This window comes from Paenibacillus sp. YIM B09110, assembly GCF_037167145.1.
In the GTDB taxonomy this organism is placed as follows: domain Bacteria; phylum Bacillota; class Bacilli; order Paenibacillales; family Paenibacillaceae; genus Pristimantibacillus.
Genome location: NZ_JBANSP010000011.1, coordinates 1 through 57671, shown reverse-complemented (window position 1 = coordinate 57671; position 57671 = coordinate 1). Strand labels below are relative to the sequence as shown.

At 50.1% G+C, this 57671-nt stretch carries 57 protein-coding genes, 1 other RNA gene and 1 other annotated feature (1 of these 59 running past the window's edge); of the genes, 19 read left to right on the top strand and 39 right to left on the bottom strand.

Going from position 1 to position 57671, the window contains the following annotated elements; translation table 11 throughout:
* On the bottom strand, positions 1 to 424 hold the 5' end (the start) of the coding sequence (gene spoIIP, locus V8F51_RS17300; protein ID WP_337101562.1) for a stage II sporulation protein P. The gene continues 842 nt to the left of window position 1, outside the view; only the first 424 of its 1266 coding nucleotides appear in the window; its start codon is at positions 422 to 424; its stop codon lies off the left edge, out of view.
* Positions 425 to 621: 197 nt separating this feature from the next.
* The gene (gene gpr / locus V8F51_RS17295) at positions 622 to 1626 is read right to left on the bottom strand and encodes a GPR endopeptidase (protein WP_337101561.1); all 1005 of its coding nucleotides are present in this window, start codon (positions 1624 to 1626) and stop codon (positions 622 to 624) included.
* Between the two features lie 208 nt (positions 1627 to 1834).
* On the opposite strand from gpr, the gene rpsT reads away from it, so the two are divergent.
* Positions 1835 to 2107 (top strand): 30S ribosomal protein S20, encoded by a 273-nt coding sequence (gene rpsT, locus V8F51_RS17290; protein WP_337101560.1) that lies wholly within the window; start codon positions 1835 to 1837, stop codon positions 2105 to 2107.
* A 129-nt stretch (positions 2108 to 2236) separates the two neighbouring features.
* On the opposite strand, the gene holA is transcribed toward rpsT, so the two are convergent.
* The 7 genes from holA to V8F51_RS17255 all read right to left on the bottom strand — a co-directional run bounded on the left by holA (position 2237) and on the right by V8F51_RS17255 (position 10992).
* Positions 2237 to 3211, bottom strand: coding sequence for a DNA polymerase III subunit delta (gene holA, locus V8F51_RS17285; RefSeq protein ID WP_442956451.1), 975 nt, complete (start codon positions 3209 to 3211; stop codon positions 2237 to 2239).
* 428 nt (positions 3212 to 3639) lie between these two features.
* Positions 3640 to 4701: an anti-sigma factor family protein gene (locus V8F51_RS17280; protein WP_337101772.1), complete on the bottom strand. Its 1062-nt coding sequence runs from the start codon at positions 4699 to 4701 to the stop codon at positions 3640 to 3642.
* 14 nt (positions 4702 to 4715) lie between these two features.
* A complete protein-coding gene (locus tag V8F51_RS17275; protein ID WP_337101558.1) occupies positions 4716 to 5264 on the bottom strand; it encodes an RNA polymerase sigma factor in 549 nt (182 codons plus the stop codon).
* Between the two features lie 376 nt (positions 5265 to 5640).
* Positions 5641 to 8295: a ComEC/Rec2 family competence protein gene (locus V8F51_RS17270; RefSeq protein ID WP_337101557.1), complete on the bottom strand. Its 2655-nt coding sequence runs from the start codon at positions 8293 to 8295 to the stop codon at positions 5641 to 5643.
* Between the two features lie 123 nt (positions 8296 to 8418).
* Positions 8419 to 8949: a deoxycytidylate deaminase gene (locus V8F51_RS17265; protein ID WP_337101556.1), complete on the bottom strand. Its 531-nt coding sequence runs from the start codon at positions 8947 to 8949 to the stop codon at positions 8419 to 8421.
* Between the two features lie 88 nt (positions 8950 to 9037).
* Positions 9038 to 10336 (bottom strand): homocysteine synthase, encoded by a 1299-nt coding sequence (locus V8F51_RS17260; protein WP_337101555.1) that lies wholly within the window; start codon positions 10334 to 10336, stop codon positions 9038 to 9040.
* 113 nt (positions 10337 to 10449) lie between these two features.
* Positions 10450 to 10992 carry a ComEA family DNA-binding protein gene (locus V8F51_RS17255; RefSeq protein ID WP_337101554.1) on the bottom strand — a complete coding sequence of 181 codons (543 nt, stop codon included), beginning with the start codon at positions 10990 to 10992 and terminating at the stop codon, positions 10450 to 10452.
* A gap of 135 nt (positions 10993 to 11127) precedes the next feature.
* Between V8F51_RS17255 and comER the strand changes: the two genes are divergently transcribed.
* Entirely contained in the window at positions 11128 to 11967 is an 840-nt protein-coding gene (gene comER, locus V8F51_RS17250; protein ID WP_337101553.1) for a late competence protein ComER, read from the top strand.
* A 55-nt stretch (positions 11968 to 12022) separates the two neighbouring features.
* Here comER and leuS read toward each other — a convergent pair whose 3' ends face one another.
* The 6 genes from leuS to V8F51_RS17220 form a co-directional block, all read right to left on the bottom strand.
* Positions 12023 to 14461 (bottom strand): leucine--tRNA ligase, encoded by a 2439-nt coding sequence (gene leuS / locus V8F51_RS17245; RefSeq protein WP_337101552.1) that lies wholly within the window; start codon positions 14459 to 14461, stop codon positions 12023 to 12025.
* Between the two features lie 101 nt (positions 14462 to 14562).
* Positions 14563 to 14781 (bottom strand) — a binding site (T-box leader).
* A gap of 46 nt (positions 14782 to 14827) precedes the next feature.
* A complete protein-coding gene (locus V8F51_RS17240; protein ID WP_337101551.1) occupies positions 14828 to 15235 on the bottom strand; it encodes a hypothetical protein in 408 nt (135 codons plus the stop codon).
* A 134-nt stretch (positions 15236 to 15369) separates the two neighbouring features.
* Positions 15370 to 16605, bottom strand: a complete 1236-nt coding sequence (locus tag V8F51_RS17235; RefSeq protein WP_442956450.1) for a CynX/NimT family MFS transporter — start codon at positions 16603 to 16605, stop codon at positions 15370 to 15372.
* A 93-nt stretch (positions 16606 to 16698) separates the two neighbouring features.
* Positions 16699 to 17916 carry a GNAT family N-acetyltransferase gene (locus V8F51_RS17230; RefSeq protein WP_337101549.1) on the bottom strand — a complete coding sequence of 406 codons (1218 nt, stop codon included), beginning with the start codon at positions 17914 to 17916 and terminating at the stop codon, positions 16699 to 16701.
* Between the two features lie 274 nt (positions 17917 to 18190).
* A complete protein-coding gene (locus V8F51_RS17225; RefSeq protein ID WP_337101548.1) occupies positions 18191 to 18493 on the bottom strand; it encodes a hypothetical protein in 303 nt (100 codons plus the stop codon).
* A gap of 62 nt (positions 18494 to 18555) precedes the next feature.
* Positions 18556 to 18762 carry a YwbE family protein gene (locus V8F51_RS17220; protein WP_337101546.1) on the bottom strand — a complete coding sequence of 69 codons (207 nt, stop codon included), beginning with the start codon at positions 18760 to 18762 and terminating at the stop codon, positions 18556 to 18558.
* Between the two features lie 128 nt (positions 18763 to 18890).
* On the opposite strand from V8F51_RS17220, the gene V8F51_RS17215 reads away from it, so the two are divergent.
* A complete protein-coding gene (locus V8F51_RS17215) occupies positions 18891 to 20666 on the top strand; it encodes a DEAD/DEAH box helicase (protein ID WP_337101545.1) in 1776 nt (591 codons plus the stop codon).
* A 136-nt stretch (positions 20667 to 20802) separates the two neighbouring features.
* Here the strand turns inward: V8F51_RS17215 and V8F51_RS17210 are convergent, their stop codons facing one another.
* From V8F51_RS17210 to V8F51_RS17200, 3 genes are all read right to left on the bottom strand, one after another.
* Positions 20803 to 21597 carry a Cof-type HAD-IIB family hydrolase gene (locus V8F51_RS17210; protein ID WP_337101544.1) on the bottom strand — a complete coding sequence of 265 codons (795 nt, stop codon included), beginning with the start codon at positions 21595 to 21597 and terminating at the stop codon, positions 20803 to 20805.
* 72 nt (positions 21598 to 21669) lie between these two features.
* The gene (locus tag V8F51_RS17205) at positions 21670 to 22416 is read right to left on the bottom strand and encodes a pseudouridine synthase (protein ID WP_337101543.1); all 747 of its coding nucleotides are present in this window, start codon (positions 22414 to 22416) and stop codon (positions 21670 to 21672) included.
* Position 22417: 1 nt separating this feature from the next.
* Positions 22418 to 24049 (bottom strand): RsmB/NOP family class I SAM-dependent RNA methyltransferase, encoded by a 1632-nt coding sequence (locus V8F51_RS17200; RefSeq protein WP_337101542.1) that lies wholly within the window; start codon positions 24047 to 24049, stop codon positions 22418 to 22420.
* 146 nt (positions 24050 to 24195) lie between these two features.
* Here V8F51_RS17200 and V8F51_RS17195 point away from each other — a divergent pair, with 146 nt between their 5' ends.
* Positions 24196 to 24714, top strand: coding sequence for a thioredoxin family protein (locus tag V8F51_RS17195; RefSeq protein ID WP_337101541.1), 519 nt, complete (start codon positions 24196 to 24198; stop codon positions 24712 to 24714).
* Entirely contained in the window at positions 24711 to 25256 is a 546-nt protein-coding gene (locus V8F51_RS17190) for a PCYCGC motif-containing (lipo)protein (RefSeq protein WP_337101540.1), read from the top strand. Before V8F51_RS17195 ends, V8F51_RS17190 begins: the two co-directional genes overlap by 4 nt.
* A gap of 66 nt (positions 25257 to 25322) precedes the next feature.
* On the opposite strand, the gene V8F51_RS17185 is transcribed toward V8F51_RS17190, so the two are convergent.
* Both V8F51_RS17185 and V8F51_RS17180 read right to left on the bottom strand, forming a co-directional pair.
* Complete coding sequence (locus V8F51_RS17185; RefSeq protein ID WP_337101538.1) at positions 25323 to 26126, bottom strand: GTP pyrophosphokinase; 804 nt, start codon at positions 26124 to 26126, stop codon at positions 25323 to 25325.
* Between the two features lie 17 nt (positions 26127 to 26143).
* On the bottom strand, positions 26144 to 27241 hold the full coding sequence (locus V8F51_RS17180; RefSeq protein ID WP_337101537.1) for a quinone-dependent dihydroorotate dehydrogenase: 1098 nt from the start codon (positions 27239 to 27241) through the stop codon (positions 26144 to 26146).
* A 169-nt stretch (positions 27242 to 27410) separates the two neighbouring features.
* Here V8F51_RS17180 and V8F51_RS17175 point away from each other — a divergent pair, with 169 nt between their 5' ends.
* Positions 27411 to 27548, top strand: coding sequence for a hypothetical protein (locus tag V8F51_RS17175; RefSeq protein ID WP_337101536.1), 138 nt, complete (start codon positions 27411 to 27413; stop codon positions 27546 to 27548).
* Between the two features lie 16 nt (positions 27549 to 27564).
* Here the strand turns inward: V8F51_RS17175 and V8F51_RS17170 are convergent, their stop codons facing one another.
* From V8F51_RS17170 to V8F51_RS17155, 4 genes are all read right to left on the bottom strand, one after another.
* Positions 27565 to 29010, bottom strand: coding sequence for a L,D-transpeptidase family protein (locus V8F51_RS17170; RefSeq protein ID WP_337101535.1), 1446 nt, complete (start codon positions 29008 to 29010; stop codon positions 27565 to 27567).
* Between the two features lie 145 nt (positions 29011 to 29155).
* The gene (locus V8F51_RS17165; protein WP_337101534.1) at positions 29156 to 29782 is read right to left on the bottom strand and encodes a GyrI-like domain-containing protein; all 627 of its coding nucleotides are present in this window, start codon (positions 29780 to 29782) and stop codon (positions 29156 to 29158) included.
* Positions 29783 to 29928: 146 nt separating this feature from the next.
* Complete coding sequence (locus tag V8F51_RS17160) at positions 29929 to 30165, bottom strand: ferredoxin (protein WP_337101533.1); 237 nt, start codon at positions 30163 to 30165, stop codon at positions 29929 to 29931.
* Between the two features lie 57 nt (positions 30166 to 30222).
* A complete protein-coding gene (locus V8F51_RS17155; RefSeq protein WP_442956447.1) occupies positions 30223 to 31515 on the bottom strand; it encodes a DNA polymerase IV in 1293 nt (430 codons plus the stop codon).
* A gap of 225 nt (positions 31516 to 31740) precedes the next feature.
* On the opposite strand from V8F51_RS17155, the gene cimA reads away from it, so the two are divergent.
* Positions 31741 to 33357, top strand: a complete 1617-nt coding sequence (gene cimA, locus V8F51_RS17150) for a citramalate synthase (RefSeq protein ID WP_337101532.1) — start codon at positions 31741 to 31743, stop codon at positions 33355 to 33357.
* A gap of 198 nt (positions 33358 to 33555) precedes the next feature.
* On the opposite strand, the gene V8F51_RS17145 is transcribed toward cimA, so the two are convergent.
* Positions 33556 to 34095 carry a TlpA family protein disulfide reductase gene (locus V8F51_RS17145; RefSeq protein WP_337101531.1) on the bottom strand — a complete coding sequence of 180 codons (540 nt, stop codon included), beginning with the start codon at positions 34093 to 34095 and terminating at the stop codon, positions 33556 to 33558.
* 141 nt (positions 34096 to 34236) lie between these two features.
* Between V8F51_RS17145 and V8F51_RS17140 the strand changes: the two genes are divergently transcribed.
* The gene (locus V8F51_RS17140; protein WP_337101530.1) at positions 34237 to 35448 is read left to right on the top strand and encodes an MFS transporter; all 1212 of its coding nucleotides are present in this window, start codon (positions 34237 to 34239) and stop codon (positions 35446 to 35448) included.
* A gap of 71 nt (positions 35449 to 35519) precedes the next feature.
* On the top strand, positions 35520 to 35978 hold the full coding sequence (locus tag V8F51_RS17135; RefSeq protein WP_337101529.1) for a M67 family metallopeptidase: 459 nt from the start codon (positions 35520 to 35522) through the stop codon (positions 35976 to 35978).
* Here the strand turns inward: V8F51_RS17135 and V8F51_RS17130 are convergent.
* From V8F51_RS17130 to V8F51_RS17120, 3 genes are read right to left on the bottom strand one after another with little or no spacing between them, the layout of a single operon-like run.
* Positions 35964 to 36698, bottom strand: coding sequence for a 3'-5' exonuclease (locus V8F51_RS17130; protein WP_337101528.1), 735 nt, complete (start codon positions 36696 to 36698; stop codon positions 35964 to 35966). The genes V8F51_RS17135 and V8F51_RS17130 overlap by 15 nt on opposite strands.
* A 15-nt stretch (positions 36699 to 36713) precedes the next feature.
* Positions 36714 to 37781, bottom strand: a complete 1068-nt coding sequence (locus V8F51_RS17125; protein ID WP_337101526.1) for a DUF294 nucleotidyltransferase-like domain-containing protein — start codon at positions 37779 to 37781, stop codon at positions 36714 to 36716.
* A 47-nt stretch (positions 37782 to 37828) separates the two neighbouring features.
* The gene (locus V8F51_RS17120) at positions 37829 to 39190 is read right to left on the bottom strand and encodes an ammonium transporter (protein ID WP_337101525.1); all 1362 of its coding nucleotides are present in this window, start codon (positions 39188 to 39190) and stop codon (positions 37829 to 37831) included.
* A gap of 336 nt (positions 39191 to 39526) precedes the next feature.
* Here V8F51_RS17120 and V8F51_RS17115 point away from each other — a divergent pair, with 336 nt between their 5' ends.
* Positions 39527 to 39985, top strand: a complete 459-nt coding sequence (locus V8F51_RS17115; protein WP_337101524.1) for a MerR family transcriptional regulator — start codon at positions 39527 to 39529, stop codon at positions 39983 to 39985.
* A 56-nt stretch (positions 39986 to 40041) separates the two neighbouring features.
* On the top strand, positions 40042 to 40728 hold the full coding sequence (locus V8F51_RS17110; RefSeq protein WP_337101523.1) for a zinc metallopeptidase: 687 nt from the start codon (positions 40042 to 40044) through the stop codon (positions 40726 to 40728).
* Between the two features lie 52 nt (positions 40729 to 40780).
* On the opposite strand, the gene V8F51_RS17105 is transcribed toward V8F51_RS17110, so the two are convergent.
* Both V8F51_RS17105 and V8F51_RS17100 read right to left on the bottom strand, forming a co-directional pair.
* Positions 40781 to 41683 carry a LysR family transcriptional regulator gene (locus V8F51_RS17105; RefSeq protein WP_337101522.1) on the bottom strand — a complete coding sequence of 301 codons (903 nt, stop codon included), beginning with the start codon at positions 41681 to 41683 and terminating at the stop codon, positions 40781 to 40783.
* 66 nt (positions 41684 to 41749) lie between these two features.
* Positions 41750 to 42394 (bottom strand): rhomboid family intramembrane serine protease, encoded by a 645-nt coding sequence (locus V8F51_RS17100; protein WP_337101521.1) that lies wholly within the window; start codon positions 42392 to 42394, stop codon positions 41750 to 41752.
* 101 nt (positions 42395 to 42495) lie between these two features.
* On the opposite strand from V8F51_RS17100, the gene tpx reads away from it, so the two are divergent.
* Positions 42496 to 43014: a thiol peroxidase gene (gene tpx / locus V8F51_RS17095; protein WP_337101520.1), complete on the top strand. Its 519-nt coding sequence runs from the start codon at positions 42496 to 42498 to the stop codon at positions 43012 to 43014.
* A gap of 111 nt (positions 43015 to 43125) precedes the next feature.
* Here tpx and V8F51_RS17090 read toward each other — a convergent pair whose 3' ends face one another.
* The 4 genes from V8F51_RS17090 to V8F51_RS17075 form a co-directional block, all read right to left on the bottom strand.
* A complete protein-coding gene (locus V8F51_RS17090; RefSeq protein WP_337101519.1) occupies positions 43126 to 43515 on the bottom strand; it encodes a DUF1499 domain-containing protein in 390 nt (129 codons plus the stop codon).
* A gap of 266 nt (positions 43516 to 43781) precedes the next feature.
* Positions 43782 to 43965: non-coding RNA, 6S RNA (gene ssrS, locus V8F51_RS17085), on the bottom strand.
* A gap of 47 nt (positions 43966 to 44012) precedes the next feature.
* Positions 44013 to 44807: a YesL family protein gene (locus V8F51_RS17080; RefSeq protein ID WP_337101518.1), complete on the bottom strand. Its 795-nt coding sequence runs from the start codon at positions 44805 to 44807 to the stop codon at positions 44013 to 44015.
* 205 nt (positions 44808 to 45012) lie between these two features.
* Positions 45013 to 46626: a DEAD/DEAH box helicase gene (locus V8F51_RS17075; protein WP_337101517.1), complete on the bottom strand. Its 1614-nt coding sequence runs from the start codon at positions 46624 to 46626 to the stop codon at positions 45013 to 45015.
* A 196-nt stretch (positions 46627 to 46822) separates the two neighbouring features.
* Here V8F51_RS17075 and V8F51_RS17070 point away from each other — a divergent pair, with 196 nt between their 5' ends.
* From V8F51_RS17070 to V8F51_RS17060, 3 genes are all read left to right on the top strand, one after another.
* Positions 46823 to 47620 (top strand): YitT family protein, encoded by a 798-nt coding sequence (locus V8F51_RS17070; RefSeq protein WP_337101770.1) that lies wholly within the window; start codon positions 46823 to 46825, stop codon positions 47618 to 47620.
* Between the two features lie 146 nt (positions 47621 to 47766).
* Positions 47767 to 47961, top strand: coding sequence for a hypothetical protein (locus V8F51_RS17065; protein WP_337101516.1), 195 nt, complete (start codon positions 47767 to 47769; stop codon positions 47959 to 47961).
* 145 nt (positions 47962 to 48106) lie between these two features.
* A complete protein-coding gene (locus tag V8F51_RS17060; RefSeq protein ID WP_337101515.1) occupies positions 48107 to 49303 on the top strand; it encodes a putative glycoside hydrolase in 1197 nt (398 codons plus the stop codon).
* A 75-nt stretch (positions 49304 to 49378) separates the two neighbouring features.
* Here the strand turns inward: V8F51_RS17060 and pfkA are convergent, their stop codons facing one another.
* The 3 genes from pfkA to V8F51_RS17045 are packed head-to-tail and all read right to left on the bottom strand — an operon-like array spanning position 49379 to position 51818.
* Positions 49379 to 50347, bottom strand: coding sequence for a 6-phosphofructokinase (pfkA, locus tag V8F51_RS17055; protein WP_337101514.1), 969 nt, complete (start codon positions 50345 to 50347; stop codon positions 49379 to 49381).
* A 45-nt stretch (positions 50348 to 50392) separates the two neighbouring features.
* Positions 50393 to 51499, bottom strand: a complete 1107-nt coding sequence (locus V8F51_RS17050; protein WP_442956446.1) for a tetraprenyl-beta-curcumene synthase family protein — start codon at positions 51497 to 51499, stop codon at positions 50393 to 50395.
* A gap of 1 nt (position 51500) precedes the next feature.
* Complete coding sequence (locus V8F51_RS17045) at positions 51501 to 51818, bottom strand: hypothetical protein (protein ID WP_337101513.1); 318 nt, start codon at positions 51816 to 51818, stop codon at positions 51501 to 51503.
* Positions 51819 to 51956: 138 nt separating this feature from the next.
* On the opposite strand from V8F51_RS17045, the gene V8F51_RS17040 reads away from it, so the two are divergent.
* Positions 51957 to 53150, top strand: a complete 1194-nt coding sequence (locus V8F51_RS17040) for an MFS transporter (protein WP_337101512.1) — start codon at positions 51957 to 51959, stop codon at positions 53148 to 53150.
* A gap of 120 nt (positions 53151 to 53270) precedes the next feature.
* Here V8F51_RS17040 and V8F51_RS17035 read toward each other — a convergent pair whose 3' ends face one another.
* Both V8F51_RS17035 and V8F51_RS17030 read right to left on the bottom strand, forming a co-directional pair.
* Positions 53271 to 53468: a cold-shock protein gene (locus tag V8F51_RS17035; RefSeq protein WP_307202019.1), complete on the bottom strand. Its 198-nt coding sequence runs from the start codon at positions 53466 to 53468 to the stop codon at positions 53271 to 53273.
* Between the two features lie 78 nt (positions 53469 to 53546).
* Complete coding sequence (locus V8F51_RS17030) at positions 53547 to 54248, bottom strand: class I SAM-dependent methyltransferase (protein ID WP_337101511.1); 702 nt, start codon at positions 54246 to 54248, stop codon at positions 53547 to 53549.
* 171 nt (positions 54249 to 54419) lie between these two features.
* Here V8F51_RS17030 and V8F51_RS17025 point away from each other — a divergent pair, with 171 nt between their 5' ends.
* From V8F51_RS17025 to pepF, 3 genes are all read left to right on the top strand, one after another.
* A complete protein-coding gene (locus tag V8F51_RS17025; protein ID WP_307202023.1) occupies positions 54420 to 54653 on the top strand; it encodes a hypothetical protein in 234 nt (77 codons plus the stop codon).
* 153 nt (positions 54654 to 54806) lie between these two features.
* Complete coding sequence (locus V8F51_RS17020) at positions 54807 to 54989, top strand: hypothetical protein (protein ID WP_337101509.1); 183 nt, start codon at positions 54807 to 54809, stop codon at positions 54987 to 54989.
* A gap of 206 nt (positions 54990 to 55195) precedes the next feature.
* Complete coding sequence (gene pepF, locus V8F51_RS17015; RefSeq protein ID WP_337101508.1) at positions 55196 to 56986, top strand: oligoendopeptidase F; 1791 nt, start codon at positions 55196 to 55198, stop codon at positions 56984 to 56986.
* The last annotated feature ends 685 nt before the right edge of the window (positions 56987 to 57671 follow it).

Genomic DNA, 57671 nt, shown 5'->3' with positions numbered 1-57671 from the left:
CGATTGCGGTGTCCGTGCCAATACCTTGCCGAATTAGGAATGCGTCATTCGCGCTCATACCCGGCAATTCCCCCGCCAGAAGACTTTTCGGATCATTCGGATTAATATCGGTTAACGCACGAATGAGAAATTTGCTAATTTGCTTGCTCGAGAGCGAGCCTGATTCACCGCTGCTCTGGAATGCAGGCATCTCCATCTCTAGCATGTCCCCAAAGAAGCCGCTAGATACCGATGCAGCGAAGCCTTTCATTGAATTAACCGGATCGGCCGTCGATTGCTGATGAGCCATGCCCGCTAATCCTATCAAAATAAAAAATAAGGTCGAGCTAAATGAAAGAAGCGCAAACGTGCGCCCCGTCACCAGCAAATTTCGTATCCGCCTGCTTTCTTTCCCGAAATCCAGCAGCATCATCGTTCGTTTCATCACTTGTATTCCTCCCGCCTTAAATGTCCGTTAGCTACTATTAATCTATGATCGCCGCCAAGTTCATAGAACCACTAGAGAAGCAGTTTGTTGGTTGCAATCTCGTAGATTTGGATTGGGAGAGTATAGTTGGATGCAAAAAGGTAGGAATGCAAAAAAGGACGTCCCAGCCAAGACCGGGGCGTCACATGTGAACCTTAATGCGTATAGGCTGCCACATTATCGGTATCCACCGCATCATGGAGCGAAGCGTTGAGTCCGCTTGCGATAATGTTGGCAATATCCTCGATAAATTGGTCTATCTCCTTCGGGGTAACTAGCAGATCATGGCCAAGCGGACTCAGAACTTCCTTTACAAGCTGAAGCCGCTCTTGTTCGGGCAACTGGTTCATGACTCCGAAAATATGATTCGAATCGCCCTTCTGCGTCTCGATATGGGATCTCATCATCTCGAGCGTATTGTTGACGATGGTCGAGGCGTACACGACGGTCGGTACGCCGATCGCGATGACAGGCACGCCCAATATTTCTTTCGTCAGCCCTTTGCGCTTATTGCCTATGCCGGAGCCGGGATGAATGCCCGTATCCGCAATTTGAATCGTCGTATTTACCCGTTCAATCGCTTTAGACGCCAAAGCGTCGATCGCAATTACAAGATCAGGTTTAGAGCGCTCCACGATCCCTTGTACGATCTCGCTTGACTCGATGCCAGTTATGCCGAGTACACCTGGCGCGATCGCGCTAACGGGACGATAGCCCGGCGCGACTTGATCGGGCATTAATTCAAAGTAATGCCGAGTAACCATAACGTTCTCGACGACTAGCGGACCGAGCGCATCGGGCGTAACATTCCAATTGCCTAAGCCGACAATCAGCACTTTGGCCATCTTGTTAATACCGAGCCGCTCTAGAAACTTCTCGAAATGTTTGGCGAACGCCGTTGCCACTCGATCTTGAAGCTCCGTATCCTGATTGCGCAGTTCAGGCACCTCGATTGTGACGTATTGGCCTTGCATTTTGCCGATAGCTTGCGAGCCCTGCTCATTCTGCACATGCAGCTGCGTAATCGTAATGCCTTTATCCTCCGTTACCTCGGAGACAATGCCGGGTATCGGCCCGCCGCCCGGCGTTTCCGCCATTTCTTTCGCTTCCAGCGCCAAGTCGGTTCGAATATTATATTGTTGCAGATCAAGCTCACTCATTGTTCGGTGCTCCCTTCTTGCGTACGTATGTACTTTCGTTATTGTTTGCAATGAGATCATTTTCATACTTTGATTTCTTAGGCTGCATCCTATTGACGTCAAGACCTCGCATTGGTTACTATTGCTTTTTGGCAACCTGCATGATAATATATTTTAAGTTGTGTTATCTAGATATTTACCGTTGTGAACAGTTTAGGAGGTGAATTCCATGCCAAACATTAAATCCGCAATTAAACGCGTCAAAACAAGCGAAAAACGCCGTGCTTTGAACGCATCCCAAAAATCCGCACTTCGTTCGGCCGTTAAATCTGCTGACCAAGCAATTGCTGGCACTGACGTTAACGCAGCTAAAGCTGCATTGATCGCTGCTACCAAAAAATTGGACAAAGCAGCTACGAAAGGCCTGATTCATAAAAATGCGGCTTCCCGCAAAAAATCGCGCCTTGCTAAAAAGCTGAATGCCTTGTCGGCACAAGCTTAATAACAGCCAAGTTGAAACGGCTTCATCGATCGCTTAGCGAACGGTGAAGCCGTTTTTTGTGTTACATGAAATAGAGGGAAACTCAGTTTGAGTTTAAAAAAGAGCAGCAGCGCCGCCGCAACGTCGCGACTACGCTCTCTGCTCAAGTCCTAATGATAGCAAGTACAATTCAAGTCCTAATGTCTTGTCAATGGCCCCGGTCTTCATTTTATAATCCAAGTCGGCTAACGACGCGAGCAGTTGTCCAAGTCTTGCTGTTTGGAACTTGCGGCTCTTCTCCGCTGACAGCTTCACCGCATAAGGATGCAGGCCGAGCTGCCCCGCCATCTGCTGCGGCGAATACTGGTGCTGCTCAAGCTCCTTAATCTGCAGCATAATACGGAGCTGCCTTGCGATGAGCGCCGCAATCTTAATCGGCTCCTCCCGCCTGATGAGCAGCTCGCGATACATACGGAGCGCACGGTCGATACGCAGCTCAGCGATAGCTTCGACAAGCGCGAACACATCCTCTTCGGCCGTTGCCGCAGTAAGCATCGACGCTTCTTCAGCGGTAATCGTTCCCCCTGCTCCAGCATGCAGACAAAGCTTGTCTACCTCTTGCGCCAGCTGCTGCATATTGGCGCCTGTCCGCATGAAGAGAAGATCGGCTGCATCTGACTCGAGAGTTCTCTGCTGCTCAGCTGCACGCTTGATCATCCATTGCTTCAATTGCGCCGCGTCCAGCTCTGGAAAAGCGATTAGCGAATGGCGATCCTTTAGTGTCTTCACTAACTTGCGGCGTTCATCCAACTTCTCCGCATGCACGCTTACCACAATAACCGACGTTTCGGAGGGATTCTCTATGTACTGCAACAGCTTCTCGGGCTTATGCTCAATCTTGCCGCCTTCTTTGCCGCCAGCGGCAAACACATTCATATCGCGAATTAACACGAGCTTGCGCGGCACAAAGAAAGGCAGCGTCTCCGCTTCCAATACGGCTTCCTCAATCGATGACTCGGCGGTATCGAATTTAACGATGCCAAGCTCCCTCTCATCAGACGTAAACAGCTTGTCCGACAACGTATCAATAAAATGCTGAACGCGATAACGGTCCTTACCGTACAATACATAGATGGGTCTGAAACGGCCTCCCTTAATTTCCTTTAACGCTTCCTTCGGATCCAATCGTATTCACCGCCTTCCCAATGATGTCCTTAATCTCTGCTCGGCACACTATGACTTAGAATAGACGGCAACAAAGGGATGTGCCGTCAGAAGGCTACATCCCTTTGTCCAAAGATAAGAGCTGATTCATGAAACAAACAACGCTTATCCCTCAACATGACCCGGTTCTCACTATTATCCGGATGCCCTACTCCGTTAACAGTCAGCCCGACCCAGCTTGCCGAACATCTATATAAACAGCCGCAGGCAGGTCCATGGTACCGCCCTACGGTTGGTCATACGTTCGTCATGCTCTCGCCAGCTTGCAATGGTTGCTCGTTGCTTATACTATACGCAAAACTTCGGGATAGTGTGCGAATACCCGCAAATTAATGTTGCGCCTTCGCGTCGCTTCCCGCCTTCACGTCTATAACATATTTCTCAATAGCGCCTTGTTCCAACTGTACTTCATAGTTCAGCACGGTATTGTCGTCTGACCAAACGAGCCCGGCAAGCTTGCCGTTCTTTCGGTCTGTCTCGAACAGAAGCGATTGATCCGCTGCTTTAAATATCTTCACCTTAAAACCTTCCGCGACCGCTTGCCATTCTCCATTAGGTGAAATGGCAGTAATCGCAACCGGCACTTCGCTCATAATTCCTTGAGTGCCCGGCGTAGATGTAAAGGTGTCGGTTCCGGACTTATTGCTCATTCCGTCGCCGCTTAACGCTCCGCTTTCCAGGGCGTTAGACGTCTCCATTTCCGGATCGGATTCAGGTATCGGTTGTTTGCCGACTTCACCTGAGCTCGTTTCTTCGTCTAACTCGTCTGGAGCACCTGCTGCAGGTGCTCCTTCATTTCCTTGCGTGCGAACACTAGGCTGAGCACCGCCATCTGAATCACCAAATGATTCGATGCTCTCTTCGGGAGCAGACGCGTCCTGCTCTATTTTTTGGTCCGATTTCATGCTATATACTTCGCTTTGTTGCGCAATGTCCAATGTGTCATTAGAAGCCGATTCTTGAGCAGTCATCGAATTCGCACTGTCGTTGTCGAAGCTCGGACCGATTCCTGCGTTATAGCCAATAATGAATAAGCCGGCGACGACGCCTGCCGCTATGATCCCGCCCACATACCGAAGCGATGGAAGACGTCGGCTGCGAGCCAACCGACGAGCTGCTACTTTACTCTGCCCCTGTTCAACTTCAACCTTATGAACGTCATGCATCGAATCGCTACGCTCTTCCAGGTCCAAACGCTGAAGCTCTGGCAATATCGCATCGACTAAGCTATAGCTCGGAACAACCTTAGGCAAACTAGTAAGTTCGGCGGACAGCAACTGAAGTCTATCATACATTGCTGCACAGTCCGGACAATGTCTAGTATGATCTATCAAGACGCTGTACTCGCTCTCGTCGAGATCGCCATCTAGTTGCCTGTGCATTAAATCCATCACCTCTTGACAATTCATCCCCGGACACCACCTTTCTGATAATCATGGAGTAAAGTTTGCAGTTGCTGCCTAGCTCTAAACAAATAAGACTTCACCGTATTGAGCGGCAAATCGAGTGAATCGGCAATTTCGTTGTACGAAAAATCCTGCAAATAACGTAGCACGACGACAGCCCGATGATGCTCGGGAAGCTTCTCGATCGCGGACCGAATGTCTTGTACCGCATATGCGGACATGACCTCGTCCTCTACATTCTGCTTCTCGTGAAAAACCATCTCATGCTCGTCAATCGATACCGTCGGCTTATTCCTTCGAAATTTATCGATACATATGTTTGTCACGATTCGTTGAATCCATGTCTTGAATTGAGCCTTCTCTTCATAAGAGCTGATCTTCGTATAGATGCGTATAAGCGCCTCCTGGGCCGCATCCATAGCGTCCTGCTCGTTATTCAATATATAATAGGCTGTCCGATAAACATGGGTTTCAATCTCGCGCAATAGAGTTATTAAAGCGTCGCGATCTCCCGACTGAGCGGCTCGTATGAGGTCCGGCTCCACCACGAAGGATCCCCCTCTCTTGCAACCTCTCTGACGAGGCGGTTGCATTAAAAGTTGCAATTTTTTTTAAGAATTCTTAAGAAATATTAAGAAATATGAAGTTCACCTTTAATTAGCTTCTAATCGCCATTATACTGCGGCAATTAAGAGCCCACAGTCAGAGTTCGATTGCAGCTGTATACGCTAATTTATATACTAAGAATTATTAGAAAAGTTTCATGACAGACAACTCCACATTAAAGGATACCAAATATTCCGTTGTCCGTATATAGAAATGCGATGATCCGCTTGCATTTACAAACGCCAATAAGCCCTCTGCTCGATGAGCGGGGCTAATATAATGACTTTCAGCAGCTATGCCTTAGAGTCATGACCAACGCTAATTCCCAACAAATAGTCCTTTCTCCGTTATGGAGAATTGGATCTCTCCGTCCAGGTCGGTTCGCCATAGCCGAGCTCCAGCCGCAGCAAGTTTGGCAAGTACGTCTGGATGCGGGTGACCGTAGCTGTTCGTTGCTCCAACCGAAGCTGCCGCACCAATTGGCCGCCAATAACGAAGCCATTCATCGCTTGTCGAGAACCTGCTGCCATGATGAGCGATTTTCAATACAGCTGCACGATCGATTGGGTCAATGGTATGGTTGGTTTGGCGCATCAGGTCGATAATCGAGTGCTCCGTAGATGCATTTATATCGCCGGACATAACGAATAAATGCTCGTAGATTCGAAGGGACAAGACGACGCTTAGCTCATTCTGCTCCTGCTGCACTTCGATAACGTCATTCGATTGTTGCGGCGGCCATAACACTTGAACATTCGTACTGTCATCAACATTCATCTCCATTCCCGCATTAACGCGGTACATTGGGATGGACTTGTCAATCGCTGTCTGAATAAGCTTCTCTGCGTCCTCAGCTTGCTTGACTGTTCCATTCCACCAAATGCTTTTGACGGGAATCGATTCAACCACTGCCTGCAGTCCCCTTATATGATCGCTGTCAAGATGAGTCATCACAAGAATGTCAATTTCCCGTACGCCTCGCTTCATTAGAAGCGGTACAAGAAGCTTGCGTCCCACCTCGAAAGGATCGCTTCTCGTTCGCCATTCTTCGCCTGCCTTCACGAAAGATAAAGTACCGCCCCCGTCGATAAGCAAATGCTTGCCTTCAGGCGTTCTAATATGGATGGCATCCCCTTGTCCCACATCGATGACGCTGATCTTCGCGTTGTTATCCCATCGCTCGGGATCGTACGCCAAAAATAAGAGGGTTCCTATAACCATTATCATTACAAGAGGCTTGTACACTTTGCGAAGCACTTCCCCAACTGCATGTTCTTCCCTTCTCGTTGACAGGTTAAAGCGTTGTCGTAACTCGATTAACGGATCGGGAAGCCCGACAAAGTTCGAAGTGCCCGCAGTGAGCGGAATCGTGGGTGCAACCAACCGATCTGTTATCTGATCTATTGGATTGTCTTCATTGACCTGATGACGAACGCGCTGATTAAGCCAATGAAACGTTAAGCACAGTGCCGCCAGCCAAGCAGCAACCCACCATAACGGCGGGCTCGCCCAGATCGTGCGAAGACTATCGACCGCTGCTAACTTCTCGACAAGTGCGAACGTCCAGTCGTTGGCATAGTGGGACAAATAAGCGAGCGTCTTACCGCCGTCCTCCCATAACAGGCTGATAATGAGCGCTCCAGCACCTATCGGCATGACGACAAAGCTAATAAACGGGACGAGAATGAAATTGGCTGGTAGCGACAATAGATGAAATTGGTTAAAGTAATAGATCGATATTGGAAACGATACAAGCTGTGCGACGAGCGTCACTGCCGCAAGGTCAAGCAGCGCCTTGCCCCTGCGCCACTCAGGCATCGCCTTGCGCACTGGATTTACACCGAGTATTAGCCCTATCGTGACAATGAAAGACAACTGGAAGCTTACATTCTCGAGGAAATAGGGATCGTAGATCAGCATTACCAAAGCGGCTGCCGCCAGCAGATGCAGCCCGTCCTTAAGCTTGCCCAGCCGCGCTGCAAGCAGGCCCAGCATCGCCATAAGTCCGGCTCGCACGACGGATGGCGATGCGCCGGAGAGCAGGACATATAGCGGTACGGCAATCATGAGCAGCAGCAGCGTTCGCTCGCGCGTCAGCCTTGCGAGCCGCAGCAGTCCTCCAAGCGCGTAGAGGAACACCGCGACATGCAGTCCTGAAATTGCCAATATATGCGTCAGACCAAGACGCGAGAATTGCTGGAACTGCTGCGGGTCGAGGTCCTCGCGGATGCCGAGGACGAGACCCTTCATGTACCCGGACTGGTCGGACGGGTACAGGGCGTTCATCCGTGCGCCGAGGCTGTCGCGCACGGCATCGATGCGGCCGAGCATGGCGGCCGCGGTCCAGGCTGGGCCCGCCGACGCCTTGACGGAGGCGGCGCCCTTGACCTTAAGCAGCCAGTGGATACGCTGGCTGCGAAGATAGCGGCGGTAGTCGAAGCCGCCGCTATTCGTTGCTGCGGCCGGCTGCGCCAGCTCGCCGCTAATCACGACCTTGTCGCCGCGCTTCCAGCCCGCGGCAGCAGCTTGCTCCGGCTGCTCCGCCAGCCGCACCTGAACGATCAGCCGCTCGCGCACGGCTCGCGGCTTCGCATCCCCCTTCACGCGCAGACGTTCCGTCCTGACGCGGAAGCTGACCCGGTCGCCGTCGACCTCTACGACCGACACGATAATCCCCTCCGCTTCCGCCTCGTAAGAGGCTCGCGGCCCTTCCGCCTCGGCGGCGGCCAGCAGCTCCGGCAGCCCCGTCACGTTATGGGCATCCGCCCATAGACGCTCTCCTGCCGCAAGCCCCGCCGCGAGCAAGCAGGCGATCGCCAGTCTCGGCGACGCCTTCCCTAACAACACGCAAGCTGCGGCCGCGAACAAGGCCGCCCCGCCGGCATATACGGCGCCTTGCGCGCTAAGTCCCGCGGCAGCCGCGCTGCCGCACACATAAAATAGCACAAACCATATAAGCGGCCTCCTGTTCATCCCTCTCCCCCCTTCCCACCTGCATTATCGCAGTAAAACAACAAAAAGAACCCCCGCCAGCATCAAAAAAAAGATGCAAGCGGAGGTTCTTCCTCTGCCACTTTAATATTGAAATACGATTTACTACAATGTAATTTCCATCTGAGCTTGAGCCGGCGGATCGAACTGATCCAAGCTGCGAAACACAATTCCCTTCTGTTCCATTAGCGCAGCGACTTTCTCACTGTCCTTCGGATAGCTGCGATGATATACAATCTCTACGATACCGCTATTGGCAAGCATATTCGCGCACGTCCAGCACGGCTGATCCGTCACGTAGACGACCGACCCTTCGCGATCTGCACGATCGGTGAACAGGAGGAGATTTTGCTCGGCATGTATGGTCCGAATGCAGCGCTGCTTCTTCACAACCTGCTCCTTGCCGTCCACGAGCTTCATCTCGATCTCTTCTGCGATCATACAGCCCTCTTCCAGGCAATCGTGTACGCCCATTGGCGCACCGTTATAAGCAGTCCCGAGCAGCTTCTTGCCCTGCACGAGCACGGCTCCTACATGTCTTCTTGGACAGCGCGATCGCGTTGACACCATGTAGGCGATATCCATGAAATACGTATCCCAATCTTTACGGGCAGTTTCTTGTGTTTCCTTCAACATTGTTCATTTTCTTCCTCTCTCTTGCTCATGCTGCTTCTATCTTTCATGCTGTAAGCTTGACTATGTGCCGTTATATTACGATATCGTCTTACGCACCTTGTTGGCTAAGCGTAAGCGCCTGACTTAGGTCTGCCAAAATATCGTCGATGCCTTCCGTGCCGATCGACAAGCGAATCATGCCCGGCGCAACGCCTGCTGCATTCTGCTCATCGGCCGACAGTTGCTGGTGCGTCGTACTTGCCGGATGAATGATAAGCGACTTCGAGTCGCCGACGTTAGCGAGATGCGAGAACAGCTTGACGGAGTTGATCACTTTCTTGCCGGCTTCTACGCCGCCTTTAATTCCGAATGTAAGAATAGCGCCTTTGCCCTTCGGCAAATACTTCTGCGCCAACTCATAGGATGGATGGGTTGGAAGACCCGGGTAATTCACCCATTCAACCGACTCATGAGCCTCTAGGAACTCGGCCACCTGCTGAGCATTCGAGCTATGGCGCTCCATACGCAAATGCAGTGTCTCAAGTCCTTGCAGCAACAGGAACGAGTTGAATGGCGATAGTGCCGCGCCCATATCGCGAAGCAGCTGTACGCGAGCTTTAATAATATAAGCTATCGGACCAACCGCATCCGTATAGACTACGCCATGATAGCTTGGATCCGGTTCGGTAAGGCCAGGGAACTTGCCGCTTGCCTTCCAATCGAACTTGCCTCCGTCGACGATAACGCCGCCAATCGATGTACCGTGACCGCCAATGAACTTCGTAGCGGAATGGACAACGATATCGACGCCGTGTTCAATTGGACGGCATAGGTAAGGACTTGGGAACGTATTGTCCACGATGAACGGAATGCCGTTCTCATGCGCGATCGCCGCAACAGCTTCCAGGTCGATAATATCGCCCTTCGGATTGCCGATCGTCTCCGCATATACGGCTTTCGTGCGCTCTGTAATCGCTGCGCGGAAGTTCTCCGGATTCGAAGGATCTACGAATTTGACTGTAATGCCAAGCTTCGGAAGCGTCGTGGAGAACAGGTTGTATGTACCGCCGTACAGGCTTGTCGCAGAGACGATCTCGTCACCGGCGCCTGCAATGTTCAGCAGCGCATAAGTAATAGCAGACTGGCCGGATGCGACCGCGAGCGCTGCCGGTGCGCCTTCGAGCTCAGCTACGCGCTTCTCGAATACGTCCGATGTCGGGTTCATAAGACGAGTATAAATGTTGCCGAATTCCTGCAAAGAGAATAAGCTTGCTGCGTGATCTGTATCTCTAAATCCGTACGACGTCGTTTGGTAAATCGGTACTGCGCGCGACATTGTGGTTGGATCGATTTGTTGGCCTCCGTGGACGGCTACCGTATCAAGTGAGAGCTTGCGTTGTTCAGACATCTAATTAACGCCTCCTATAAAAGTAAATGATAATGGCACTACGGTCAAAGCCGGATACCTGCTTCGTCAGCTTCAGACTCCTGCTGCAACCGCTTCCTTCCATTATCTCACAATCATGGACGAGCCACAATGCCCTCTTTCATGCCCGCAAGCAGCTTTTCGCCTATTCCTCGCACTCTGAGCAGATCATTTACCGTGGCAAAAGAACCATTCTTCTCCCTATCTTCGACAATAGCCTGCGCCTTAGCAGGTCCGATTCCTTTCAATTCATCCAGCTCTTCTGCGGTCGCGCGGTTGATATCAAGCTTGCCCGTATGGTCTTCTTCAATAATTAGTTCGCTGTCCGCTTGTGCAACATCAGCATCAGCTACGCTACCCGTCTTCCCTGCTTCGTCGCTCACAGCCCGTATCTCCTCACCCTCATGAGCCCCGCCTGCATCATTATTTGAACCTGCCGCCTCCTCACCGCTCGTTGAAGCATCCAGCTCCAACTCCTTCAAAGCAAGCTCCACCTCGTCATTCAATGGAGTCCATTGTTCACGGTTATCCTGTTTAGGCTGAGTGAATGCCGCGACGAGCAAAACCGCTGCCGCTGCTAGACAAACCGCCGCCGGCAGCCATAGCTTCATCTCCACACGAGCATACTTTTTTTGCATTACGCAACAGCTCCTCTTTATTTTCATATATTAACCAGAAGTTTCTGTTATCTTAATTGCGTGCATATGGAACAAGTCATGCAGAATATGGTAAGAGAGTACGCAAAACGCGGCTTATGCTTAGGGGGGCTCCGCATGAATGTCGGATTTATCGGGACGGGAACGATGGGAAGCCTGCTGATTGAGGCTTTTATCGCATCGGGCGCGCTTTCGCCTGCACAAATTGTTATTAGCAACCGCACCTTTGCAAAGGCGCAAGCTTTGGCTGACCGTTACTCCGGCATGACAGCAGAGACGACGAATGCTGCGGTTGCTTGCGGCAGCGAAATTGTTTTTTTATGCATCAAGCCTCATGAGTTCAAGAAAGCGGTCGACGATTTGAAGCACATCGTCCATCCCAGTCAAATCATCGTGTCCATCACGAGTCCCGTGCTGATCGCCCAGCTCGAAGACGAACTGGACTGCAAAATCGCAAAAGTCATTCCAAGCATTACGAACCAAGTATCGAGCGGCGCCACGTTATGCATCTATGGCAAACGAATGAACGAGGCGGATAAAACGAAGCTTGAACAACTCCTCGCCTACATTAGCGAACCGCTTCGCATTCAAGAATCCCATACGCGAATCGTGTCAGATTTATCGAGCTGCGGTCCAGCCTTCTTTACTTTCCTGCTGGAGCAATTCATCGAAGCTGCAGTCGAAGAAACAGGGATCGCCCGTGAAGAAGCGCGAAAGGTCGCAAGCGCGATGATCCTCGGAACCGGCTTGCTGCTGACGGAGGGCGGATTAACGCCTGCCGACGTGCAGGAGAAGGTCGCCGTACCAGGCGGAATAACGGCGCAAGCACTGGAATACTTGAAGCGTGAGACAGGCGGCATGTTCAATGAGCTTATTCGTACGACACATAATAAGTATAAGGACGATCTAGTAAAGGTTTCCGCCTCATTTATGAGCGAAGAGGTGAACGGGCAATAGCTGTGCTTCAGCTAAAGCCCGCTCACCTCTTCGAAGTTTTGCGGCTGTATTCGTATTAGTTGGCTACGATGTTAACAAGCTTGCCTTTAACAGCAACCACTTTGCGAACGGTTTTGCCTGCGATCAGCTCTTGAACCTTCTCGAGCTCCTTTGCCAGGCGTTCCATCTCGTCTGTTTCTGTATCGGCAGCGATCGAGACGCGTTCTACGATCTTGCCATTCACTTGAACGACAATTTCTACCTCTTGATCGACCGTCCAAGCTTCCTCGTACTTCGGCCAATCGGAATACGTAATCGTCTCCGCGCGTCCAAGCTTCTCCCACAACTCTTCCGCAATATGCGGAGCGATCGGTGACAGCATTTGCAAGAACTGCGCCATCGCCTCACGCGGAAGCACTTCCGTCTTGTAGGCTTCGTTTACGAAGATCATCAACTGGCTAATGACCGTATTGAAGCGTAGGTTTTCGTAATCCTCGGTTACCTTCTTAATCGAACGATGCCATGTGCGCTTAAACGCATCGCTAGTATCGCCATCCGTTATTTTCGCGCTCAAGCTGCCGTCCTCGTTAATGAACAGGCGCCATACGCGGCTCAAGAAACGGTACGTGCCTTCAACCCCGTTCGTATTCCACGGCTTCGTCGCTTCAAGCGGACCCATGAACATTTCGTACATGCGAAGCGTATCTGCGCCGAACTCGCCTACGATATCGTCCGGGTTAATGACATTGCCGCGCGATTTGGACATCTTCTCATTGTTCGTACCAAGAATCATCCCTTGGTTAACGAGCTTGTGGAACGGCTCCTTCGTATCGACAACGCCAATATCGTACAACACTTTATGCCAGAAGCGCGCATACAGCAAGTGAAGCACCGCATGCTCGGCGCCGCCGATATACAGGTCGACCGGCAGCCATTCCTTCTGCTTCTCCTTGGAACAAATCTCGTTCTCGTTCTTAGGATCGATGAAGCGCAAGTAATACCAGCAGCTGCCTGCCCATTGCGGCATCGTGTTCGTCTCGCGGCGAGCATTCATCCCCGTCTCAGGATCAATTGTATTGACCCATTCAGTGACGTTCGCCAGCGGCGATTCGCCCGTTCCGGACGGCTTGATCGCATCGACATCAGGCAGCAACAGCGGCAGCTGATCCTCAGGGACAGGCTTCATCGTTCCGTCCTCCAGATGGAGAATCGGAATCGGCTCGCCCCAGTAGCGTTGACGGCTGAACAGCCAGTCGCGCAGGCGATATGTCACTTTCCCTTGGCCTTTGCCAGTCTCTTGTAAATGCTTAATCATTGTGGCAATTGCCTCTTCATTGTTCAGACCGTTAATGAATTCGGAGTTAACATGCGCGCCGTCTCCAGCATAAGCTTCTTTCGTCACGTCTCCGCCTTCGACAACCTCGATAATCGGCAGCCCGAACTGCTTCGCAAACTCCCAGTCGCGTACGTCATGACCAGGTACCGCCATAATTGCTCCCGTGCCGTAGCCTGCAAGCACGTAATCGGCAATCCAGATCGGCGTCTTAGCTCCACTCACCGGATTGATCGCATAAGCGCCTGTGAATACGCCTGTCTTGTCCTTCGCCAAATCTGTACGCTCCAAATCGCTTTTGCGAGCAGCAGCGTCTTGATATGCTTCAACAGCAGCCTTCTGGTCGGCTGTCGTAATGGAAGCTACCAGCTCATGCTCAGGTGCAAGCACGCAATACGTAGCGCCGAACAGCGTGTCAGGACGCGTCGTGAACACAACGAGCGAGTCCTTATGGCCGTCAATCGCGAACGTCACTTCCGCGCCCGTCGACTTGCCAATCCAGTTGCGCTGCATATCTTTAATGCTTTCCGTCCAATCCAGCTCTTCCAGATCTTCAAGCAAACGCTCCGCGTACTCGGTAATTCTCAGAATCCATTGACGCATCGGCTTACGAATAACCGGATGACCGCCGCGTTCGCTTAGGCCGTCGATGACTTCCTCATTAGCAAGAACGGTGCCAAGCGCCGGACACCAGTTGACCGGAACCTCTGCTACATAAGCAAGTCCGCGATTGTACAATTGGATGAAAATCCACTGCGTCCATTTATAATAATCCGGGTCCGTCGTGCTGAACTCGCGATCCCAATCATAGGAGAAGCCTAGCGATTTGATCTGACGGCGGAAGTTGTCGATATTTTTGAACGTAATGTCTCTTGGATGCTGGCCTGTATCGAGCGCGTGCTGCTCGGCCGGCAAGCCGAAAGCGTCCCAGCCCATCGGATGAAGGACATTATAGCCCTGCATGCGCTTGTAGCGGGATACGATATCTGTTGCTGTATAACCTTCTGGATGGCCTACATGCAAGCCTGCTCCAGATGGATACGGGAACATGTCGAGTGCGTAAAATTTAGGTTTGCCTTGCTCTTCCTTCGTTTGGAACGTCTTGTTCTTATCCCAATATTGCTGCCACTTCGGCTCTACAACAAGCGGGTTGTAGCCGTGAAATTGCTGCTCCTGACTCATCATCTATTCCTCCTACAAAGTTAAACTTACTCACGATTAAGCGCTCAATCCAAGGTTAGGCTTAGATTGCAATAAAAAAACTCCCGCCCCTAGCGTATTACGCTAGGGACGAGAGTTGTGCTCCCGTGGTACCACCCTAGTTAGCGACGGGCATGCTTTGCCTGTGCTCACTTGTCGCCTTTATCGCAGGCCAGACGGCGCGTATGGATAACGCACAGCTCCAAGGCGAGATTCGTTTCGCAGCAGGTCCGGCTTACACCCTTACACCGGCTCTCTAGGCCTTGCTTTGCGAAAGTACTGCTCCTCTTCAACGCTTCTATGGATGAAAATAGTTATTTTCGATTATAAAGATCGATATGCTCTATGTCAAGATCCGACAAGCGTCCGTCTCATATATCTAACGCTTCCAATAAGGATAACCAACAATAGTAAATGGATTAGCAATACCCATACCGCGTTCCATTCGCCTATAAGAACGACGAACGTCCACAAGAAAAGCGGAGCAAGCTGTATAAAGCACAGCAAGAAAAGAGTGATAACCATCCATTGCTTCAACATCTGCCGATTGCTGTCCATGGTTACCATCACAATCGAGAGCAATACAGCGCCAAGGCCGATCGATACAAAGCCCCATAGATGCACGGTCTCCCGCTCCGATCCCATTTCCATACCAAGAAAGCTGTAGTCGAAAAACAGATCGCCGATATAACAAGCGCCAACGGCCAAGGACATAAATGCTGCGGCTAACGCGTACACATAACTTTTTCCGATCATGGGCTGCCAACTCCCCTCGTCTTGCGACCGATTGCCTCACTTATCGACACAACAGCTTATCCCTCCGCATTGTAAAGTTAGACTGCATTCTACTAAACGGATTCGCTTTAAATAAAGTTGCCGTAATATCCCAATTATTGCGAGTTTACGGTTTTGTCGGCAGCCGCATGCCACCCGGCAACCCCGAACAAGATCGAAACGGCCAATATCATCCATAGCGATGCCGACCATCCATGCGTCGCGTCATGCAGCAAGCCGAATAACAACGGCCCGGACGCTGCCAGCAAATAACCGATCGATTGCGCCATTCCCGATAGCTGTGCCGATTGCTCCGTATTAGACGTTCGCAGTGCGAAGAACATGACCGCCAAGCTGAAGCCCGCGCCTCCCGAGATGCCTAAGAGCATAATCCAAAGCGGAATCCAGGATGACGGTCCGGCTAACAGCCCCAAATAGGAGACGATTAGCAGAGTTGCCGACAACAAGGCAAGCGGCCGCTGACTGCGGCTTTTCGCTGCGAGAATGGGAACAATGAACGTCGCAGGAAGGCTGACGATCTGGAGCATGAATAGCATCCAGCCTGCTCCGCTATGGCTCATGCCGCGATCATGCAATATCTCCGGAAGCCAAGAAATATTAACGTAAAACGTGAATGATTGCAGTCCCATGAACAACGTAATCTGCCAAGCCAGCGCCGAACGCATCAACTTGTTGCCGGTCTTATTGACGCTTGATGATTTCATGCTGCTACCTTCGCTTTGGAAGAAATGTTTCAGCTTGTTGAGCCGTCCGCGCACTTGAGGCAGCCATGCAGCTGCGGCAATAAGCGCGAGCAGCGACCAAGAAGCGAGCATGCCTTCCCAGCCGAGCTCAAGACTTTCGGCCATTGGAATGCTGAAGCCTGATGCGAGGCCGGCGCCGAAATTCATGACGACGGAATACAGCCCTGTCATCAAACCTACCGAGCCGGGGAAATCTCGCTTGATCAGACTAGGCAATAGTACATTGGCAATTGCTATCGCCATGCCGAGCAGCATCGTTCCGGTAAGAAGCGCAGCCAAGTTCGGGAGCGAGCGGATGAGGACAGCACCGAACAGCAACAGCATAGATAGAAAAAGGCTGTTTTTTATGCCTATCCGGCTAGCCATACGCGGCGCAAGCGGAGATATAAGGGCAAAAGCAAGCAGCGGCAGCGTTGTCAGCAAACCGGACATCGTGCTGGATAGACCGAAAGTCTGCTGGATATTCGATACGATCGGGCCGACAGCCGTAATTGGAGCGCGCAAATTAAGGGCGATGATTAGTATGCCTGCGATTAATAACGAAGTGCCGTTAATGGCGGAAGACGATGCCCCGTGCGAATTCGGCAAAGGTTGTCCTGATTGAAAACTTTTCACGATTAAATCCTTCTCTCCTGTTGAATAAAGCTCTAAGTTGTTAAATATGCGAGTGGACTGTATAACCTATGACGGACAAGCCTTCACTCTGTACCAATAATCATAAGCTTGTATGTAGCCGATCTTGTCATATAACCGGTTGGCAGGTTCATTCGCTTTGACGACAAGCAAATAACCGTGCGTTGCGCCTTCCCTCTTAGCCCAACCGAGCAATTGCCGAATAAGCTTCTCGCCGTAACCTTTGTTGCGGAACTGCGAATCCGTAACAACGTCATACAAGCCTACCCAGCCTTGCTCAAGCGTAGCGAAACCGCAGGCGACTGGAATGCCGTTATCGTAGAGCAGACCGTAACATTTCTTAATCGATGAAGACGTCAGCATGTTTCTTGTGGCGGATTTCTGCTCCTCCGTTAAGCGATTGAACACGGCTACCGCATCCAACCACAGCTCAGTGAGCATAGGCTCAAGTGAAATGTCCGAATCCGGACATGACGGAAGATCGGCATCTTCAAGAGCGACCGTCTTCACGCATGTGCGGTCAATCGATTCATAGCCCATATCGGCTAACGCATCGTCCAGTTCAACTGGTTTGGCGAATGGCGTTATTTTAAAAACAGTCGGCGACTTCTGCTCATTATATAGCGTTTCACAATGACGGATTTTCAACTCTAGAGGAAGCGTATGCCCATATAACGACTGGACCGAATTCGACCGCTTCGTATATCCGTCAGCCGTGCGTATTAGCCAACCATCGTATACTGTCGTCTGGAGCGCAGGCCAGCCGTTAAGGCTCATCTCCTCGAGCTTGAAGTGGATCAGTCGCTTGATTTGATCCATATGATGACGGTCATGCCAAATGAAATCCTTCAAATACGTTTCGAATTGAAACGGATGGCCGTCTGCGTCTGTATATGCGTCTTCATATTCGGTAACGCTCAACCCTTCTATGACGCTAATAATACGACGGCGAATCGAAACAGCATGTTCTGCCAGCTCCCGAATATCCGTCGAAGTTCCGTAAGCCTTGGAGATTTCATTGAATGTATCATAATCCAAGTGCTTAACCGTTAGAGATTCCATTCTGGCGGCTTTGGCAACTGCTTCCTCAAAGAAATAATCGTCCCAACGCGCGATATGCGCCACAACTTCGCGAGCCGACCATTTCCCTTCCCCAATGTTCTGATTCCACAGCGGCTCACCAAGCTTCTCGATATGATGAATAAATTGATTCCACGCATCGAATTGATCAAGCAATTGTGATCTTGACTCCTGCTCCATGCTCATATCCGGCCCCTCCCAATAAATGCTAATCTCATGAAATCAAATCCGATTTTCATAGATTCTAACACTTGAATGGTACCTCCACAATGAGAAAACCTCCTATCGGAGTACTTCGAGGATGAGCGACCTACAAGTTTGCGTAGCAAACTCTCTTCGGAAGCAAAGAAGTTTTTATCGCCAATCTGAATGATCTCCTTCACGCTTTATCGCTGTAAAGCACTTAAACATTCTTATTTGATAAAAAAAAGCCGCCGATTCGGCAGCTGCTGCGTTATGGCTATAATAGTCCGAATCTCTCCAGCTGGTCATGCTTATTCTCCTTTAGAAGCAACTCACGCTGCTTCGCGCCAAGCAGATCAAAATGAGGAAATGGATCTCGATTGTGAATATACCGCGGGTTCAATCCATTATCGAGACACCAGCGCGACAGCTTCGCCAGATCGGAGCAGCCGACCTTTGTTACGGTTCGCATATCCGGAAATCTCGAATCAAGCCAGTAATGGGTCAAAAATGCGATATCGCCCCCCGCGACCGCCGTTTTCCAACTCTCCATCTCCGCACGCGTTATGCCAAAAGCCATGTTGAGCCGTCCCTCCCTTCCCCTCATCATCTCAGCCTAAACAGAAAGGTTTAACAGTCCTTCTATGCTTGCGATTCATTTGCGATTTGTTTGACTCTGCCGACCTGACCGTCCGTCAGACGAACTTTAATGCCATGCGGGTGGTTCGGAGAGTTAGTAAGTATATCCTTGACGATGCCTCGCGTAAGCTTGCCTGTACGCTGATCCTGTTTGAGGACAATATCAACCGTTAGCCCCGCTTTAATTGCCGATCTGATTGTGCCATTCATTTTTTTATCATTCCTCTGCTAATCTTCGATGAAAATCAGCATAACATATGTAATGTAAAGATGCACATTAAGTGGACAACTGTTATACTAGTCTTCAAACGATCGAAATGAAATGAGGAAATATACGAATGTCTAACGCTTTTAAAGCTTTGGGGATCAGCCCCGAATTAAGCGATTTGCTCCAAAAGAACGGAATAACCGACCCAACCCCGGTACAGAAGCAGACGATACCGATGCTGCTCGAGGGGCAGGACGTCATTGCGCAAGCGCAGACCGGAACAGGCAAGACGATGGCGTTCGCGCTTCCGATTCTCCAGCGGATTAACACGGAGAAGGAGCAGGTGCAGGCGCTTATTCTAACGCCTACTCGCGAGCTAGCAATCCAAATAACGAGCGAGCTTAAGAAGCTTGCGCCTATCGTCGGAGCCAGCGTGCTGGCCGCTTACGGCGGTCAAGACGTAGAGGCTCAGATTCATAAGCTGAAGCGTGCGCCGCATATCGTCGTCGCAACGCCAGGCCGATTAATTGACCATATGAAGCGGCAAACGATCAATCTCGGCAAGCTGCAGATGCTCGTGCTCGACGAGGCTGACCAAATGCTGCACATGGGCTTCCTGCCCGAGGTGGAGAGCATTGTCACTCAAACGCCTCGCGCTCGTCAGACGATGCTGTTCTCGGCTACTATGCCAGATGCGATCAGACGCCTAGCTGCAGAATATATGAAGACGCCATCGGATGTTCGAATCCGCAGCGCGAACGTAACGCTTGATAATATTAAGCAGCTTGTCATCGACACAACGGACCGTACCAAGCAAGACGCGCTTGTACACCTGCTGCAGCTTCACCAGCCTTACTTGGCCGTTATCTTCTGCCGCACGAAGGTGCGCGCGAAGAAGCTGAACGAGGCGCTGCAGGATCTGGACATCGAGTCCGATGAGCTGCATGGCGACTTGACGCAAGCTAAGCGCGAGCAAGTAATGAAGCGCTTCAGAGACGCACGTCTCCAGGTGCTTGTCGCTACGGACGTAGCGGCGCGCGGACTTGACGTTGACGGCGTTACGCATGTATATAATTACGATGTCCCGCAGGATGGCGAGCTGTATATCCATCGGATCGGCAGAACCGGACGCGCGGGTCATAACGGTATGGCGATTACGCTCGCTACGCCTTACGACAAAAACAATCTATTGCTTATTGAGCAAAGCATTAATGCGAAGCTTGAGCGCCGTAAGATCGATAACGAAGGCGTCTTGTCAGCATCTAGCGAGCAAGGCAGCGAACGCGGGGCTGGACGCGGCAGAACTGGCAAGCCAGCTAGCGCCGGCGGCAGTGACCGGTCACGCGATGCTAAAGGCAAAGGTCGTGGACGACAACGGAGCGAAGGTTCAAGCAGCTTTAAATCTGCTGGCCGAAGCGGCGGTCGCGAGCAGAAAAATGAAGGCAGACGCGGCGGCAGAAGCACTGAACGGAGCGCAAGCGCAAGCACGGAGAAAACAGGCTGGGACGTTCCCCGCGCCGCTGGACGCGGTGCAGAACGCTTCGCAGAACGTGATTCCTCAGCACCTCGCGGCGCTGACCGCGGACGTGGAAGTCGTGCTGGCAGCGAGGGTGTATCTGCCGGTAAGCGTGGTGGTCGCGCCAGCGGCGGCGGAAGCCTGGAGCGCGTAAGAGACGGTGCTCAAGTAGCGGGACGCGAGATGGATGCGGTCAACAATCCATGGACGGCTCTGCGAGGAGAATCGAAGCCAAGCGGCCAAGGCGGTCGCGGCAGCGCCAACCGCAGCCGTGGCGCAGCACGCGGCAACATGTCGGGCGGCGCAGGCAGCAAGTCCGGACAGCCTAGAGGCGGCAAGCCCTCCGGCGGCGGCAGATCCTCTGGCAAACCGGGCGGTCGCGGCAGATAATATACAAAAGTAAGAGGCAAGCACTGGGCAGAGCTATCTGCTTCGTGCTTGCCTCTATTTTATATGTGCCGCCTACTACGCACATAGTCGCAGCAGACTTCGCTTCATGCGACGTCTGCTGTTGCCCGTAATTCATCTAAGATACATATTTCCGCAATGCTGCAGCAACGCCGTCCTCATGGTTAGATAACGTAACTGCTCCTGCTGCTTTCTTAACAAGATCTGGTGAGTTGTCCATCGCAATGCCTAACCCCGCGAACTCCAGCATCGAAATATCGTTATAATAATTGCCGATAGCCAATATCCGTTCCCGATCGATCCCCCGGCTTAGAGCCAGCTGCCTAAGCGCTTTTCCTTTGTTCGCATCAGCATGCTGCACATCGATGAATAGATCTCCGCTCCGGATCGATTGAAGCTGTCTTGGCCATTGCTCCCAGTCGGATTGTACGACATCCATCTGCTCTTTGCTTCCAAATATCGTGAATTTCAACAGCCCTGACGGCAATCCAGCTGCAAAGTCATATACAGACGGCTTCGCGTGAAAACGCGCATACATCACTTCCGCCTCAGGCGTCATTCGCTCGACCATCATCTCAAATGCAGTATTTAAATCAAAATGAACGCCGTTCTCCTTGCAATAAGCGATGTAAGGCGCAAGGTATTCCGGAATAATCTCGTATTGATGAACAACCGCCAGGTCATACGAGCTTACCGTTGCCGCGCCATTATGCGAGATGAGCGTCCCTGCAAGCTCCAACTGCTCCATGATCGGCAAAACGCCAGACGGACCGCGTCCCGAACATAATACGATTTGAGCGCCTTTGGCAGCCCCCTCCTGAACCGCTTCCCGTACCTCATCGGTTAAAACATGGTCGTCGGTTAACAAGGTTCCGTCTACATCCAATGCGATTAAGTCGAAATTCAAAGCCATCTCTATCTCTCCCATCCTATTGTAGCGGTACTACCCGCTTTGTCTCTGTATCTATAAGTTATTTGCAAACAATTACGTTCTTTTATATGTGCGCAAGAGTTCTACTTCCTCTTCCAATAGCTCGCGATATTCACCCTCCGGCAAATGATTGTCCAAATGAAGCGGTCCCATGGACACTCTTTTTAGAAAAATCACTTGTTTCCCGACCGACTCGAACATACGCTTCACCTGATGGAACTTGCCCTCTTTAATGGTGAGGGTGATTATCGAGATTACATCTTCGCCGCGCTGCTCCTTGCTATCGATACTAAGCTCGGCAGGCATCGTCACATAACCGTCGTCGAGCGTTACTCCAGCTGCGAATTGCTGCCGATCTTGTTCATCGACGTCTCCGAGAACATGCGCTACGTAAGTTTTGTCCACATGCTTGCGAGGTGACAGCAGCTCGTGCGCGAGCTGACCGTCATTCGTTAGCAGCAGCAGCCCTACCGTATCCTTATCGAGCCTTCCCACAGGAAAAGGTGACAGTACACGATCCTCAGGCGCCAGCAGATCAATGACCGTACGCTCCCTGCCGTCCTCTGTTGCGGAGATAACGCCAGGGGGCTTATTCAGCATGAGATAGACGACCTCCTTATAGGCGATGATCTGACCCTCGAAAGAAACCTCATGCACATCCGGATCGACAATGAGGCCGCTATCCTTTACCGGCTTGCCGTCTACTGCCACTTTCCCTTGCTTGACCGCCTTCTTAATCTCGCTTCGCGTACCGATTCCCATATGAGACAGCAGCTTATCGATTCTGATTCGCTTCGCCATTTTATATCCATCTCCATCCTGCTGGAAGCTCATTTTTGATCATGCCGCCCGCATACTTCGCCCAGCCGAGCGGATAACCGTCCGTGCATACGAGCAAATAACCTTTCGCGATAACATCGCTTTGTCTAACAATATCCCCATCCTCCGCAAACAACGTCTCTCCGCGCAAATACCGCTGCGTCTGCGGATCATCAGAACGGAAGCTGATCGATCTTACTGCTTCTTGCGCCGACAAGCCCATTGCTAACGGCTGTGAAGGGACGAACTTGCCTCGGTCAGCCTCGCCGACGAACCAGCCTGCCCTAACGACTTTGAGACCATTAAGCGACGGAACACCCTCAGGCTGCAAATAAACCCTCGAACCGTAGGCGATTGGTTTGCCTTCCCATGCTTCCGCACCGATTACGAACTGGCTTGCATATGCCTTCCACAAGCCGATCGGATCTTGATCGTCCTGTACGTCCTTCCTTCCGCCGGCAGCACGTCCCCGATCGGCTGCTTTGGCGCCGCGCTTGTCCCTTTGCTGCGAATGACGTCCAGAATCACGTCCTCCGCGTGTATCGGCTGCTCTCAGCAGCTTATCCTTCACATAGCGGGACGGAGGAAGAGGAGCTTCTGCGGATGCCAAAGCACGTTCCTCAGGTACAGCGCTCGTCTCGCTGGCCGTCACAGGAGGCACCGCTTCTCGTCTCCTTAATACAGCCGCGTAATGGCCCTCTCCTTCGATCCGATGCGGCCAGAGCCTAACGGTGCCCTCTATGCTGCGCAATCGCTTCCCGTCAAGCTCGGCGGCGGCTGACGATGCCGCCGCAAGGTCTGCTCTTCCTTCCGCCCAGCCATAACGCTGCGGTACCGGAACAACTTCAAAATCGCTATGTTCAGCCAGCAATTCGGCGATCTGCCATTCATCTTCTTCAGGCGAGAAGGTACATGTCGAATAGACGAGTATCCCTCCTGGAGCAAGCATCACAGCGGCATGGCGCAAGATATCCCGCTGCATCACCGCGCATCGCTCGACGGAATGCTTCTCCCAATCGGCGATCATCGATTCGTCCTTGCGGAACATCCCTTCACCCGAGCATGGCGCATCAATGAGGATACGATCGAACCATTCAACGAATACAGGAGCAATCGCTGCCGGCTCTTCGTTCAGAATAACGGCATTGCGTACGCCTGCACGTTCGATATTTTTGGTCAGCGCTTTCGTCCGCTCCTGCGCATTGTCGTTCGTAACGAGTACGCCTTGACCTTGAAGTTTGGCCGCAATTTGCGTGGACTTGCCTCCGGGCGCTGCGCATAGATCAAGCACTTTATGACCCGGCTTCACATCAAGCAGTTCCACCGGCGCCATCGCGCTGGGCTCTTGGATATAGTACAGTCCTGCATAATAATGCGGGTGCTTGCCCGGCCTGTCTTCCTCGGCGTAATATAGTCCATCCTGGGTCCATGGAATCGGACGGACGCGATCGCCCATCGGGGACAGCTTCTTCCAGTCGCCGCTTGTCAGCTTCAATGCATTTATTCTAAGCCCGTATACACGCGGCGCAGCATAAGATGCCATAAAATTGTCATATTCGCTTCCGAGCAGCTTTTCCATCTTTTGCGTGAATTTTGTAGGCAAATGGCCGATCATACGGTCTCCTCCTGCTAATTGTCTAGGTTGCGGTCTGATGTACAAACGCAATCGGCTATGTTGTATAATAGAGTATAATGTGGACAAGACCTGCATGAGTATAATTGCTTGTCCGTTCAATAAAGAGTTGGAGGCTGAATACTTTCATGAAAAAGAAAAAAAAATTCAAAATGTTTTATGTCTACATCGGAATCATAGTCGTCTTGTTCGGCGCAATCATTTATCTTAATAATAACGAGACAACTAACGCTTTGTACGACAAGCCTGCCTCCAAGCTGAATCCGGCTACGCGTGAACTGCTTGACGACCCTAACTATCAGAATATCATATTGCCGGCTGAATTGGATAAGAAGATCGCGGATAAGGAAGATTTCTTCGTCTATCTGTTCGCTTCTGACTGCGGTTATTGCCGCCAAACGACACCTGAGCTTATGCCGCTGGCCAAGGAGCTTGGGATCGACCTTCCGCAGTTCAACCTGCGCGAATTCGATTCTTACTTCAAGAGCATGAAAGTCGAATATACGCCAACGCTCGCTTATTTCAAGGACGGCGTTGAAGTCGAGCGCATGGAAGGCGGTATTGCCGCCGAAGGAACAACTCAAGGTTATAAGCTGGACGATTTCAAACAATTTTTCAATAAATATTCGGGAGAAGCTGCCCAATGATAGCGCATGATCAATCGCCTGCAGACGGTGTTCATGCTCCCAAGACAAGCGGAAGCGGCAGCAGCGCCCGGGGCATCATGTACGGAATGCTGCTCGCCTTCGCCTTCATTACGCTGCTGACGGCATGCGGCTTATCCGATGACGACAAGCAGAAGGGCGCCGAGCATCAGCACGGTTCCGAAACGTGGCAGACAACGGCCTCACCTGACGTTCTTCCCGATTTCCTATCCAATCATACCGAGCATACGAGCGATCTCTATCGTGCTGTTCATCAGCATGCGGACATTATGGCCCAAATGAATTGCTATTGCGGCTGCATGGACGGTTTGGCCGTAGAGACACCTCATGACTCCTTGCTGCGCTGTTACTTGGCAGAGCATCCTGCCGGCGAAGACGGCGTCACATGGACCGATCACAGCACGAGCTGCGGGATATGCAAGAAGGAGATGGAGATGGTCATAGACTTGACGAAGCAGGGAAAGACGCCAGAAGAGGTACATGCGGCAATCGACGAGGCGTTCAAGCCGAATAAAGCCAGCTAGTAGCCATAACCGACAAAACCTCCAGCCGCACAGTGCGCTGGAGGTTTTTTTATAATGTGGCGCAATTTAAGATTGGCTTGCCTTCTTCGCCTTGCTGATTGCAAGCTGTATATCGGACGATAACTGACTGAGGCCTTGATAATCTTCTTTCTCGAACAGCTCATTGAACTTCATCTGGTATTGAGCCGCTTCGCGCACGCGATGGAAGTAATATAAATCTTGGATACCCTTCAGCACCTTCGATACGACATTCGACTGCTCCTCGAACTCCGTCTGAGCATCGAGAATTTCTTTACGAATGCTCGTCATCTCGTTATCAAGCAGGAATGCTGCCTCTGACGCTTTCTTCAAACGCGCGCGCACATCCTCGGGCAAGCTTTCCTTAAATTTATAATTAAGCGAATGCTCGATCGTCGCCCAGAAATTCATGGCTAACGTCCGTATCTGAATTTCCGCGAGCACTTTCGTATACCCAAGCGCCGTCTGAACCGGATACTCCACGATCATATGGTAGCTGCGATAACCGCTGTCCTTGAAGTTTGTAATATAGTCCTTCTCGTAAACAAGCGTCAAGTCCTTGCGGCTGCGAATTAAGCTTGCCACGCGGATAATATCGTCTACGAACTGACACATAATTCGTATTCCCGCTATATCCTCAATTCCCGTATCCAGCTTATCTGCCGGAACGTTAAGCCGCTTCGCCTTCTCGAGAATGCTGGAAATCCGTTTCACTCGGCCGGTGACAAACTCTATTGGCGCATACGCCTCTCGAATCTTTAGTTCAACTCGCATCGTCTTAAACTTCACTTTCAGTTCTTCAACCGCTTGTTCATAAGGCTGTAAAAAAAGACTCCAATCTCTACCGTCCATCCGGCCGCCTCCTGTTCCTAACGATGATCTGCGCCAATTGCTTCGGCAATATTCCGATAGCCATCCTTGCGCAAGCATTCCTTCAGTCCGTTCGTTATTTCGCGAAGCAATCCTGGCCCTTTATAGATGAGCGCGGTGTATATTTCAACCAGCGACGCTCCTGCGCGGATTTTATCGTATGCATCTTGAGCTGTAAAAATGCCGCCTGAGCCAATAATAGGCAATTGTCCGCCAGTCTGACGGTAGACAGCGCGGATTACCTCGGTCGAACGATCACGAAGCGGCTTGCCGCTAAGCCCGCCAGACTCGCCAGCATTATGATGGCGAAGCCCTTCGCGCGATAATGTCGTATTGGTCGCAATAATACCGGATACGCCGCTCTCCATAATGGTATTGACCGTGTGCTCAAGCTCGTCGCCAGTCATATCGGGAGCAATCTTGACGAGAATCGGCTTTGTCTTCTTCCCTGACTTCGCTCCTTGACGGCTCATCTCCTCCATAACGGCGGCAAGCAGCTTGCGCAACTCGTCGCCATGCTGCAGATCGCGCAACCCTTGCGTATTCGGCGAGCTAATATTAACGACAAAGAAATCACCGTAGTTATATAACGTACGAATGCATGCCTCGTAGTCTTCATGAGCCTGCTCATTAGGCGTTACTTTATTTTTCCCGATGTTGACCGCGATCGGGATTCGGTTGATTTTGCGACGCGCCAGGCGTCCTGCCATCGCTTCCGTCCCTTCATTGTTGAAGCCCATTCGATTAATAAGCGCTTCATCCGGCGGAAGACGGAACAATCTCGGGAGCTCATTGCCGGCTTGTCCCTTCGGCGTAACTGTGCCTACCTCGGCGAAGCCGAAGCCGATGCTGGAGAAGCCGTCAGCCGCCTTGCCGTTCTTATCAAGTCCAGCAGCGAGACCAACTGGATGGGGAAAATGAAGTCCGAACAGGTCCATCTTCAGCTCAGGTGAAGGGGCAACTCCGTACATCGCGTGCATCATACCTGTCATGCCAGGAATACGCCCGCCTGTTGCTAACCCATCAATGACGAGATGATGCGCCTTTTCTGGATCCATTTTGAAAAAAATCGGTTTGAGAATAGAAGAATAAAGCAACTTACCACTCCGTTCCAAGATGTATGTTCTACGGAACAGTTTATCTTTTTTGCGACAAAAAGAAAAGAGCTGCAACCATTTGAAAACGCTAGCATGGTTGCGGCTTTGGAAGAAAACGATTACAATGGAAACAGCTATTTTCATTAAGAGATAGAAAGGTTGATTGTCGATGAGCACAACCAAAAGAAAACCGCCCGTTATGAAAACGAAGCCGAAGGAAGAAGTAAACAAGAAAGCTCTGATCTGGATCGGCTCCATTGCTGCCGTAGTTGTAATCGCGGTCGCCGTTCTTCTTATCGTATCCTAGTATTGCAATTGCTAGCCTAGTTCAACCATTCATACACTTTGACGGGATTGGTTTCATCCTGCTTCGGTTCCAGCTTGAATCTAACGGCTGCGGGCTTCGAATCGGATGGAAGCGTCCCGTTTTTCACTTTCACTGGCGTTCCAAGCGGCACAAGATCGTACAGCTCCTCAACATCGGCTTTGCCCATGCGGATGCACCCTAGCGATTCGTCCTTGCCAATGCTATCCGGTTCGTCCGTTCCATGAATTGCGTAAAGCGTGTTCGACAAGGTCATGCCTCTGCTGCCGAACGTTCCGTTATCGCTCCCATTCGGATTTTTCACCTTCTCGCTTACGTAGAAGCTGCCTTCCGGCGTGCGATCCGCTCCTAAGCCAACCTTATAGCTCCGAACGATGATATTTCCCTGAACGACAGCCAACCGATGAGTAGACTTATCGACTACAATCTCCAGCGGCTTGCTCCAATTCGGCTCCAAATAGCCATTCGACCCGACAGCTGAGGTTGTCCGAATCTCGTTGCCGTTGCCAGTCGAACCGCCCGAAGCTTCCGTTCCCTTCTCGCCGCTCTGACCTGCCTGCTCCTTCGCCTTCAAACGCTCCAGCACTTCGCGGAATGCTTCTCTCATGCCTTCCTTCTCACCTGCTAACACATTGTTCGGATAAGGCCTAACGAGATCCTCCAGCTTGCTCGGCCAATTTCCATACAGCTTCTTGTATTGCGCGACCGCGCTGCCAACCGTCCAGTGAAGCTCCTGCTTCGTCTGCCAATCGCGGTACTCCTTATAGATGCCGGAAGACTCCGCAGGAATACAGTTGCATGTATTGGAGTCGAACATCGTCACGCCCAGTTCATTGCCGTCTGACGTTCGCACGCCGCGGCTTTCTTCCGCACTCGTATCGTCCTCTTCATCAGACTGCTTCGCTTCTACCGCCAACAAGATTGTTGCGCGTCCCGTCCAATTACGCCAGCCTTTGTCCTCTTCCAGCTTGGCCGCGATCGTCTTAAGAGGTGCCGATTGTCCAGCATTCATAAGCCCTTCCCATGCATAACCTACCGGACGAAGCTCCTTCTGAGGAATTAAGATGACGCCGACCTTGGATACCGTCTGCTGCGAGCCAATAATCGGCGATACAGCCTCTTCATGATTCAACTCCCGGCCGGCCGGCAAGCTTAAGACAACCCCTATAAGCACAATAGCAACGAGGGCAAACCGCCTGGCAAACCGTTTTTTCTTCTGTTTTTGGCTCCATTCCCTCAAAAATTGCAACTGATGCTCGGCAAGCGGATGACTTTCACGCTCGAATGCATCATATATCTCGCCTGCCTGTATAAAGCAATAGTTCGCCTTTCCTTCCTTGCCAGCGAGCAAATATTGCTTGCCGAGCAAGTACCAGCCCATTTGGTTGTCGGGATGCTGCTTCACAAATTGCTTCAAATAGAATATGTCCTCCGGCGACTCCATCCCTAATCCCTCCATTAACATGTATATAACCTATATCGGTTATTTGCTGCGTTCGTTGCAATCTATGAAGGAACAATAGGGTATTTTATGTTTAAAAGAGTTTAAAGGGTTATGTCCAGGAGGCTCGTATGACGAATTTCGTTGCTCAGTTTCGTTTATTTACATTGAATCGCAATACCGTTTTCAGCTTTGCTGCATCCGTTTTACGCGGATCAGATATATAAATTTCACGATGAATAAGCGCAGAGCGCTCGTATCCATGCTCGTTACAGTAAGCTTCCATCTTGGCGAAGCTGGCCGGTTCATCCGCATAACGTCCAATGTGCATCATTTGGCAGCTTAAACTATCCGTCATCTCCCCGTACACAACGTCATTAAGCAAAGGCATCGGCTTCTTCTTGTTAGTCTGATCTACCAGCTTATTGAACAGCTCCTCTGTCAGAAAGTCGGGCTGCCTTATCATTATCGTATATTTTAAATTATCAAGGTCCGTTGCGGGTTTAGACGTATCGATCAAGTCCCATATACCCTCAAGAGGAAAAACGGTGTATTCATAGTACCCCGAAGGTACGACATCGCTTTTATATGACATCTTAACCGCATAGCTTAATCGATACAGTGCCTCGACCTTTTTGACATATTCCTCACCGTTCGGATTGCCTTCACCGCTAATCATCATATACGGCATCGTGTCCACATCAATAATAACGGGTTCCACAGGGGGGAGATAAATATTTTTATAGTCTTTTTTGTAGTCTATTTTTTTGCTCATAGCCATTTCTCTCCTCAGTGTGTTTAATACTACAACCATACACGAACAACTATGACAACAGTATGTCATGGTTTGCCCAGCAAAAAAGCTCTTCACCGTCCATAAGGACGATAAAGAGCTTCTGTCTGATGTATGAGATGATTGTATTAGTAGTTAAACGGCTCATCTGCAATCTTGATGGAATCAGTAGGGCAGCCATCAGCTGCGTCTTGCAGATCGTCGTAAAGATCTTCTGGAATTTCAGTATTGCCTTTGTTTGCGTCTGCTTTATAGATAACTTCAGCTAAGCCTTCATCATCGTAATCATAAATGTCAGGAGCAGTTGCTCCACAAGCTCCACAAGCGATGCAAGTGTCTTTCTCTACCCAAGTAAATTTACCCATGGAAAATTCCCTCCTATAAATGTACGGTATAATCTCTAGTATACATGCCGTAAACCCTCACTCATCAATATATAACAAACCATCGTCCCTTTGCAAGGATGTCCCGCGAATTCGTTTATTCCTAATTAAGGCTGACGGATCATCCCCCAGCATGCCTGCCGTCAATACGGCATCCTCGCCGAACTTATCTCTGAGCCGATCCATCGCTTTCGTCAGCGCTTCCTTCTTGGGCTGCTCCTCGTAGCTGAACAGATCAAGCTGCATCGCTGTCTCATCGACTAACGTCAGATTCTGTAGCGCAACGCCAAGCAAGCGTACCGGTTCCCCATGACTCCAATGAAGGTCGAATAACCGGCATGCCTCACGATAGACGATGTCCGTAGTGTCCGTCGGAACGGCTAACGTATGCGATCGATTGATCGTCGTCATATCCTGTCTGCGAACGGTAATCTGAACGGTTAGAGCGACTAGCTTCTGGCGGCGCAAGCGGCGGCAGGTCTGATCGGATAGATTAAGAAGCACGCGATGAGCATCCTCTTTGGCTACGATGTCGCTGGGCAGCGTGGTCGTATGGCCAATCGACTTGTTAAGCTCGCGATTCCCATTCACTACTGAATGATCAATTCCGTGCGCCGCCGTCTTCATCCAAGAACCCATTACGCCAAATTGCTTGATGAGCAATTGCTCGTCAGTGTGAGCCAATTGTCCAATCGTGCGAATATTCATCTTCGTCAGCTTCTCCGCTGTCTTCCTGCCGATACCGAACAGCGTATCGCATGGCTTATCCCATAACAATTGCGGAACGTCTCTTATGCGAAGGACCGTTAAACCGTTTGGCTTCTCCATGTCGGATGCCATCTTGGCAAGCAGCTTGTTAGGTGCCAGTCCGATAGAGCATGGCAGCGACCATTCCGTCAGTATGCGCTTTTGCAGCGAATCGGCAATCTCGAGCGGCGTTCCGAACAACTTGGAGCCCGTTATATCCATATAACATTCGTCAATCGATACGGACTCCACAAGCGGCGTGTACTGCCTTGCAATCGTCATAAAACCTCTGGAGTATTTGCGGTACAGGTCAAAGTCCGGGCGGATAAGGATGAGCGAAGGACATAACTTCATCGCTTGTCTGACCGTCATCCCCGTCTTCACGCCCATACGTCTTGCCGCATATGAGCAAGTAACGACAATGCCTTTGCGAAGCTCGACACTGCCGGCTACGGCAGTCGGCTTATCCTTATAATTCTCAGGTTGCTCCGCTTCATGCACAGAGCAATAGAAGGCATTCATATCCAAATGAATAATTACGCGTCCCTTGGCCGGATAATGCTCATTCGTATCGGACACTGGCATGATCGGATTCACCCCCATAATTACAAAACATATGTTCCCAAACTTTCGAATATCCTAAATATACGATTCGTCCATCTTCTAGTCAACCAAGGTGAAACGGCGATGGCTGTCATTTTGCCCAAGGGCAAGAAAAAAACGATTCCTCCTCTCTACAATCATCTGAACAAGTGTTATAATAGTACATTATGATTTGAAAAGGCTATCAGTGAAGGAGGCGTCCCGATAATGACAACAATCATCTCAATCTTTGATACGACGCTGCGCGATGGAACGCAAGGCGAAGGGATCAGCCTGTCGGCGGATGATAAATTGAAAATTGCTCAGAAGCTTGACGCACTGGGTGTTCATTATATTGAAGGCGGCAATCCGGGGAGCAACAGCAAGGATATTGAATTTTTCCAACGTGTCAAATCTTTGAATCTGCGAGCTAAATTAACAGCTTTCGGCAGTACGCGCCGCAAGAACAGCTTGGCTGAGCAAGACGCCAGCCTGCTGCGGATCATAGAATCAGGCGTACCGGCGGCGACGCTCGTCGGCAAAGCATGGGACTTCCACGTTCACACTGCGCTGCAGACGACGCTGGAAGAAAATTTGGCGATGATCTACGATTCGTTCGCTTTCCTTAAACGCAGCGGCGTAGAGGCCATGTACGATGCCGAGCACTTCTTCGACGGCTACAAGCACAACCCGGAATATGCGCTTGCTGCCTTGAAGAAAGCTCAGGATGCCGGCGCTGATTGGCTTGTGCTATGCGATACGAACGGAGGCACGCTGCCCGGTGAAATTACGGAGATCGTATCCCGCGTACGTCAGGAGCTTAGCGCCGAGATCGGTATTCACACGCATAACGATTGCGAGCTCGCTGTTGCGAACACATTGGCAGCCGTTCAAGCAGGCGCTAGACAGGTGCAAGGAACCATCAACGGCTATGGCGAACGTTGCGGCAACGCTAACTTGTGCTCCATCATTCCGAATCTGCAGCTTAAGCTCGGATATGACTGCTTGCCAGAAGACAAGCTCCGCACGCTTACGAACACGGCGCGTTATGTCAGCGAGATCGCTAATGTGCATATGCCTGTCGGCCAAGCTTATGTCGGCAATGCGGCATTCGCCCACAAAGGCGGCATTCACGTATCCGCTATTATGAAGGATTCCAAAACGTATGAGCATATTCAGCCGGAGCTTGTAGGCAATAAGCAGCGTATTCTCGTCTCCGAGCTTGCAGGACAAAGCAATATTATTTCGAAAGCTCAGGAGCTTGGCCTGGACGTCAACGCCAACAACGAGAAAACGAAGCAGATTATGGATCAGATCAAAGAGCTGGAGCATCAAGGCTATCAGTTCGAGGGCGCGGACGCGTCGCTTGAACTTCTGCTGCGTGATGCATTTGGCGGCGAATCGAAAGAATTGTTCAAGATTGAATCGTTCAAAATGCTCGTAGAGAAAACGAACGGTCAAATGCTGTCGGAAGCAATTGTCAAAATCAACGTGGACGGCGAGCAGGTGTACACGGCCGCGGAAGGCAACGGTCCGGTCAATGCGCTTGATAACGCGCTTCGTAAGGCGCTTGTGCAATTTTATCCGAAGATCGAACAAATTCACCTGTCCGACTATAAGGTGCGTGTCATTGACGAGAAGGATGCGACTGCAGCAAAGGTACGCGTTCTAATCGAGTCAACCGGCCTCGACAATACTTGGAGCACGGTCGGCGTCTCCAACAATGTCATCGAAGCAAGCTGGGAAGCGCTAGTCGACAGCATTCGCTACGCCCTTCTCGGCATGGTGAAGGTTGAATCACCTTCCCACGAGCATACGGACCGGATCGGTCTCGTGAACCACTAATTGAGTTAAAATATAATGAGGCTGCCCTAGACCAAAGCTGGTGGAGGGCAGTTTTTTTCTTCCTGCTGACTTCCATTCGTATGGTAAGTACGATTGGTTCTTTTATTACAGTTAGTGTTTATACAGTCCGCAACGAAAGAAGAGGCGATTGAACATCATTCATGATGATGTCCAATCGCCTCTTCTTCCTATCCCTTCCTACGCCCACTTCTCAATCAAGCGTTCCCATTCTGCGAACGTAATGACGCCGTTAATTCGTTCACGGATGACGCCATTGCTGTCGATGAGGAAGGTTGTCGGGAACGTATCCACTTTGTATTTCTTCGTAACATCCCCTTCTCTGTCCATTAGAATCGGAAATGTGAATTCATGATCTTCAACAAACTCGCGCGCTGCCCGCTCCTTATCATACTTCGTCGCATTGACGCCGTATAAAGTAATAGCATCACCGTATGTCTCATGCAGCTTCTGCAGATCAGGCGCTTCCAATTCGCAAGGACCGCACCAAGACGCCCAGAAGTTAACGAATGTCAGCTTCTCGCGTTTGCCTCCGACAGCGTAGGATTGTTCATCGAGAGCAGGCAGTTCGAATGAAGCAGCCTCGAATCCTGCTTTCGGTTTAAAGCCTTCCGCAGAAGCCGCAAGCGATACTTGATCATTTCCTCGATTTATATATTGATATACCGCTAATCCCGCAAAAACAAAAGCGATCGTAAACAAAGCAATCACGCGTTTCATGCTGCACGTCCTTCTTTCTTAAAAATGGTTTCTTACCAACCTATTCAAACTGCCTACATCGTAACATGCACCGCATGGAAGCTCAAGACGAAGGGCACATTAGCCATAAATACGTCACGAATTAGAAATGGAGAGTCGCTAATGGCCCAATCAAAGCCCAAGTGGATTCAGTTCTCCGCTTTCGCAACCGTTCCTCTTGTGCTCGTGCTGGGCAACTCTATGCTGGTCCCCGTGCTGCCTGATATGGCTAAGCATATGAAGCTCTCCGAGCTTCAATCCAGCCTCGTAATAACGTTATTCTCGGTTAGCGCCGGTCTGTTCATACCTTTCATCGGGTATTTATCCGATCGCATCCGCCGCAAAACCGTTATAGTGCCCGCACTGGCCTTATACGGCGCTGCAGGGATCATGGCTGGCATGGCAGCCGTATGGGATTCCTACCCCCTGCTCATTGCCACGCGAAGCTTACAAGGACTTGCAGCGGCCGGCACAGCGCCGATTGCAATGGCACTCGTTGGCGACATGTACAAGGATGGAGAAGAAAGTGAAGCGCTGGGCTTAATTGAAGCATCGAACGGTGCGGGCAAAGTCATCAGTCCGATTATCGGATCGCTGCTCGGACTATGGTCTTGGTATGCGCCATTTTTTGCTTTTCCTTTTTTCTGCGCAGGTTCGCTTATTGCAGTCATTTTTCTTATCAAAGAACCGAAACAGAAGGAGAAGCCATTGCCATTCAAGAAATATATCGTCGAAGTTAAAGCGATCTATGCTAAAAACTTAGCCTGGCTGCTTACAGCCTATGCCTCAGGCGCATTAGGCCTGTTCATCCTATTCGGAGTGCTGTTCTACTTATCCGATATGGTCGAGAAGCCGCCTCATTCAATTGACGGAGTTGCCAAAGGGGGCTTGCTAGCCATCCCGCTGCTGGGACTCGTCTTGACTGCCTATACGACTGGTCGAATCATCAAGAAGAAGCTAACGCTTATGCGCAAGCTTATGATTGCCGGTTTAAGTGTAATTGTTTTATCATTAGCAGCTGCGGCAATATGGCACCGAAGTCTAATTGCACTAATTGTGTTCGTAACGATTAGCAGTATTGGAACAGGTCTGCTTCTCCCTTGCTTAAATACGATGATAACCGGCTGTGCCGAAAGAGCTTATCGAGGGACGGTCACCTCTTTCTATAGCAGCCTGCGCTTTCTAGGCGTAGCTGCCGGTCCTCCCTTGTTCAGCTATATTGCTGATAAGTCAGTTACGATGCTATTCATTATTCTCGTCCTATTAGCCGCTGCTTCCTTATGGCTCGTCTTCCGCTTCATCCATCCGAAGGAGCAAACAGCAAACAGCGGCTAATCTTTAGCCGCTGTTCCATCCTTGAGGTGTTATAATGATTGTAAGACTTAAGCTGAGAAGGAGGTTCGTAAATGGAACTATCGCATACGATTCCTAATCATGAGGTCGGGCTAATCACTAAGCAAGCCTATGATCAATTGCTTAGTATTTGTATAAGCAGGCTGCCTGAGGAAGCTTGTGGGATTGTTGCCAGCCGAATAGCCGTTCATGACGGTGAACAAGCTCTTATTGATACCGTAATCCCTATTCGCAACATACATAACACTCCGCATAAAGCATTCACATTCGATCCTGCTGAATGGACGGCTGCCTATTATAACATGCAAACAAACCGACAATCGCTTGTCGGCTTATTCCACTCCCATCCATCTACCGAGGCTATCCCATCAAGCCTGGACCAAGCCGGCTTCTGGCCTGCCTCATCTGTTTCTTATTGGATCATTTCGCTTGCCGACCGCAGCGCACCGCACATCCAACCATATCGTCGAACGAATGCCGGGTTCGAGCCGATCGAGCTAGTGTTTGCTTAAATACGCGTATAAATCGCCAAGCGTTGTAATATTGCGTTCTAATACACGGGTCAAATAGTTCTGCCATAGCTTCGCTGTCATTAACGAATCCTGCAGCGCGTGATGGCGATCTACGATCTCGATGTTACAGCTTTCCAGCAAATCATCAAGGGCGTAGCTGTCACGTTTCGGTTCAAGCCACTTGGCAACCATCATCGTATCGAGCACACGATGATTCAAATTCACCTTCGACGTACGCCATAATGCCGCATTCAAGAACTGTTTGTCATGCCCTGCCGCATGGGCGACAAGGAGCCTCTTGCCAACGAACTCCATGAAGTCATGGAGCACTTGCATCAGATCAGGGGCATCTTGCACCATCTCATTCGTAATGCCCGTCAGCTCGATTATCGATTTCGGTATCTTTCGCTTAGGATTAACGAGACTGTAGAACGTATTCGTCTCATGCACTTCAACCCCTTGCATGAGCACCGCACCAAACGATATAATCTCATCGCCGTTGTTCGGATAGAAACCTGTCGTCTCTAGGTCGAATATAACGACCTCCAGCTCCCGAAGAGGAGTGTCCAGCATCGACTGCTTGCGCTGCTCCTTATTAACCGATCTGATAAACGCCATTTGCTGTGCATTCTGAGAGCCTAACATAGAAGCGATGGCAGGCGTAAATCCTCCCATTTTGTATAGGTTCCACATGCGACCGACGCCTTTTTGTTCCTTCATAACATCTCCACCGCCCTACGTTAGCCTTCCCATTGTCTGCTTCATTACCAAACGCTGCAGCTTCTTGCCTAGTCGCAGACTGCTCTTCAGCTCATCCGTCATTTCCCTCGTCAGCTTTCTGCTCGAGATTTTGCCATTGTTGGCATAATACCCGTCTTCCATCTGTTCCGTCGTCATAAGCCTCAGGCGCAGGAAGAAACGAAACGCCTGCTCATATTGATGAGCATCCGATTCCTTCAATACGCCAGTCTGCACAAGCCTGTTAATACGCTCGAGCGTAGCCGTCTCTCTAATCCCTCGATGAATCGACATCAGCCTAATGGAATTGACCATCGGTATGTAGGCGCCGTATTTAATATCGAGGCTGCCCGCATCTTCCCCGTATCGTTCCTTAAGCAGATGACCGAACACACCGAGAAGCACTTTATGCCGCATCGTATTTTCAAGCATACGCCTAACGATGATCGGATGATTGAGCATATCGGTAAAAAAACAATCCTTCAGCGCATCCACTAAGTCTTGATTGCCGTAAACGCCCCGTCCGTCCGCAATGATGAGCAAATAACGAACCGCTTCCCAAGCCGGCTCCTTGAACCAATGATCGAGCTTCGTCCGCCATTCGGATAACGAGAGACACCATTCCGAATTGCTGCTAAGCACATTGCCCTCGCATGGCGGATAACCGCTTGTCTGAAGATAACCGACAACAATGTCGGTCAATTGCTTGAAATATTGCTTTACTTCCGCTGAATCAGACACTGGATCCTCGTAGACAACACCGCTGTCTTGATCGCTAGACAATGTCTGCTCTTTCCGACCGCCGCTGCCAAACAATAAATACGCATAAGGCACGGGAGGAGAACCCATCCCCATCCGTGCCATCTGCGTCTCCGCGAGCGCTACGGCGCGGCTAATAATCGCGTCGTGCAGCTCATTCAGATATTCATTAAATTGTTCGACCGGGCGTGTCCAGAGAAGAGCCTCCATCTGCTCGTGTACCTGATCCCGCAAGCTTCGCAGCTCTTCCACATGATCGGCTGAACCGATCCGTGCAAGCAGCTGCGCCCACACCGGATCAACCATCTGTTGCCTCTCCCTTCGGTCAGTCCCTCTTGATAGCGAATGAATGATTACCCTTGAATCGTTTTATCAGCTTTTTTCATTTGCTCAGGGTAACCGTAAGCACCGTGCTCGCTAAGGTCAAGACCGATAATTTCTTGTTCTTCTGTTACGCGGAAGCCCATGATAAGTTTCATCACGCCGAGAACAAGGAACGATGCAGCAAGTACGAATGCGCCAACTACGACTACGGATTCGAATTGTACCCACAATTGGTGCCAGTTGCCCGTATCAATCAGGCCGCCTTCACCAACAGCCACTTTCTCGGCCAATTCTTGCGTAGCGAAGATGCCGTTAGCAAGCGTACCCCAGATACCAGCAGCGCCGTGAACCGACAGTGCGTAGATCGGATCGTCAACTTTGATTTTTTCGAAAAATTTCACGCTGTAGAATACGAGTACGCCAGCTACCAAACCGATAACAACTGCCGCCCAAGGATCTACGAATGCGCAAGATGCTGTGATTGCTACAAGACCTGCAAGCGTACCGTTAAGCATTGTTGTGATGTCAGCTTTGCCGCTAACTGCCCATGAGATAAGAAGTGCTGCCACACCGCCGGCGCCAGCGCCAAGCATCGTGTTGAATGCTACGAAGCCGAAGAAACCGTCGCCGATCGCTACTGTCGAACCGGCGTTGAAGCCGAACCAGCCCACCCAGAGAAGCAATACGGATAGTGCAGTAAATACTTGGTTATGTCCCAAAATCTCGTTCGCCGAGCCGTCTTTGTTGAACTTGCCGATACGAGGCTTAAGTAATACTGTGGCTGCGAATGCCGCTAGAGCACCCGTTAAGTGAACGACGGTCGAACCTGCGAAGTCTTGCGCGCCGTCTTTTGCAAGCCAGCCGCCGCCCCAGATCCAGTGAGCAACCGTTGGATAGATGATGGCAATGAAGAATACTGTAAATACAACATAAGAAGAAAGTTTAGCGCGTTCTGCGAAGCCGCCCCATGCGATCGAAAGCGATACTGCCGCGAATGCGAGTTGGAACAGGAAGAAGATCGTGCTTGGCAATGCGTTCTCTACGCTCGCCTTCGATGGATCGAAGAAGAAGTCGCCCCAACCGAACAATGCGCTGACGCTGCTGTCTCCGCCGAATGCGAAGCCATAACCGAATGCCCAATAAATAATTGCCGCAAGGCCTGTCGTGAAGATCGTCTTGCCGGCAACGTGACCAGCGTTTTTCATTCGAGTCGAACCCGTTTCAAGAAGGATGAAGCCGCCTTGCATCAATAATACGAGGATGAATGATAGCATAACCCATAGAGCGTTCAATCCCATGTTCAGCGTACCGCCGGATGGGTCCTCAGCAAAAGCCATTGCCGGGAATAAAAGAGTTAAAGCACCAAAAGCTAACACCGTTTTCTTAATCAATACGACCACTCCCTTAATGTAATGTTTCCTAACATGTGAGGAAAGACTTAATGTCATTATAGTCAGAAGTACTCAATTTGACAATACGCTTTCTTCTATTTTTGAAAAAAAATCTAACGTTCGGCACAAAATCTAACACGAACGTTAAGTTTTTTTACAATTCATCACCAAAAAGGGTTGTGAGGACGTCTCATTCTTCGCGTTTAGCCTCTATTAATAGAATAGACAGCTCTATAAGATCCTGTATCTGACATCTAGTTGTAAAGTCTCATGTAGGGTTTGACTGCGCGGATACTTCCTATTATCATATTTAATATAGAACAGAGTATTCGTCTAATGAAGGAAGGTGTTGTTATGCAAGGTGCAGCTTTATACCGGATTGGGGAATTGTCCAAGCTTACGCAAATTAGTCAGAGAACGCTTGATTATTACACTTCAATCGGCTTAATCGAGCCAGCTGAGCGTTCAGCCAAAAATTATCGATTATATGCCCATGAGACGCTGCTCCGTCTGGAGCGTATTGAACAACTGAAAAAAGATAAATATACATTAGACGAGATTAAAGTAAATCTAAAGACTTGGAGCAAAGTAACACCCGAAGAGCATGTATCGCAGAGGCTCACCGACTTGCAACATCAATTAAGCCAACTGGAGCGTCAAGTGAAGGAATTGGAGCCTGATATTAAGAAACTTAAGCCTAAGCAAGCCAATCAGCTCTATACGCGTCTCGTCCCACAGACCGCCGCGTGCATTGAAGCGCTTATGCTGCTCATTAATAAAGGACCTTTTATGTAATTCCAAAATCCAATCTTGCTTGCGCCGATGTCAGTCAACTATGGAGGAATGCATCTATGCTGCTCTTTCACCCGATGGATTCCGTCATCCTAATCGCTTTAGCGATCAGCATCTGGGCTCAATTCCGCGTTAAGGGCACGTTCAACAAATGGTCGCGCATACCTGCCGCGAGAGGCCTCACAGGCTACGAGGCGGCTAGACTGCTGCTCGACAGCAACGGACTGTCGAGTGTTCCCATAGAGCCTGTCAGGGGCTCCCTGACCGACCATTACGATCCGGTACATCGTATAGTGCGTTTATCGGAGCCCGTCTATTACGAAAGATCCATATCCGCAGTTTCCGTCGCTTGTCATGAAATCGGACATGCCATTCAACATTCCGTTCATTACCCCATGCTTGTTATCCGTCATCGCATCTTCCCAGTCGTTAACTTCGCATCCGGAACAGCTCCCTTCCTGTTTCTGGCAGGACTATTGTTCACAGCCCCTAGTCTCATTGGTATAGGTATTGCTTTCTTCTCGGTTGCCGTCGCTTTCCAGCTCATTACGCTGCCAGTCGAGTTCAATGCCAGCAGCCGAGCGCGAGAGCTAATGATTGCTGAGGGCATCATTACGAACGAAGAGGAACGCGGGACAGCTAAGGTGCTTAACGCAGCGGCGCTTACTTATGTAGCGGCAGCGCTTATCTCCTTACTGGAGCTGCTCAAATACATTATGATCTTCACATCTAGGCGCGATGAATAACAAAAAAAGGCTTCCTAGGGCAATATGTGCCCGGGAAGCCTTTCCTATATGATTAGGAATTGTTCTTGCGATCATTAAAATACCGAATAAGAAATCCATGAAATACTTTGGCAACAAGCGGAAGCTTCTCGTTCGAACGGCGAATAAGTCCAATTGTTCTCGTCACCTGCGGGTGGCTGATCCGCACCTTAGCCGGTTGAAGCGGCCCTGTATAATGGAGCGCCAATTCAGGCAGCAAGCTTACTCCCATACCGGCGGCGACGAGCCCGCGAATCGTATCCGTCTCTTCGCCTTCGAACCCGATATCCGGCGTGAATCCAGCCTGTTGGCACGCTTCCCATACAATCGGCCGAAGGGAATAGCCTTCACTGAACAGCACGAATGTCTCATGCTCCAGCTGTTTAAGCTCGATTGCCGGTTCATCCGAAAGCGGGTGACCCGGCGGCAGAATAGCGTACAGTTCCTCTGTCAGCAATACCTCACCGCATACGAATTCATGATCGTCAGGAAATGGCGAAATAAAGGCCAAGTCAATCTCTCCCTTAATCATATCGCGAATGAGTGACGGATACATTCCTTGCTTGAAGCGAAACTTCACGTTCGGATACAGCTTACGGAACGCCGCAACGACCTGGGGAATCAAAGAAATGCCTAAGCTATGCGGAAATCCAAGCCTAATCTCGCCTTTCTCCGGATCGAGAAACTCATGAATTTCCACAACCGCCCGTTCCAAATCAATGAGAATCGCTTCAGCACGCTTCAGAAACAGCTGGCCAACCTGGGTCAGCTGCAAATTTCTGCCTTTCTGAACGAACAGCTTGACCCCAAGCTCCTCCTCCAGCTGATGAATTTGACGGCTAACAGCCGATTGCGCAACGTGCAGCTCTTCCGCCGCTTGCGTTACATGTTCTTTTTTTGCTACTTTTACAAAATAATAAAGCTGACGAAGTTCCATCTAGGTTTTTCTCTCTCCTGTCAAGGACCTTTAATTTGATTGTTGTCCTTCCTACGCTCATCTTACTTATCGCCCTAAGCGCTTCTTGCGCAGCATGCTGCGGTCGAACAAATTGTAGAGAAGAAACCCCGTTACTCCTCCGCCAACATGCGCCCAAAGGTCAACCCTTGGAACGAGAAACGAATAGATGACCCCAAATATAAGTATCATGTAGACCGTCTTCCTTGAGCTTTCATCCAGCCACGCTCTTCGGAACAAAGATAAATATAGAAACGCTCCGAACACGCCATAAATCGCACCTGATGCCCCTACCGCAATATGCGCGCCATCATTCTGCAACGCGTGCACCCAAGCACTAAAGACGTCGCCCCCAACACCGCATAGAAGATAGAAAACGATGTACTTCGACGATCGAAGCAATCTTTCAAGCGGCGGAGCGAAGATGAGCAGCGAAAACATATTGTAGAGCAAATGCTCTACACCTGAATGCATGAACATGGAGGTCAAATACCGCCAAGGCTCTTGCATACCATACGGATCAACCCCAGGTATGGTTACAAACGCTCCATAATCGTAGGCATGGCTCGCATTGTTCGGATTGCCATTGATTGCGATGACAATAAAATACAAGATATTAAGCGCAATAATCGTTGCCGTAACCGGATATTGCTTCAAGTACTCGCGAAAACTTTCATAACGCAAAAAAATCATTATTTCAGCCCCTTTTTCCCATCCATGAATTGGACAATGTAGTTTCATTACGATTATAATGAATTTGGTATTGACCATTCAAATCGAGGAGGACATTTCACATGTCACAGGAACGTACAGGCGTTGCAACATTCAAGAGCAACCCAATTACACTTATCGGCCCGGAACTCAAAGTTGGAGACAAAGCTCCAGACTTCTCCATTAACAAAAACTTGGTGGAGAACGCATCGCTTGCCGACTACGCAGGCAAAGTTAAGCTAATCAGCGTTGTTCCTTCGATCGACACAGGCGTATGCGATGCACAGACGCGCCGCTTCAATGTTGAAGCAGCATCCCTGGGCGAGAACGTCGCTATTCTAACTGTAAGCGTAGACTTGCCATTCGCTCAATCGCGCTGGTGCGGCGCGTCCGGCGTTGACAAAGTTGTTCTGCTCTCCGATTACAAAGCGCACAGCTTCGGCGAAGCTTATGGCGTATACATTAAAGAGCTGGGTCTCGATATGCGTTCGATTTTCGTAATCGATGCGAACGATACGATCCAATATGTCGAGTACTTGCCTGAAATGACAGAGCACCCGAACTATGAGCAAGCGATTAGCGCTGTCAAAGCACTACTGTAAGGCCAAGCGATATTCATCCATAACGCAATAGGCGTTTGACCGCAAACAAAGCGAGTGAAGGACATCCTTCCTCGCTTTGTTTTTGTTTTTTAAGTAAAACATGTATGTTCGTTAGCTTGATACTTTGAACGCCGAAAGTTTTTTGTCCAGCGTCCGGTAGAGGTCTATAATAACCCTATAATTCGATCCGAGGTCGCCCAACGAGCCGCGCGATGCCGAATAGATGTCGACAGCCGAAGTAAGCGGATTAACGCTGATGACGGAAACGGTAATGTCCATCGTTCTGCCGAATGCTGTACGCTTCTCCAGTACGATCTCTCCTACAGATTGCACCTCATGTAATACCTTGTAGCCCTGCATCTTCTTAAGAGTCGATATAACTTCCTCCCAAGCCTTCTCCTTCGAGAGCTTGTAGAAATGAGATTTCAGCATTGGATCCTTGGCTCTGTCGCCTGTCTGTTCATGACTGCGCAGCAGCCCGATAAAGGTCCGCTTCAACAACAACGATCTCCCCCTCCGAAATCTATGTACATTACTCTCTATGATACCATGATTTGTCCCGAGCGTAAACGGCAGACGCCGTCATTGCGGCGTTAGCTTACGTTTCGCGGAGAATTCTAAGCCAAGAATAACGAGGCATCCCGTTATTCTTGGCTTAGAATTTAAGCGTAAACGGCAGTTGCCATGCTTGCCGGTACTAGCTCACGTTTCGTATGAAAAAAGAGCATTCACCGGATCTCTCCGGCAAAAGCTCCCTTTGGTTGAATAAGAAACCCGCCTATGCCGTCCGACTTACATGTTTCTGAACCCTGCTCTCGCAGGTGGGTGTCCGCAGAAACGCTTTTGAGATCCCCTTTCGAGGGCTTGTCAGCTGCGTTCCAATCTAGGTCTCCCGTGAAACAGCCATTGGTTCAAAACAACGAAAAGCCGAAACGAACATCGCAGGATGTATTGTTATTATAGACGTATGCGATGCAAAAGTAAACGCTGACAGGTTGTTATTTGTTGGAGTTGTCCGAATCATGCTTAATCAGATCGACTCGATCAAGTTCTGCCGCTTCCTCAGCCGCTTCTTCCTCAGCAAGCCTTGCTTTCTCGGCTTGATCTTGGAGCTTCTGGTAAATCAAGTTGAAGTTCCAATACGATAAGTACGCGATGATGCTCCCCATGAAGAACGGAATAAGAAACGTAAATCTCGTGCTGAAGTACAGGACAGCTCCGGCCATAATCGCCGTGGACAAGGAACGGAATGGTCTTCCGATCGTGATCAATACGGCGTTCTTCAGCAATTGAAACGTTTTCATATGATAATGAACGAGCATCGAGAAGAAGTTGAACAGCGATACGACGAGCAAAATAAGAAATGCGACGAAAATGTACGACAATAGGTTTAATTGTTCGCGGTACACGATAAAATCGACAATCATAATAGTGAACAGCAGCGTGTAAATAATACCGCCCAGCATACTCTGCTTGTAATTTTCCTTATAGCTGCGGAAATAGGTTTTGAACAAGGCAACATCCACTTCGCCCGTAACCCACTTGCGCGCGACGGCGAACATCGCTGCAGTAGCAGGGAACAACGTAAATGGCGCAACGACAGCCATGAAAATAAGCGTCATATACACTTGACTAAGCATTTCGGCTTCCGTACCCGTTCCAGCAATAAGGAGTGTCCAGGCAAAAAATACAAATGGTATTGAGCAGACCAACCACAATACATTAATTACCGCTAAACGCATAATCCATTCGGAGATTCGGTAAAATCCCCCCATTAGTCCTCTTGGTTCCATTTGATCTGCCTCCAGATAAGTCCATTCTTAAGAATGCAAGGTGAAACGGCTAACTCCGTCCTATAAAGCGACGTGAAGCAATGTTTCGCGAAATAAAAAACCAGGGAAACCCGAATGCCCGCCGGGCATAACGGACTTCCCCGGTTTCATTGACCGCGAAGCGCTGGCTGCCTTCGTCTTAGCGCAGCTCATAGCTTAGACACAATTAATTGTTGACGAAACCTTCGCTGCTGCTCTTCGGACGACGGCTGTCGCTGCGGCCTTCGCTGCTGCGCTTGCCGCCATAACCGCCGCTTCCGCCACGGCTCTCATAACCGCCGCGCGAGCTGCTGCTGCCGCTGCTGCTTCCAGCGCTGCTGCGTCTGTCATCGCGTCCGCGATAACCGCCGCCGCTGCTTCCGCCTGTACCACCGCTGCGGTTGCCGCCATAAGAGGAGGAGGAGCCGCTGCGATTGAATGGACGGCCGTTGGAGCGAACATCTGGTCTACGCTTCTTAGCGCGAAGCGGTTCTTCTGGCGTCAATTCGATATCGACGTTCTTCTTCTCGCCAGTCAGCAATTTAATTGCAGCTGCAAGCAGGTGAACCGAATCGTATTGCTCAAGAAGTTGGATCGAGATGGCTTTGTACTCATTGAAATCATCGTTGTTAATGATATCGAGCAAACGCTCCGCTGTTACGCGTTGCTTGCCTTCGATTGCTTCTGCAATGCTAGGAAGAGGCTTGCGGTTCATCTTCTGACGAGTGATTTTCTCGATGAAGTGAAGGTGATCCGTCTCGCGCGGCGTTACGAACGACCACGCTGTTCCTTCTTTGCCTGCGCGGCCTGTACGGCCGATACGGTGAACATAGCTCTCCGGATCTTGCGGAAGGTCAAAGTTGATTACATGCGTTACGCCGGATACGTCGAGACCGCGTGCCGCAACGTCAGTTGCAACAAGTACGTCAATGCTTCCGTCACGGAACTTACGCATAACACTGTCACGTTGGTTCTGCGACAAGTCGCCATGCAAGCCGTCAGCGGAATATCCACGCTTCTGAAGCGCTTCGCTAAGCTCATCTACCCGGCGTTTCGTACGGCCGAAGATGATGGCAAGCTCAGGCGATTCCATATCGAGCAGGCGGCTAAGCGCTTCGAACTTCTGACGCTCATGCACTTCAATGTAAGCTTGCTCGATCGATGGAGCCGTAATTTGTTTCGGGATTACCGAGACATGCTCCGGATTCTTCAGAAATTGTTGTGCTAGCTTCTGGATGTTAGCCGGCATTGTAGCCGAGAACAACATCGTATGACGCTCTTCCGGTACTTGCTTCAGGATCGACTGAATGTCTTCCATGAAGCCCATGTCCAGCATTTCGTCCGCTTCGTCCAAAATAACCGTTTGAACGTCTTCGAGACGAATCGTCTTGCGGTTGATATGGTCGAGCAAACGTCCTGGCGTACCGATAATGATTTGTGGCTTCTTCTTCAATGCACGGATTTGGCGACCGATTTCTTGACCACCGTAAATCGGCAATGAGCGAAGACCTTTGTATCGAGTCAACTTCCCGATCTCGTCAGCCACCTGAATAGCGAGTTCACGGGTTGGCGTCATTATTAATGCGACAATGCGTTCCTCGCTTGTCGGAATTTTGTTAATGAGCGGTATTCCGAATGCCGCTGTCTTCCCTGTTCCTGTTTGTGCCTGGCCGATAAGATCGGTTCCTGCCAGTGCGATAGGGATCGCTTTGTCTTGAATCGGGGTTGATTCCTCAAATCCAAGTTCAGTAATTGCTTGCAACACCTTAGGTTCCAAGCCAAATTCAGCAAATGTTTTCAAACTTTTCTCAAACTCCTTCTATCTACAGCCTACTTAAGAATATCCAAATCATTATAGCACAGAAACAATTGTGAATACCAGTAAACCAAATAAAGCCATACTACAAACGACAAAAAGCGGCTTGTCTAGTCTGTTTCACGGGAGGCGTCCTGACTTGAATCGTCAAAATTTGCAGCATCTATACAACGTACCAGTCATGACGTTAGGAGCCCTGCTCGTTGCAGCAGGCTTCAACTTATTCCTTATTCCGCATCAACTGCTAAGCGGCGGTTTATCTGGCATATCCATGATGATCGGCTACCTTACCGGAGGCAATATCGGCTTGTTATACTTCTTGCTCAATCTGCCCGTTTTGCTTTGGGGATGGTTCGCTGTCGGACACCGATTTATCATTTGGAGCATTTATATGGTCATTGCGTCTACCTTGTTCCTCCAAATTCTTCCTGTTGTCAAAATCGCCGAAGATATCGTGCTGGGCTCCGTATTCGGAGGCATTATCGTCGGATTCGGAAGCGGACTGGCGCTTCGTTACGGCGGATCGTCAGGCGGGTTCGACATTATCGCTTCGATCGTAACGAGAAGACGCGATTTCCCGGTCGGCATGATCATATTCATACTTAATAGCCTCGTCATTGCCATCCTGGTCCTATTTACGAAAAATTGGGATTTGGCCCTATACTCGCTCGTGTCCATCTATACGGCAGGCAAGATTGTCGACATCATCCACGTTCGCCATATTAAAGTTACCGCCTTTATTATTACGACGAAGACCGAGGAGCTTCTGGCGAGACTGCTTACCCATCCTCGCGGAATTACTATTATTAAGACGAAAGGAGCTTACTCTGCGGCTGAGCGCGATATGCTGATGACCGTCAGAACAAGGTACGAATTGTCTGATCTAAGCAAGACCATACGTTCCATCGACCCGCATGCTTTCATTAACATAGTGGAAACCGTAGGCGTAATCGGCGACTTCTCCAAGCCGAAGGATTAAGTATATACGCGAATATGGATTTTATGGAGTATCCCTATGTTTTTGAAAATGATCCTGCTATAATGTGTGTAACCCGTAGTTTAGGTTTCTTGCCATAGGATTTCCCCTATCTTTGAACAATCGATCGACGAAAGGGTGATGCTAAGGTGGATTTGGAAACGGTAAAACTGTCTCAAATTGTAGAGAAGCTTGCGCCTGAGCTTAGTCCTTTCCTCACTGAACGCGAAATGGACATCAGCATTGTGCTGCGGGACGGACTTGCTGTACTTGAGCCGTCAGACGCGATGGAAATCGTGCAACACAGTATTTGCGAGCATCAAAGAGAAGCTTTCCTGCAATGACAATACGGGATATACAGATTACCCATGCGCCTGTCGAGAACGCTCTCGGCAGGTTTTTTTGTCTTATTAGGAAAATAAATGATGACCCAGCCGCGGAATCTGCTTTATAATTTGGGTACAGAAGAGCTAACGGGGAGAGAACATAGTGGATATCATTCTATCAACTTTACTGCTGCTGTACAATTTGCTAACCGGCTCCGGCGAAGAAAGCATGGCGGCTAAGCAGCTCGCCGCCGTATACATAAACGCTGCCGCAGGTCAGACGATTATACAACCCGACTCTCCCGGTCTAAGCGGGATTCCCGGCGGAACAGGCGGCATCGCAGCCGTGAAACAAGATCCGCAGCCTGAGGCGCCGGCTATTAAGGGCATCTACGTGACCGCGCACAGCGCAGGCGGAGCGCGAATGGAGTCGCTGCTTAAGCTTGTCGACAGTACCGAGCTTAACAGCATGGTCATCGACATTAAGGACGATAACGGCTATATTACCTATCCGACAACAACCCCTGAGCTGCTCGAGGTTGGAACCCCGCAGCGGTTCATTGGCAATATCGGAAATTTAATGGCAAGCCTAAAGAAACATGAAATCTATCCGATTGCCCGGATCGTTGTATTCAAGGATACGGTGCTCGCCCGCAAGAAGCCAGAGCTGTCGTTCCTGCATCAGGACGGAACGATATGGAAAAATAATAAAGGCGAGAGCTTCGTGAATCCTTACCGCAAGGAAGTATGGGACTACAACGTTACGGTCGCCAAGGAAGCGGCCCGACTAGGCTTCAAGGAAATACAGTTCGATTATGTGCGTTTCCCTGAAGGCTTCGAGAAGAAGGCGGAGTCTCTCACCTTTACGAAGTCGGAGCTTAGCCGCGTTGACGCCGTCGCCGGCTTCGTCAAATACGCAAGAGAACAGCTCGAGCCGCTTGGCGTTCGCGTATCGGTCGATATCTTCGGCTATGCGGCTTCGGTATCGGCAGCGGAAGGAATCGGACAAGACTTTGTAAAAATATCGAATGACGTTCATGTCATCTCGCCGATGATCTACCCAAGCCATTACAGTACAGGATGGTTCAAGCAGAAGTATCCCGATCTAAGCCCATACGCCGTCATCAAGGGCGCTATGGAGGATACGCATAAGAAGCTTGAAGGCACAGCAGAGCTGAAGCCGATCATTCGGCCATGGATTCAGGACTTCACTGCTAGCTGGCTGGGCAAAGGCCAATTCATGAAATACGGCAAAGCAGAGGTCGAAGCGCAAATCAAGGCACTGCACGACTCGGGCGTTAACGAGTACCTGCTGTGGAATGCAGGCAACAAATATTCACCGAACGTCGATTACAAATGAACCAAACCAAAAAGGCTGCACTCTTCATCCGCCGGATGTTGAGTGCAGCCTTTTATGCTGTATGATCAAAGATCTTTATTGTGATAGACGAAGCGCCAGCTCGTACATGTCCATGTTGAACGGCTTCTTGGAATTGACGACAGTATCGATATCTGTCGTCACAAGCTCGCCGCGCACAACGCCGCATGCTTTGCCCGATATGCCTGCCATTAGCTGGCTAACGGCAAAGTCGCCTAAGCGGCTTGCAAGAATACGATCGACAGCGGTTGGCGTGCCGCCGCGTTGAATATGTCCAAGCACCGTAACGCGGGGCTCGATGCCGCAACAATCGGTAATTTTCTGCGACACGTCCTCCCCTTTGCCAGCGCCTTCCGCAACAACGATAATACTATGGCGTTTGCCTTTGGCAAAGTTTGTTTTCATACGATCCGCAACCTCGTTCAGATCGAACGGCACTTCAGGAACAAGAATCGTCTCCGCACCGCTTGCAAGGCCGGCGTGCAAAGCAATATCGCCGCAATGGCGTCCCATAACCTCGACAATCGATGAACGCTCATGCGAAGACATCGTATCGCGGATTTTGTTAATAGCATCGACAACGATGCTTACAGCTGTATCGAAACCGATCGTCATATCCGTGAACGGAATGTCATTATCGATCGTTCCCGGCAAGCCCATCGTCTTAATGCCGAGCTTGCTCAGCTTGTTCGCGCCTTGGTATGAGCCGTCTCCGCCGATAACGACAAGACCGTCAATTCCTCTTGCCCGAAGCACTTCAGCGCCGCGTTGCTGGCCTTCCGCTGTCATAAACTCCTTGCAGCGAGCCGTTTGTAGAATCGTGCCGCCGCGTTGAATAATATCGCCTACGCTGCGTAAATCCATTTGGCGCAAATCGTCGTTAAGCAACCCTTGGTAACCCCGTTGTACACCGTATACGTCTAGCCCATGGAACAACGCGCTCCGTACGACAGCACGGACAGCCGCGTTCATTCCTTGAGAATCTCCTCCACTTGTCAGTACAGCGATTGATTTGACTGCAGACATGTTTCATTCCTCCACTTTCACTGTGTAATTGTATTGGTTATAATATCAAGCTTGTTTTTTCCTAATCCAAATGCTGTTGACAAGGAAAAACAGGCGTGTAAGCGGACTGTTCTTCATTAGCCTGCGCGAGATGTCTCTCACCGGCGGCTGATGCCGCACCTTCGGATCCGATAAGTACAGCGCAAGCAGCCCTTCAATAATCAGGCGATGAAAGCGCGAAGCGGGCAGCCCCTTCACATCCTCGCGCGCTCTAGCAACAATCATGCTTAACCGATCAACGAGCAGACTATCATTATCATAATAGTTGCAAAAGTTTAGATCGCCGCCCTCTTGATCCTCTTCCTGATCAATCAGGTAATCAAGCAAAATATGCAGAGCGCAAACGTGCGGGAAATAACCGCTCTTAATCGCGGCAGCATCGACTGCGGACAACTTGTCCTCTGTCGCCGCCAGGAACAGCATGAACATCCCAAGCGTGGAGCCTGTAGCAGCGGCAAACTCATTCCACTTCAGGTCCGGGCAGTTGCTCGTCTGCTTCTCCCACCAACTCAGCAGCATCGGCTCACGTTCGTCCTTACGAATATGCTTATAGACTTGCAAGTCGCTATAAAGCGCAACAAGCTCGGTAACATAAGGCTCGACGCTCGAATAGGAAGGCAAGCTTGACGCCATTCGTTGGCAGGTTAGCACCAGATGATGCAGATAACCGCCGTCGTTGTTTTCTTTGCGATACTTGTAATAATCTTGAAGCGGCGCTGCGGGATTAACCGCATCCAGCATCGATTGATGAAGCTGACGGAAGTCGTCAGGATCAAGCGATGTGCTTCGGTCGCACAGATTGTCCAAATAATCGCTAATCGTCTGGAGTGATACAATTAGCGGAATCAAAATATGTCGATGCTCCAGACTTACGATTGCATATACGGCGCCGCCTTGGCAATGAAACTTTTTGCTGTCCATACTGCTGAGAGCCTGATTCCTAAGCTCCTCGTCCGGAATAGCCTCTGCGCGCGCGCGAAGCAGCTTCAGCTCCTTCTCAACGCCTGGCAGCACATATTTGTATACGCGATGCATGAGCTTTATCGGGCTCTGGGGCACGCGTCCGCTTGAAAGAGTCGTTACTCGCAAGATGGGATCCTCCTCGAACTCCATTTCATGAATGCCAACGTGATTCCATCTCTTGATTAATTCGGTACCATATATGCAATTCGTTAATCCGGCTTGCATATTCGGCAATTTCATAGTTCAGTTCGCAGCATTTATCAAAATCATGCTCCTCGAACAGCTCTGCCTGCTTCCCGTTAATCAATCGTTCGAATTCGATGACGCGATCCGGAATCGTTCCCCTTATCGACTCCCATTGCTCAATGATTTTCATTTGCTCGGATACTTCGTATTGCTCCCAATCCCTCTCAAGGATGGGAAGGCTAATGCGAAGCCGTTCGTTCCAATCAAATCGATACTCCCCCATTGTAAACCTCCACATCTAAATGTACCATTTCGATACACAATAATCCAGCTTCAAAAATCAAATTGGTCGGTTTCCAGAGCCATGCTATAATTAATGACGATTAAGCAATCGTATAGAGATGGAGTGAGACTTACACCAATGGAAACTTCCGGAACTTCCGAGGCTGATAGACCGGCAACCTCAGCCACAGCCCGCAAAGAAGTTTTTGCGCTGCGAACGTATACGTTTTTCTCTTATTCGACAGCCGCGATGATCGTGTCCTTCATACCGCTGTATTTTTTGGAGCGCGGTTACTCGGAGCAGCAGATCGGCATTATTTATGCGATCGGCCCGCTTATGTCGATCTTCGCCAACATTTTATTCGGCATGGCGAGCGACAAGCTGAGAACGATTAAGAAGCTGCTCATGCTGCTCCTGTTCGGCCAGCTCGTCATGATATCGATCCTGCTTCCGTTTGAACATTTTGCGGTCGTCTGCCTCGTTATGATGGGCTTTTATTTTTTTCAAACGCCAATTAACCCGCTGACAGACAGCCTGATCCTGTTATCCAGTCAATATACCGGCAAACCTTATGCTCTTATCCGTATATTCGGTTCACTTGGTTTTGCAGCAACTGCCTATTCACTCGGACTTATATTGAAGCATATCGGATCAAACTGGACGATGCCCCTCGCATTGTTGACGATTGCCATTACGCTTTGTCTTGTTTTTGGACTGAAGGACTACCAGGCGACTTCTCGCAAAATGGATTTTTCCGGTTTCTTCAAGCTGCTGCGGCAGCGGAATATCGTTATCTTCTTTCTGCTCGTCTTGGCGATCTCGATTCCTCACCGAATGAATGAGGGCTTCTTGGCCGTAACGATGAGGCACTTAGGGGCAAGCGACTCCTTAGTTGGCCTGTCATGGCTTATGTCCTCGCTAAGCGAAATTCCGGTTCTGTTCCTGCTCGGCAAATATGGTCATAAGTTCAAGGAGCTTCCGCTGCTTATGATTGCTTCGATAATGTATGCGGTCCGCTTATGGTTCGTAAGCGATATTCAAGACCCGAGATGGGCGCTTGCAGCTCAAGCGATGCACAGCATCACGTTCGGCATTTATTTCTCGACGGCGCTTCGCTACATTTCTAGAATTATCCCCGACGAATTCCGCGCCTCTGGCCAAGCGGTATATGCCGTCGTTTGGACGGGGCTTGCCGGCGCAATCAGCGGCTTCTTCGGAGGATTCATCTACGAGCAGTTCGGGAGGGAAAGCTTCTTCCGAATGGGCTCCATCATTGCGATGGTCGCAGCGATAGGCTTCTTTGCAAAGTATTATTATAGCGATGAGCGGTAATGGGTTAAAGACGTAATAAGAAAAAGCGGCTGAGCGAGGGAAAAGTCCCGCGTTCAGCCGCTTCTTTGTTATACCTTACAGATGTAACACGGTCATACCCTATTATAAGAAGCGTCGATCTTATAATTTAATGACGTTGGCCGCTTGAGCCCCGCGGTTACCCTCAGTAATGTCAAACTCGACCGCTTGACCTTCTTCAAGCGCCTTGAAACCTTCGCTTTGAATGGCGGAGTAATGTACGAATACATCTTCTCCATTGTCGACTTGGATAAAGCCGTAACCCTTCTCTGCATTAAACCATTTAACAGTACCTTTCAATTGAACAACCTCCTAAAGATGACCGCCGTTATTAACGGCGAGTAGAATCATTATAGCGGTAACTTTAGGTGATTGCAATTAAAGTGAAATCCGTATAAAATCGCTTTTTTTAGGTATAAAAGGAAGCTTGGAGGGCAATAATTGTACGTTGCCTCCGTTCGCCCGGGTAAAGGTTAACAGCTCATCTAATTGGGCGAATGGCTCCCAGTTCAGCGCTTGCAACGGATAGATGCGAATCTGGCCGCCCTTCATCGTAACACGCATTAACTCGGCAATCGCCTGCTTATGGAACTCAAGGCCGAATTGCTCCGCATATAGAAATAAGAAGTGGCTGCACAGCACGAGCGAAAATGTTCCGTCCGCGAAAGGCAGATTCGGAAGTTTGCCTGACACGTAGGAGGATTGTCCACTCGGGTCATTCACATCCGCTTCGAACTTTATTAAAGATGCCTCTCGTCCGGCACGATGGTTATCAAGCGAACCGTAATAGCTCCAATCGAACACTTCCGCGATTTTCGCAATCTTAGCGGTAGATGTGCCAATCTCTTCTCTGGCCTCTTCGACCCATCTCGTCACGTCGTTCCCATATCGCGGGTCAACCGCGTTAGCCTCATAACCTCTTGCTTTAGCCTCTGCCGTGAACGAGGAACCGCCTGCCGCAACATCCAATATTGGACCGCGAGCAAGGTCACTCTCCATCAGATCGAACATCCGGATATATTCCTCATATCCTCTGCAGGTCATAGCGACCCCAATCTGCTCATACTTTACTTGACTCATCTTGACACTCTCCTCGTCTCGTCTCTTCTCATCTCTTCATGCCTGAACTCATCTGCATGCCGATCGGCTAATCGCCGACACCGTATTATTGCTCAACGATGTTGCTTTATAGCTTGTGATTTGGCATGATGTTAACTATACCATAATTAACTATTCGAAGGTGGAAAATTTATGTTCAAAAAACACGAAATTTACAAAACAGACAAATACAATATGCTGACCGTCGAGGTTCAAGGCAAAACATTGATCGTCAGAGAGATTTCCGACCAATGGGGCGAGGACTGCCATACATTCGTCAGCCGCCCGGAAATGCTGCATTGGGCCGAGAACCGCTTCCGTCCATCCGACTTCGTCGGCAAAGAAGACGAGCTTGCCGCAATTATGGCAGCATTCAAAGAAGTGTAAGTTCAAGAATCGAACAGAGCAGGAAAAAATGTCCTATGCGGCGAACATAACGTTACAAGCGTCCGCATAGGTAACGATAGAGCACAAGCAAGCTTCGATTTGCGCATCGCATCATGATGCTTGCCGCTTGACTAGAGGAGGAGCAGCTTCGAGATGGATCCAACAGCTACTATTATTTTCATCATTGCTTCCTTTGTCCTTGGGGGCCTTGTTGTCTTGAAGAAGGATACATTGTCGCCTGGCATGCGCCGCGGCATGGCCATCTTCTCGATTATTTTCATTGCATTCGCTTTTTTCCTTATTGTGTATGCGTTCTATACAATGGGCTCTGCTTAATCTAAGCAGTTGTTACATATTCACTGGATTGCCAGGGCATGTTAATGGAAAACTGTGCCTGAGGTGATTAACGAGTGAAATGGCTCCCATTGCTTGTATCTTTATGCTTGTTACCCGGCAACGGAGCAGCTCACGCATATGCGAGCACGAAGCCAAACTCCGAAGCCAAACCGCAATCTACTTTTTCGATACCAAGGAGGAGTTCGATGAATCACGTACCGAAACGTTCCGAATCCGCGCCAGAAACAACATGGAAGCTGGAGGATCTCTTCGCGAATCAAGCAGCATGGGATAGCGAGCTCGCGGAAGTGAAGAGTTTGATTAAGAAAGCAGCCGCTTTCGAAGGCAAGCTTGCCGACCCTGCTCAGCTCAAAGCTTGCTTCGAGCTAGAGGATGAATTGTCGCTGCATGTTGAACGCCTGTACGTATACGCGAATATGAAGCATCACGAGGATACGGCAGAGCCTGTGTACCAAGCTCTCTCCGACAAATCGAAGAAGCTTAGCGTCGAAACCGGCGAAGCACTGTCCTACATTACACCTGAGGTGCTTGGCTTATCCGATAATGATCTTGAAGCGATGATTGGCAACGAGTCGCTTGCGAAGTTCCGTCATACGCTGGAAGAAATGCGCCGTCAGAAAGCGCATGTGCTATCGAAGAACGAGGAAGCGCTGCTTGCTCAAGTGGGCAACGTCAGCTCCGCTCCCGGCACGATCTTCGGCATGCTGAACAATGCGGACTTAAAGTTCCCTAAAGTGAAAAACGAGGACGGCGAAGAAGTCGAGCTGACGCATGGCCGTTACATACAGTTTCTCGAAAGCAAAAATCAAGAAGTCAGGCGTGATGCGTTCAAGGCGATGTACGATACGTACGGCAAGCTGAAAAACACGCTCGCTTCTACTTTGGGCGCTAACGTAACCAAAAATATTTTTTATGCCAAAGCGCGTAAATACGATTCTGCACTCGATATGTCTCTCTATGGCGACAACATCCCGCAGTCGGTCTATACGAATCTCATTGATACGATCCATAAGCATCTCCCGCTGATGCACCGCTATATGGACCTTCGCAAGAAGCTGTTAGGCCTTGAAGAGCTTCATATGTACGATCTGTTTGCTCCGCTCGTAGAGGAGTTCAAGATGGATATTACGTATGAGGAAGCGAAGAAAACGATCAAGGAAAGCTTGAAACCGCTGGGCGAGGATTACTTAAACGTGCTGCAAGACGGCTTCGATAACGGCTGGATCGACGTGTACGAGAACGAAGGCAAACGCAGCGGCGCTTACAGCTGGGGAGCTTTCGGCACGCATCCTTACGTACTGTTGAACCATAACGACAACTTGAACAGCATGTTCACGCTTACCCACGAGATGGGCCATGCGCTTCATTCCTATTACTCTGACAACAATCAGAACTACCGGGATGCGCAATATACGATCTTCCTTGCAGAGGTGGCGTCAACGCTGAACGAAGCGCTGCTGATGGACTATATGCTGAAGAAATCGACCGATCCGAAGGAAAAAATGTACCTGCTTACGTATTATGCGGATCAGTTCCGCACGACGGTGTTCCGCCAGACGATGTTCGCCGAGTTCGAAAAAATCGTTCACGAGCGCGTCGAGCAAGGCGAGTCGCTGACCCCGCAGGAGCTGAACAAAATCTATTACGACCTGAACGTCCACTATTACGGACCGGGAATGGTCATTGACAAAGATATCGAGATGGAATGGGCGCGAATTCCGCATTTCTACAACAGCTTCTATGTGTACAAATACGCGACGGGCTTCTCCGCGGCGACGAGCTTCTCGAAGCAAATTCTTGAAGAAGGCGCACCTGCCGTCGATCGTTACCTCGGCTTCCTGAAGAGCGGGGGCAGCGACTTCTCGATCAACATCTTGAAGAAGGCCGGCGTAGACATGTCGTCGCCAGAGCCGATCGAGCAAGCGATGAGCGTGTTCGAAGAGCTGATCGGACAGATGGAGCAGTTGACGAAGTAGTTTAATTTGGAAGGCTGAAGATGAATAGGGAAGATCCGCTAACCGTGACGGTTATGGATCTTCCCTTTTTTTGCGTAACGATTATGCCTTGCGTAATCGCAGGATGAATATAGACTAATAACGGCATATCGGGAAACTGAATTGGAGAGTTTACCTATTTCTAGACCGCTGAGGAGCCCTGCACCAGCCTTCCCGTCCCGCACACACACCAATCTATGAGCCTAGTCTCATCCCCAATTAGGCCAGTCTCACCGAATTGCCGCAACACGACCACCCTACCAGCGAGGAGTGAGTCAAACCTCATCCCTCGTGAAGCTGCGTTCACGGCAAGTGAGGTTTATCTCACTCCTCTGGCCTAGAGCTCCGATAAGGCGGCAGATAGTGAGATCCGGCTCACTATATAATGAGCTCCTTCACACACCAGCTTGCTGACGTAGGTAGCAGCTACGTTCAACAATAGCCAAGTTACTCTGGCACCATGCCCGACACGCATCGCCACCGAAGAGCCATGCACCAGCCTTCCCAATCCGCACACATCAATCTATGAGCCTAGCCTCATCCCCAATGAGGCCAGACTCACCGAATTTCCGCAGCACGACCACTCAAACAGCGATTAGTGAGGCAAACCTCATCCCTCGTGAAGCTGCGTTCACGGCAAGTGAGGTTTGCCTCACTCCTCTGGCCA

Excerpts from the sequence above, each read along its gene's own strand:
- rpsT (WP_337101560.1), top strand. The coding sequence starts at position 1,835 with ATGCCAAACATTAAATCCGCAATTAAACGCGTCAAAACAAGCGAAAAA.
- V8F51_RS17030 (WP_337101511.1), bottom strand. The coding sequence starts at position 54,248 with ATGAGTCAAGTAAAGTATGAGCAGATTGGGGTCGCTATGACCTGCAGA.
- V8F51_RS17210 (WP_337101544.1), bottom strand. The coding sequence starts at position 21,597 with ATGGCTTTGAATTTCGACTTAATCGCATTGGATGTAGACGGAACCTTG.
- V8F51_RS17160 (WP_337101533.1), bottom strand. The coding sequence starts at position 30,165 with ATGGGTAAATTTACTTGGGTAGAGAAAGACACTTGCATCGCTTGTGGA.
- V8F51_RS17225 (WP_337101548.1), bottom strand. The coding sequence starts at position 18,493 with ATGGCTTTTGGCATAACGCGTGCGGAGATGGAGAGTTGGAAAACGGCG.
- V8F51_RS17145 (WP_337101531.1), bottom strand. The coding sequence starts at position 34,095 with ATGAAACGCGTGATTGCTTTGTTTACGATCGCTTTTGTTTTTGCGGGA.
- comER (WP_337101553.1), top strand. The coding sequence starts at position 11,128 with ATGAATGTCGGATTTATCGGGACGGGAACGATGGGAAGCCTGCTGATT.
- V8F51_RS17255 (WP_337101554.1), bottom strand. The coding sequence starts at position 10,992 with ATGCAAAAAAAGTATGCTCGTGTGGAGATGAAGCTATGGCTGCCGGCG.
- tpx (WP_337101520.1), top strand. The coding sequence starts at position 42,496 with ATGTCACAGGAACGTACAGGCGTTGCAACATTCAAGAGCAACCCAATT.
- pfkA (WP_337101514.1), bottom strand. The coding sequence starts at position 50,347 with ATGTCTGCAGTCAAATCAATCGCTGTACTGACAAGTGGAGGAGATTCT.
- V8F51_RS17070 (WP_337101770.1), top strand. The coding sequence starts at position 46,823 with ATGACGTTAGGAGCCCTGCTCGTTGCAGCAGGCTTCAACTTATTCCTT.
- V8F51_RS17200 (WP_337101542.1), bottom strand. The coding sequence starts at position 24,049 with ATGATCGGCCATTTGCCTACAAAATTCACGCAAAAGATGGAAAAGCTG.
- V8F51_RS17205 (WP_337101543.1), bottom strand. The coding sequence starts at position 22,416 with ATGGCGAAGCGAATCAGAATCGATAAGCTGCTGTCTCATATGGGAATC.
- V8F51_RS17270 (WP_337101557.1), bottom strand. The coding sequence starts at position 8,295 with ATGAACAGGAGGCCGCTTATATGGTTTGTGCTATTTTATGTGTGCGGC.
- V8F51_RS17130 (WP_337101528.1), bottom strand. The coding sequence starts at position 36,698 with ATGAAGGAACAAAAAGGCGTCGGTCGCATGTGGAACCTATACAAAATG.
- V8F51_RS17045 (WP_337101513.1), bottom strand. The coding sequence starts at position 51,818 with ATGGGGGAGTATCGATTTGATTGGAACGAACGGCTTCGCATTAGCCTT.
- cimA (WP_337101532.1), top strand. The coding sequence starts at position 31,741 with ATGACAACAATCATCTCAATCTTTGATACGACGCTGCGCGATGGAACG.
- V8F51_RS17185 (WP_337101538.1), bottom strand. The coding sequence starts at position 26,126 with ATGGACGGTAGAGATTGGAGTCTTTTTTTACAGCCTTATGAACAAGCG.
- V8F51_RS17260 (WP_337101555.1), bottom strand. The coding sequence starts at position 10,336 with ATGTCTGAACAACGCAAGCTCTCACTTGATACGGTAGCCGTCCACGGA.
- V8F51_RS17265 (WP_337101556.1), bottom strand. The coding sequence starts at position 8,949 with ATGTTGAAGGAAACACAAGAAACTGCCCGTAAAGATTGGGATACGTAT.
- V8F51_RS17135 (WP_337101529.1), top strand. The coding sequence starts at position 35,520 with ATGGAACTATCGCATACGATTCCTAATCATGAGGTCGGGCTAATCACT.
- V8F51_RS17230 (WP_337101549.1), bottom strand. The coding sequence starts at position 17,916 with ATGAGCATGGAGCAGGAGTCAAGATCACAATTGCTTGATCAATTCGAT.
- V8F51_RS17170 (WP_337101535.1), bottom strand. The coding sequence starts at position 29,010 with ATGGAGTCGCCGGAGGACATATTCTATTTGAAGCAATTTGTGAAGCAG.
- V8F51_RS17155 (WP_442956447.1), bottom strand. The coding sequence starts at position 31,515 with ATGCCAGTGTCCGATACGAATGAGCATTATCCGGCCAAGGGACGCGTA.
- V8F51_RS17100 (WP_337101521.1), bottom strand. The coding sequence starts at position 42,394 with ATGATTTTTTTGCGTTATGAAAGTTTTCGCGAGTACTTGAAGCAATAT.
- V8F51_RS17025 (WP_307202023.1), top strand. The coding sequence starts at position 54,420 with ATGTTCAAAAAACACGAAATTTACAAAACAGACAAATACAATATGCTG.
- V8F51_RS17020 (WP_337101509.1), top strand. The coding sequence starts at position 54,807 with ATGGATCCAACAGCTACTATTATTTTCATCATTGCTTCCTTTGTCCTT.
- V8F51_RS17215 (WP_337101545.1), top strand. The coding sequence starts at position 18,891 with ATGTCTAACGCTTTTAAAGCTTTGGGGATCAGCCCCGAATTAAGCGAT.
- gpr (WP_337101561.1), bottom strand. The coding sequence starts at position 1,626 with ATGAGTGAGCTTGATCTGCAACAATATAATATTCGAACCGACTTGGCG.
- V8F51_RS17280 (WP_337101772.1), bottom strand. The coding sequence starts at position 4,701 with ATGGATTTAATGCACAGGCAACTAGATGGCGATCTCGACGAGAGCGAG.
- V8F51_RS17140 (WP_337101530.1), top strand. The coding sequence starts at position 34,237 with ATGGCCCAATCAAAGCCCAAGTGGATTCAGTTCTCCGCTTTCGCAACC.
- V8F51_RS17105 (WP_337101522.1), bottom strand. The coding sequence starts at position 41,683 with ATGGAACTTCGTCAGCTTTATTATTTTGTAAAAGTAGCAAAAAAAGAA.
- leuS (WP_337101552.1), bottom strand. The coding sequence starts at position 14,461 with ATGAGTCAGGAGCAGCAATTTCACGGCTACAACCCGCTTGTTGTAGAG.
- pepF (WP_337101508.1), top strand. The coding sequence starts at position 55,196 with ATGAATCACGTACCGAAACGTTCCGAATCCGCGCCAGAAACAACATGG.
- V8F51_RS17195 (WP_337101541.1), top strand. The coding sequence starts at position 24,196 with ATGAAAAAGAAAAAAAAATTCAAAATGTTTTATGTCTACATCGGAATC.
- V8F51_RS17240 (WP_337101551.1), bottom strand. The coding sequence starts at position 15,235 with ATGATCGGAAAAAGTTATGTGTACGCGTTAGCCGCAGCATTTATGTCC.
- V8F51_RS17040 (WP_337101512.1), top strand. The coding sequence starts at position 51,957 with ATGGAAACTTCCGGAACTTCCGAGGCTGATAGACCGGCAACCTCAGCC.
- V8F51_RS17190 (WP_337101540.1), top strand. The coding sequence starts at position 24,711 with ATGATAGCGCATGATCAATCGCCTGCAGACGGTGTTCATGCTCCCAAG.
- V8F51_RS17125 (WP_337101526.1), bottom strand. The coding sequence starts at position 37,781 with ATGGTTGATCCGGTGTGGGCGCAGCTGCTTGCACGGATCGGTTCAGCC.
- V8F51_RS17165 (WP_337101534.1), bottom strand. The coding sequence starts at position 29,782 with ATGAGCAAAAAAATAGACTACAAAAAAGACTATAAAAATATTTATCTC.
- V8F51_RS17175 (WP_337101536.1), top strand. The coding sequence starts at position 27,411 with ATGAGCACAACCAAAAGAAAACCGCCCGTTATGAAAACGAAGCCGAAG.
- V8F51_RS17115 (WP_337101524.1), top strand. The coding sequence starts at position 39,527 with ATGAAGGAAGGTGTTGTTATGCAAGGTGCAGCTTTATACCGGATTGGG.
- V8F51_RS17080 (WP_337101518.1), bottom strand. The coding sequence starts at position 44,807 with ATGGAACCAAGAGGACTAATGGGGGGATTTTACCGAATCTCCGAATGG.
- V8F51_RS17220 (WP_337101546.1), bottom strand. The coding sequence starts at position 18,762 with ATGAATGGCACAATCAGATCGGCAATTAAAGCGGGGCTAACGGTTGAT.
- V8F51_RS17110 (WP_337101523.1), top strand. The coding sequence starts at position 40,042 with ATGCTGCTCTTTCACCCGATGGATTCCGTCATCCTAATCGCTTTAGCG.
- V8F51_RS17050 (WP_442956446.1), bottom strand. The coding sequence starts at position 51,499 with ATGGAGTTCGAGGAGGATCCCATCTTGCGAGTAACGACTCTTTCAAGC.